The following is a 57,009-nucleotide window of genomic DNA, read 5'->3' on the forward strand; positions in this document are numbered from 1 at the left end:
CGGCGGGGGGTGCCGTCAAGCAGAGCGCCGGCCAGACCATGCTCACCCCGGGCATCCACGACGCCTACGAGCAGGGTGTGAAGCGGCTCTCATCCAACGGCAAGGTACGCGAAGCGGCCCGCGGCCAGGTCGGCGAGAGCGCCCATGCCTGTCAGGCCGGACTGTTCGTCACCACCGCCCAGGACTTCCTCGCCGAGCCCGAGCTGCAGGAAGAAGTGTTCGGCGCCACCTCGCTGGTGATCGAGTGCGCCGACACGAGCGAGATGCAACGCGTTGCGGCCCACCTGGAAGGCCAGCTCACCGCCACCCTGCAGATGGACGACGGCGATCTCGACGCCGCCAGGCAGCTGCTGCCGATCCTCGAACGCAAGGCGGGGCGGATCCTCGCCAACGGCTGGCCCACCGGGGTCGAGGTGTGTCACGCCATGGTCCACGGCGGCCCGTTTCCGGCCACCTCGGATTCCCGCACCACCTCGGTGGGCAGCGCGGCGATTCATCGCTTCCTGCGCCCGGTGTGCTACCAGGCATTGCCGCAGGGCCTGCTGCCCGAACCGCTGCGCGACGGCAACCCCTGGGGCGTGACACGCCTGGTCGACGGCAAACGCGAGGCATGAGACGTGAACGACGACAACACAACCGCTTATCTTCCCCAGGACCTGGACCGAGCCCTACTGGTGGGACGCGTCTGGCGTGAGGATGGCCCGGCCCTGGTGGCGGTTCGCCAGGGCGAGGTGATCGACATCTCCACTCAGTGCGACTGCATGGCCGACCTGCTCGACCGTGGCGATGCCGCCGACTTCGCCCGCAGCGTCGAAGGCGAATCCCTGGGCTCCGTCACGGCCCTGCTGCAGAACTCCCTGGCCGAGCCGCAGGTCGCCCCTTACCTGCTCGCCCCCTGCGACGTGCAGGCGATCAAGGCCTGCGGCGTGACCTTTGCCGTGAGCCTGCTGGAGCGGGTGATCGAGGAGCAGGCCGGCGGCGACGCCGCCAAGGCCAGCCAGCTGCGTGCCGAGCTCAAGGAAATGATCGGCCAGGACCTGTCGCGCATCGCCCCGGGCTCCGACGAGGCCATGGCGCTGAAGACGGCGCTGCAGGCCCGTGGCGCCTGGTCCCAGTACATGGAGGTGGGGCTCGGCCCCGACGCCGAGGTGTTCACCAAGGCGCAGCCGTTCTCGTCGGTGGGCTTCGGTGCCCGCGTGGGCCTGCATCCGGCTTCGAAGTGGAACAATCCCGAGCCGGAGATCGTGCTGGCGGTGGACGCCAGGGGCGAAGCCAAGGGCGCCACCCTGGGCAACGACGTCAACCTGCGCGACATCGAGGGCCGCAGCGCCCTGCTGCTGGGCAAGGCCAAGGACAACAACGCCTCCTGCGCCATCGGTCCGTTCATCCGCCTGTTCGACCGGGACTTCACCCTCGACAGCGTACGCCAGGCCCAGGTGACGCTGCGTATCGAGGGCGAGGATGACGACTTCCTGCTCGAAGGCGAGAGCGACATGCGCGAGATCAGCCGCGACCCGCTGGACCTGGTACGCCAGACCGTCGGCGCCCACCACCAGTATCCGGACGGCTTCATGCTGTTCCTCGGCACCATGTTCTCGCCGATCCAGGACCGCGACGGCGAGGGCCAGGGCTTTACCCACCACATCGGCGACCGGGTGACCATCGCCACCCCGGCGCTGGGTGCGCTGGTCAACCGAGTCGACCGCTCCGACGAGCTGCCGCCCTGGACCTACGGCATCCGCCAGTGGCGAGCCCATCGCCGCTAGGCTTTGCCCGAAAAGTGCCAACGCACTGGCAGGGCGGCACGCCCCGCCAGTGCGACCTAGGCCGCATTGCCGGTATGTTGAACATATGGCACTTTGCGAGGCAGATCATCGACATGAGCCGCCATGACCGCAACGTCGCCCAAGCGCACGGCCAGGCCCGCCCGCCCCAGCGTGGCGGAATACCTCGCCGAAGCCATCTTTTCCGGGCGTTACCAGCCCGGTGACTTCGTGCCCAAGGAGATCGACCTCTGCGAGCAGTTCGCCATCAACCGTTCGGCGGTGAGAAGCGACCTGCGCCAGCTGGTCGACGTGGGCATCATCGCGCGAATCTCCGGTCACGGTTCCAAGGTGCGCGACTACGAGGAGTGGAACATCCTCGATCCCGCGGTGACTGCCTGGATGACCCGCTACGCCTCCCCCAACCCGCGCATCCAGCGCGAGATCCTCGCCTTCCGCCTGGACGTCGAGCCCTACGTGGCGATGATGGCGGCACGGCGCGCCAAGGCGCTCGACCTGGTGGCCATCGAGACGGCGCTGGAGGGCATGAGCCGCCATCTCCATGCCGAGAGTGCAGAGGAGCGGCAGCGCTACAGCGAGCACGACGTCGCCTTCCATGTGGCCATCTTCAAGGCCAGCCACAACATCGTCTGGGCGCAGCTCTCGCATATCCTGCGCCCCTCGATCCATCTGCTGGTGGAAACCTCCAACGACAGTACCGCCGATCCCGCGGCCAGCTTAGAGCGCCACCGCCGGGTGATGGAGGAGATTCGCGCCCGCCGGCCTCGCGAGGCCTTCCTGGCCGCCCGGGAGGTGCTGCGGGGCACCGCCGAGGCGCTGGGCATCGAGCCGGGAGACAGCACGCTGGGCAGCTGGCTGGAGTTGAACCAGGCGACGGACTAGGCGGAAAACATGGGCGAGGCCAGCCCTCGCACTCCCGGGGCCACGCGGAACAGGCTGCCCGCCAACGCCTCCTGATCGCGGCCATCGGCGGCGGTGGTGATGTAGAGCTGGTCCAGCTCGGGCCCGCCGAAGGCGCAGGAGGTCACCCGCGAGGCGGGCAGGAGCAGGGTCTCGTCCAGGGTGCCGTCGGGCAGGAAGCGGCTGACACGGCCGCCGCCCCAATGGGCGACCCACAGGCCGCCCTCGACGTCGCAGGTCATGCCGTCCGGATAACCCTGGGCACCGTGGAAGCGCAGGTGCTCGCGCCTGCCGGTCAGCTCGCCGTCCGCCGCAAGCTCGTAGGCGTAGACGATACCGGCCGCCGTATCGCTGTGATAGAGCGTCCTGCCGTCGGGGCTCACGGCGGGCCCGTTGGCGACCCCGTAGCCATGATCGACCCGGCGCAGGCCTGCACCATCGAGGCGATAGAGGGCGCCCTGCCCCGGCTCACCGCTCTCTTGCTCATTCTCGCTCATCGAACCGAACCAGAGCCGCCCAAGGGTATCCACTGCCGCGTCGTTGAAGCGGTTGCCCGCCGGCTCCTCGGGCGTGACCCAGTCATCGACGATGCGCGGCCCGTGCTCTTCGAGGCGCAGGTGCACCAGCCGCGAGGCGAGCCCGGCGATGAAGCCGTCGCCGTCGGCACGGGGCACCAGCCAGCAGCATGCTTCCTCGAGCGGCCAGCCGCGGGTCGTGCCGCTGGCAAAGTCATGCACGTACAGCGCGCGCCGCAGGATATCGACGAACAGCAGCCGGCCCGCTTCGCCCTGCCCGGGGCACCACAGCGGCCCTCCGCCCAGTTGCGCCCTGCCCCGCCATATGCGCTGGATCATCGCCCCTTCCACCAGGCGTCGCTCACCCGCCAGTCGCATCAATGGGAGTGCCTCGGCACGTCGGCCCCGCGCGAACCCCGCAGGAAGTCGAAATCGCAGCCCTCGTCGGCCTGCAGCACTCGCTCGATGTAGAGCTGGCGATAGCCGCCGTCGCTGGCGATCCGGCGCGACTCGGCGGTGGGATCGCGTTCGGCCAGGCGTGCCTCGAGCTCGGCATCGTCGACCTCCAGGTGCAGCGTGCCGGCATCGCAGTCGAGCTCGATCCAGTCGCCGTCGCGCACCGCGGCGAGCGGCCCGCCGGCGGCGGACTCGGGCGCTACGTGCAGCACCACGGTGCCGTAGGCGGTACCGCTCATGCGCGCATCGGAGATGCGTACCATGTCGGTCACGCCCTGCTCGAGCAGCTTCGCCGGCAGCCCCATGTTGCCCACCTCGGCCATGCCGTGGTAGCCGCGCGGGCCGCAGTTCTTCATCACCAGGACGCTGCTGGCATCCACCTCCAGATCAGGGTCGTTGATGCGCGCCTTGTAGTCGTCGAAGTCCTCGAATACCACTGCCCGGCCGCGATGAATCATCAGCTCGGGGCTCGCCGCCGAGGGCTTGAGCACCGCCCCGCGCGGCGCCAGGTTGCCGCGCAGCACGCACATGCCGCCATCCTCACGCAGAGGCCGCTCCAGCGGGCGAATCACCTCGTCGTTGTAGAGCGGAGCCTCCTTGACGTTGTCCCACAGGGTCCTGCCGTTGACCGTCAGCGCCTCCCTGTGCGGCAGGCGGTCGGCCTCACCCAACCGACGCAGCACCGCCGGCAGACCGCCGGCATAGTAGAACTCCTCCATCAGGAAGCGCCCCGAAGGCTGCAGGTCGACGAGGGTCGGCGTACCGCGGCCGATGCGACTCCAGTCGTCGAGATCGAGCTCGACGCCGATGCGCCCGGCAATCGCCTTGAGGTGGATCACCGCATTGGTCGAGCCGCCGATGGCGGCGTTGGTGCGAATGGCGTTCTCGAAGGCCTGACGGGTGAGCACCTTGGAGAGCCGCAGGTCCTCCTCGACCATCTCGACGATGCGGTTGCCGGAGAGGTGCGCCAGCACGTAGCGCCGCGCATCCACCGCGGGAATTGCCGCGTTGTGCGGCAACGAGGTACCCAGCGCCTCGGCCATGCAGGCCATGGTCGAGGCCGTGCCCATGGTGTTGCAGGTGCCTGCCGAGCGCGACATGCCGGCCTCGGCGGACATGAACTCGTGAATCGAGATCTTGCCCGCCTTGACCTGCTCGGAGAGCTGCCAGACCACGGTGCCCGAGCCGATGTCCCGCCCCTCGTGCTTGCCGTTGAGCATCGGCCCGCCGCTGACCACGATGGTGGGGATGTCGCAGCTCGCCGCGCCCATCAGCAGCGCCGGAGTGGTCTTGTCGCAGCCCACCAGCAGTACCACGGCGTCCAGCGGGTTGCCGCGGATCGACTCCTCCACGTCCATGCTCGCCAGGTTGCGGGTGAACATGGCCGTGGGCCGCAACAGCGACTCGCCGTTGGAGAACACCGGGAACTCCACCGGAAAACCGCCCGCCTCCAGCACCCCCTTCTTGACGTGCTCGGCCAGCTTGCGGAAGTGCGCGTTGCAGGGCGTGAGCTCCGACCAGGTATTGCAGATGCCGATGATCGGCTTGCCCTCGAACTCATGGTCCGGGATACCCTGGTTCTTCATCCAGCTGCGGTACATGAAGCCGTTCTTGTCGGCGCTGCCGAACCACTGGGCACTACGCAAGGGACGCTTGCGGTCGGTCATACGAGGTCTCCTGAAACCGAAGGATCACGCACGCTGGCGTCGGGTCTGCTTCCAGCGGTCGAACATCACCGCCAGCAGCAGGATCGCGCCGCGTACCAGGTACTGATAGAAAGTGGGCACGTTGAGCAACCCCATGGCGTTCTGCACGCAGCCCATGATCAGCACGCCCACCAGCACGCCAGTGATGGTGGCCACACCGCCGGAAAGCGCCACGCCGCCCAGCACGCAGGCCGAGATCACCGCCAGCTCCAGGCCCATCGAGGTGTTGGGATCGCCCAGCCCCATGCGCGAGGCGAGCAGCACCCCGGCGATGCCGGCCACCACCCCCTGCAGGCCGAAGACGATGACCTTGAGCCGGCGCACGTTGACCCCGGCCAGGGCTGCCGCCTCGGCGTTGCCGCCGGTGGCCAGCACGTTGCGCCCGAAGGCGGTCATGTTGAGCAGTACGCCGAAGATCACGAAGCAGGCGATCATGGTCCACACCGGCAGGGTCAGGCCGAGGAAGGCAGCGCTGCCCAGGTCGAAGAACTCGGGCACGGTGATCATCACCGCGTCGCCGCGGGAGGTGATGTAGGCCAGACCGCGCACGAACTCCATCGAAGCGAGCGTGGCAATCAACGAATTGATGCCGAACTTCGCCACCACGAAGCCGTTGAAGGCCCCTACCGCGCCCCCGGCGAGCACGCCACCGAGCACGCCGATCGCCACGCTGCCCGAGGTCGAGGTGACCACGGCGGCGACGACGCCGGCGAAAGCGACGATGGAGGCCACCGAGAGATCGACCTCGCCCAGCGCCAGTACCATCATCATGGTGGTGGCGATGGTGCCGATCAGGGTGATCGAGAGCAGCAGCCCCACCATGTTGCGCCCGGTGAGAAAGCCGGGGATGAACACGGCCAGCGCCACGAACAGGATCACGAAGATGGCGATCAGGCCGGAGGTGTCGAGCAGGGTGCGCAGGGGCTTGGGCAGCCCCCGGCGCGGCGGAGCGGCAGCCACGCTACCGCCCCGCCCGGCAAATTTGTGGGTTGTCATGGCGTCTCTCTCTGTCGTTGATGTTGTCGGGCGAGTCGTCAGGCGGGCAGGGCCAGCCCCAGCAGGCGTTCCTGGGTGGCCTCGTGGCGCGGCACGACCTCGACCAGGGCGCCGTCGCGCATGACGCCGATGCGGTCGCAGATCGAACTCACTTCGGCCAGGTCGCTGGAGATCACCACGACGCTCTTGCCCTGTTCGGTCAGGTCGAAGAGCAGGGTGTAGATGTCGCGGCGCGCGCCCACGTCGATGCCGCGGGTCGGCTCGTCGACCACGAACAGCTCGATCTTCTCGGCCAGCCAGCGTGCCAGGATCACCTTCTGCTGGTTGCCGCCCGAGAGCGTGCCGATGGCCGTGCGCGGGCCCGGGGTCTTGATGCTGAGCCGCTGGATGTACGCCTCGGCGTTGGCGCGCTCGCGACGGGTGTCGCGCAGCACACCCCAGCGCCTGAAGAAGCGCCGACAGCTGATGTTGAGGTTGTCGACGACGCTGGCCACCGGGAAGATGCCCTGGGACTTGCGATCCTCGGGGCACATGGCGATCCCCATGCGGATCGCCTCGCCGGGGCTGGCGAAGCGCCGCGCCTGGCCCTGGAAGCGCACCTCGCCCGCGCTGGCCCTCTCGGCGCCGCACACCAGCCGCATCAGCTCGCTGCGCCCCGCGCCGACCAGACCGAACAGGCCGAACACTTCGCCACGCCTCACCTCGAAGCTCACCGGCGCCTTCAGCCCCCGCCCCTCGATGGCGTCGATCTCCAGGATCACCTCGCCCCGCTCTCGCTCGCGGTAGCCGTAGACGTCCTCGATATCGCGGCCGACCATCTCGCTGACCAGGGTGTCGTGATCCAGGGCGGCGAGGCTGGCATGGGTGCGGATGTGCTTGCCGTCACGAAATACGGTGACTGCGTCGCACATGTCGAAGACCTCCTCCATGCGGTGGGTGACGTAGAGCACCACACGGCCCTCTTCGCGCAGCCGGGAGATGATGCGCTTGAGCTGACGCGTCTCCTGAACGGACAGGCTGCTGGTGGGCTCATCGAAGGCGATGATGCGGGCGTTGCGCAGCAGCGCGCGGCCGATCTCGATCATCTGCTGCTGGCCGATGGAGAGTTCGCGCACCTTGGTCGAGGGGTGAATGTCGCCCTCGCCGAGATCGGCAAGGATCGCCAGCGCCCGCTCACGCAGCTGGCGGCGCTTGATGAAGCCATGGCGGGTGGGCAACTGGCCCAGCAGCAGGTTCTCGGCCACCGTCATGTTCGGCGACAGGGTCAGCTCCTGGTAGATGATGGCGATGCCCTGAGCCAGCGCCTCGCGGGCGTTGGCGAACACGTGGCGCTCGCCGTCGATCCACAGCGCCCCTTCGCTGGGATGGTTGACCCCGCTGAGCACCTTGAGCAGCGTCGACTTGCCGGCGCCGTTCTCGCCCATCAGCGCATGCACCTGGCCGGCATGGGCACCGAAGCTGACCCCGTCCAGCGCTCGCACGCCGGGAAAGACCATGCTGATGCCGTCGAAGCGGAGATAGGGTTCGGTCATGGCGTTCTCCCGCTCGCATGGGCCGTCACGTTCACAGCCCGAGTTCGGCGCGCACGTCCTGCCAGTTGTCGCGCGTCATCAGGGTACCGGTGGTTTCGGTGTTGGCCGGCGGCTCCACGTCTTCGGTGATCCAGCGATAGAGGTTCTCCGCCGTCTGGCGCCCGTGCTGGGTGGAGCTCACCGCCACGGTGCCGTGAAAGCCGGTCGGGTTGCTGCGCGAGAACTCGGCGAAGGCCGCCCCGGAACCGTTGATGCCCACGCCGATCACGTCGGTGGCGCCGAGGCCGTACTGCTCGGTGGCACGCACACCGCCCAGCACGCTCTCCTCGTTGAGGGCGTAGATGATCCAGTGCTCGAACTCGCTGCGCTGGGAGAGCACGGGCGAAGCGGCAGAGAAGGCGCTGTTGGTATCGGTGCTCTGCTGCGGGGCATCGAAGATGTTGGCCTCGGGGAAGCCCCACTCGAGCAGCACGTCGCTGGCGCCGTCGGTACGCTCCCGGGCGGTGGGCAGTTCGTTGTTGGTGATGCGCAGCGCGGCGACCTGCTGCGGATCCCAGCCGCGCGCCTCGATCTCTGCGGCTAGCGCCTCGCCCACCTGGCGGCCGATCTGGTAGCCGGACATGCCCAGGTGAGGCACGCCTTCGAGCGGTTCGCCGCTGCCGTCGACGAACTGATCGTCGACCGTGATTACCTTCATGCCGTACTGATTGGCGCGGTTCATGACGGCCGGCCCCAGGCGCACATCGGGCGGACAGATGACGAAGCCCTGAGCGCCCTGGGAGTAGAGGTTATCGATGGCGCTGAGCACCTCCTGGCCATCTCTGCCGGCCAGGCGCACCACGCGGAAGCCGAGCTCCTCGCCGCGTTCGGCGGCGGCCCGCTGCTCATTGATGAACCAGGCCTGCTCGGGCTGCTTGACGATGAAACCGATGCGCACGTCGTCCTGGGCCTGGGCGCCGCCCAGCGTTGCCAGAGCCAGGGCGCCACCCAGCGCCAGTCGGGAAAGCGTGGTAGTGATTGGCATGTGTCGTCTCCTGCTGCGGAGGATTGTTGTTGTTGCCGCGACGGGGGTGTCGCAGGTACAGCCGCTACAGTAGACAGGCCTGACATAACCAACCAATATCCTTCATGCGAAGAATCGATATACAAATGGGTATCGACAGGCGAAGCGGAGAGTCACCATGCGCCCCCTGGATGACGACTGGTTCCTTCAGGCACGACTAAAGTTGCGCCATCTCCAGCTCTTTCTCGTCCTCGACGAGCAGCGCAACCTGCATCGCGCGGCGGCACAGCTGGGCATCAGCCAGCCCGCCGCCTCGAAGCTGCTGGGGGATGTCGAAGCCCAGTTGGGGATCAGGCTGTTCGATCGGCACCCCCGCGGTCTCGACCCGAACTGGTACGGGGAAGTGATGGTCCGGCACGCGCAGACCATGCTCTCTGAGCTGCACAACGCCGGTGAGGAGCTCAACGCCCTGTGCCAGGGCAATGCCGGCAAGGTGGCCATCGGCACCGTGATGGCACCGGCGGTGACGCTGCTGGCCAGCGCCATCGAGCGGGTGCACCGCAGCCATCCCAGGCTCAAGGTCAGCGTCGAGGTCGACGTCAGCAAGCGGCTGGTGCCGAGGCTGCTGGAGGGCGAGCTCGATTTCGCCATTACGCGGATACCGGCCGGCTTTTCGTCCGAGCCCTTCGTGTTCGAGGAAATCGGCGAGGAGGAGATCTGCTTCGTCTGCCGCGAGGGCCATCCGCTCACGGGCGCCGACCCGCTGATGCTCGAGGCCATGGCCGTCTATCCGTGGGCGCTGCAGCCCCAGGGGGCGCTGATGCGCCAGCGGGTCGACGCACTGTTCCTCTACCACGCCGTCGAACCTCCGGCGCAGGTCGTCGACACCACCGACATCCTGGTGGCGCTGGCCCTGATCGACCGCTCGGATACGATCACGGCCATGACGCGTCAGGTCGCCGATCTGCTGTGCGCCCCGACGCGCTTTCGCATCCTGCCGTTCCATCAACGCCTCAGCGTGCAGCCGTTCGGCCTGGTGAGCCTGCGGCGTCGACGCCTATCCCCGGGAGCGGCGACCCTCATGACCATGCTGCGGGAGCTGATCGGGCACCAACGCCAGCAGGGTCTGCTGTAGTTCACTCGATAAAGGGCTCGGTCGGCTCGCGCCAGGCGGAGAGACAGGCGTCCGCCACATGGCGCAGCGGCGCCAGATCGACGTCGCTGCGTCGCTGTCGGATCAGTTCGGCGAACCTGGCATAGAGATTCGGGTATTCGCGCTCCTCGGCGTCGAGCAGGCAGCGGCCATCGAGCTCCAACCGGCAGCCTCCCCGCAGCAGGCTGAGCCGCCCCGCCTCGGTCTCCACGTGAATGCTCCAGATCGGCGGGCTCGGCTGGCGGAAGTCGAAATCGGCCACGATGGGCGTGCCCTCGGCGTCGCTGAAGGTCAGCGCCGCGGCGATGGGCGCCTGGCAGTTGCTCGGGATCCACAGCCGCGCATCGCGCAGGAAAAAGGCCCGCGGCAGTATCGTGGTGGCGATCGACAGCGCATTGATGCCGGGGTCGAACACCCCCATGCCGGCCGGCTCCCAGATCCACGCCTGGCCCGGGTGCCACACCCGCACGTCTTCACGCCAGTCGATCTCGACCCGCTGAATGCGCCGCTCGCGCAGCCAGTCGCGAGCCTCCGCCACGGCCGGGGCGAAGCGCGAATGCCAGGCCGCAAACAGGGTGCCGCCATGACGCTCGGCCAGCTCGACCAGCTCCTCCACCTCGCTCAGGGTCGCGCCGGGCGGCTTCTCCAGCAGCACGCTCCTGCCCCGCTCGAGGGCAATGCGCGCCTGCGAATAGCGCAGATGCGTCGGCGTGCAGATGGCCACCGCCTCCAGCTCGGGATGCGCTTCGAGCATCTCCGTCAGGCTGGCATAGCCGGGCATCGACGCGAGGCGCGCGCGGGGGTCCGCCGTCGCCAGCAGGCGGAAGTCGCGGCTCTCGGCCAGGGCCGGCAGATGCTGGTCGCGGACGATCTTGCCGGCCCCGACCAGGCCTAGTGTGATGACGGTCATGGTGTCTCCTTCTACTGGCTCTGCGCTTCCCTTGCGTCAGCGCGATTGGAGATAGCGATACGAAAGTATAAATTGAACATTGGAATTTATATGTTGAACATACAATCCTTGCCTACCCTTGGCCAGCCATCGAGGCGACACCCCCAGGAGAGCTGCACCATGCGTCTGATTCAATGCGAGCATCGGGGCCGGGTCCATGCCGCCCGGGTCGAAAGCGACCGGGTGGTTCGCCTGCTCGATGCCGATACCTACACCCTCGCCCGCCGCGCCCTCACCGCGGGGCAGTCGCTGGCGGCAGCCGTCGAGGCGGCGCTCACCGACACCCGCCTCGACTATCCTCAGCTGATCGAGGAAAAGCGCCTGCTGCCGCCATTGACCCACCCCGACCCGGCGCACTGCCTGGTCACCGGCACCGGCCTCACTCACCTGGGCAGCGCCGATACCCGCGATGCCATGCATGCCAAGGCTCAGGTCGATGACGCAGCCCTGACCGATTCGATGCGCATGTTCAAGCTCGGTGTGGAAGGGGGCAAGCCCGCCCCCGGCGAGACCGGCGCCCAGTCGGAGTGGTTCTACAAGGGCGACGGCGGCTGTGTCGTCGCCCCGGAGGCCGCGATTCCCGTGCCGTACTTCGCCGAGGATGCCGGCGAGGAGCCGGAGCTTGCCGGGCTCTACGTGATCGACGACGACGGCCAGCCCTGGCGGGTGGGCTACGCGCTGGGCAACGAGTTCTCCGATCACGTCACCGAGCGCTTCAACTACCTGTGGCTGGCTCACTCCAAGCTGCGCGCCTGCAGCTTCGGCCCCGAGCTGCTGGTCGGCGAGCTGCCAACGCACCTGGAAGGCACCAGCCGCGTCGTGCGCGGCAACGAGACCGTGTGGGAGAAGCCCTTCCTCACCGGCGAGGCCAACATGGCCCACAGCCTGGCCAACCTGGAGCATCACCACTTCAAATACCCAAACTTTCGGCGCCCCGGCGACGTCCACGTGCACTTCTTCGGCACCGCCACGCTGAGTTTCGCCGACGGCATCCAGACCCGGGACGGCGACCGCTTCGAGATCAGCCTTCCCGAATTTGGCAGGCCACTACGCAATCCGCTGCGCTTCGAGTCAGCCAGGCGTGCCACCGTAGTGAAAGCGCTCTGAGCGGCCGGCCGACGCCGCGCGCACCATGGCCGTGATCGATTGGTCTGAGCATAAAAAAACCCAGGCCGGTACCCGGCCTGGGTGTCGTGCGTCTCAGCTGCCGTAGCGGCCGAGGGTGCGATCAAGCGCTGGTGCGACGACGCACCGGTGCATCGCCGTCTTCACGGCGACGGCGCGGGGCACGCTCGGGGGCACCGCTGTCTTCGCTGATCTCCAGCGCACGGCCGGCGACGCGGGCGCGGGCCATCTTGGCCAGGATGCTGGGCGGCAGCGAACTCGGCAGTTCCACCACCGAGAAGGCGTTGCGAATGTCGATACGACCGATCCGCGAACCTTCGATGCCCCCCTCGTTGGCCAGGGCGCCGACCAGTTGGCCCGGCTTGACGCCGTCCTTGTGACCGACGGCGACGCGATAACGGGTCATGCCCTCGCTCGGGCCACGGTCGCGACGCGGCGGCTTGCCGTCGCGCGGGGCACGCTCACCCCGGTCGGCCCTTTCCTTGCGCGGCGCCTGCAGGCGACCGATGGGGGCCTCGTCGGCACGTGCCAGAGCGGCAAAGGCGCAGGCCAGCTCGATCGGATCGTGACCTTCCGCCACCAGCCGCTCGACCAGCGCGCGCTGCTCGTCGGCACCGGCGGTCAGCATGCCGATGACACGCTGATGGAACACCTCGTCGCGATGGGCGCGAATCGCGGCCTCGTCGGGCACTTCCATTTCGGTCATGCGCTGGCCGGTGGCCTGCTCGATCCAGCCCACCTTGCGGCCTTCACGGAAGCCGACGAAGGTGATCGATATGCCGGTACGCCCTGCCCGACCGGTACGACCGATACGGTGGGTATAGGCTTCGCTGTCCTGGGGCAGGTCATAGTTGAAGACGTGGGTGATACGCGGCACGTCGAGGCCGCGGGCAGCCACGTCGGTAGCGATCAGCACGTCGACCTTGCCGCGCTTGAGGCGTTGAATGGTGCGCTCGCGCAGGCTCTGATCCAGGTCGCCGGAGAGGCTGGCCACGTTCACGCCTCGGGCGGAGAGCTGCTCCATCAGCGTGGTGCAGGCAGCACGGGTGCGCACGAAGACGATGGCGGCATCTACCTCTTCGACCTCGAGGATACGCGCCAGCGCTTCCAGCTTGGCACCGCCGTCGACGCGTACCAGGCGCTGCTCGATATTCTCACCAGTGGTGGTGCGCGACTCGATGGCGACCTTGACCGGATCGACCAGGTAGCGGTTGACGATGCGCTCGATCTCGGCCGGCAGGGTGGCGGAGAAGAACACCCGCTGAGCGTCCTTGGGGGTATCGGCGACCACGCGCTTGACGTCGTCGATGAAGCCCATGCGCAGCATCTCGTCGGCTTCGTCCAGCACCAGGGCGGAGAGACCGTCGAGCTTGAGGCTGCCGCGGTCGAGGTGATCGATCACCCGGCCCGGCGTACCCACGACCACCTGGGCACCGCGCTTCAGCGCGCCCAGCTGTTCACGATATTCCTGACCACCGCACAGGGTGGCCACTTCCAGACCCTGCAGGTTCTGGCCGTACTTGGTGAAGGAGACGGCCACCTGCTGGGCCAGCTCCCGGGTCGGTGCCAGCACCAGCACCTGGGGCTCGCGGCGAGTCAGCTCGAGCCGCGACAGCAGCGGCAGCGCAAAGGCTGCCGTCTTGCCGGTACCGGTCTGCGCCTGGCCCAGCATGTCACGACCTTCCAGCAGGGCCGGAATGGTCTGTGTTTGAATCGGTGAAGGAGTTTCGTAACCCAGTGTTTCGACAGCGGCGAGAACGGCAGGCAGCAGAGCAAGATCGCCGAAGCTCGGCGAGGCGACAGAAGTCGAGGTCATCAATCACACCTTGGTAGGCCGGCACTCGCCGGCAAATCACATTGAGGCATCCCCGACCGCTCTTGGCAGGTCGGTGGCTCTGTCATCACGGGCCGATACGGCCTGGACAGGGCGGATCACGTTATCGTGGGACGCCGGTCGCACCTGGCATCCGGTTCGCGCCAGAGGGCGGGAACCGCTGTGGCGACCTTTTTGCGCCGATGTCGCCCGGTTGGCGGCATCCTGTAGCGCTCCATCTTCACATCTCGGACGTTGCAGCAGTTGCTGTCGGTCTCGGTGATTGCCTCTCGAACGCGTGGCGCTCGGAGCGAATCGTCATGATGGCGGGGTCAGCACATGCGAGGAGCGCGCATGCTAACATCAAGACTGGTTTCCTGACCAGTACTTTCAACGCTGCGCTCACACAGAACCTTCATTTGACTTCGAGGAGCCCTGCCGCATGCCCACGCTTTGGGTCGATGCCGATGCCTGCCCCAAGGTAGCGCGCGAGATCATCGTTCGCGCCGCCGAGCGCACCACCACGCCCACCTGGTTCGTGGCCAACCACTCGATCCCGCTGCCGCCCTCGAAGTGGGTCAAGTCGCTGTCGGTGAGTCATGGCTTCGACGCCGCCGACAACGAGATCGTGGCGCGCCTCGCCGCAGGGGATCTGCTGATCAGCTCCGACCTGCCGCTGGCCATGGAGGCCATCGACAAGGGCGCCGCGGTGATGACCACCCGCGGCGAGATGCTCGACAAGAACAACATTCGCGCCAAGGTACAGCTGCGCGATTTCATGGAAACGATGCGCTCCAGCGGCGAACACACCGGCGGGCCCAAGGGCTACAGCGACGGTGACCGGCGCGAGTTCGCCAACGCCCTGGACCGCTGGCTGGCCAAGAACCGTTAAGCCTTCTCGCGAATGCCCTGCCCCGGCAACCGCTCGCGGTCGTGGGGCCGGTCGAAGTCGAGCAGCGGCCCCTTGGGCACGATGCGGGTCGGATTGATGGTGTCGTGACTGTAATAGTAGTGGCGCTTGATGTGCTCCAGGCTCACCGTCTCGGCCACGCCCGGCCACTGGTACAGCTCACGCAGGTAGTTCGAGAGGCTGGGGTAGTCCTCGATGCGGCGGAAGTTGCACTTGAAGTGGCCATAGTAGACCGCATCGAAACGTACCAGGGTGGTGAACAGGCGGATGTCGGCCTCAGTGAGCCACTCCCCGGCCAGATAACGGTGCTCGGTCAGCCGTCTTTCGACCCGGTCGAGCGCCTCGAACAGGGCCGTGACGTGCTTCTCGTAGACCGCCTGCTCAGTGGCGAAGCCCGACTTGTAGACCCCGTTGTTGATGTGGTCGTAGACGTCATCGTTGATCGCATCGATGGTCTCGCGCAGGTCGAGGGGATAGAAGTCGAGACGGTTGCCGGTCAGGTCATCGAAGGCATCGTTGAACATCCGCACCAGCTCGGCCGACTCGTTGTTGACGATGCGCCGCTCGTGCTTGTCCCACAGCACCGGCACCGTGACCCGGCCGGTATAGCGGGAATCGGTCAGCGTGTAGAGTTCGCGATGATAGTCGACGCCGTTGACCGGATCGCCGCTGGCGCCTTCGTCCTCGTGATAGGTCCAGCCCTGGTCGAGCATCAGCGGGCTGACCCAGGAAACTCCGATCAGGTCGTCCAGCCCCTTGAGCTTGCGCATGATCAGGGTGCGATGCGCCCAAGGGCAGGCCAGCGAGACATAGAGGTGAAAGCGCCCCGCCTCGGCCGGCACGGCACGCTGGCCTTCGGGGCCAGGGCTGCCGTCACGCGTGACCCAGTCGCGCAGCTTGGCGGATTCGCGCACGAACTCGCCGCCGTGTTTCTTGGTGTCGTACCACTGGTCGTGCCACTTGCCGTCGATCAGCAGGCCCATATCGTTCTCCGTAAACAGATTTTGCTAGCCAGAGTAAACCGCTCAGCCCTACGCTCAAGCGCAGTTTTTGCGTTTCATGCAACGAAAATTCCGAACGGTCACATTCGGCTCGCACATTCACTGGCCACGGCTTCCTTGAGTGCCTGCGCCATGGCACGGGTGGCGGGGCCGGCCCGGTCCCGGTCGCGGAAGATCATCTGCATGGGCACCTCGCGAACGCCACCGGCCGCAAGCGGCAGCGGCCGCAGCACGCCACTCTCCAGATCAGCGTAGATGCGGGTCTCGGGCAGCCAAGCAAAACCCAGGCCACGCCGTACCATGTCGATGGAGGTTTCGAGGTGACTTACCGTCCAGCGCTGCTCGGCCTTGAGCCAGCCGGCATCCATCGACTGGCGCAGCGCCGAGTCGCGCACCACCAGCTGACGATGCCGCTGCAGGTCGCGCAGATCGAGCTGCCGCTCGAGCCCATGCAGTTCATGATCGTGATGCGCCACCGCGACGAAACGTACGGTGACCAGTGGCTCGCCGAGAAACCCTTGGGCCGCCAGCCCCGATATGGCGATATCGGCACGGCCGTCGTAGAGCATCTCGATGCCGCCGTTGAGCACCGTTTCGTGGAGCTGCACACGGACATAGGGATAAGCGGCGGAAAAGCGGCTCAGCGCCACCGCCAGCGCATCGTTGGGAAAGATCTGATCGATCGACAGTACCACTTCGGCCTCGAGGCCTTCGGAGAGCCGGCCGGCCACGTCCTCCAGTGCTTCGGCGCTCTCGATCAGTTGGCGCGCCCGGCGCAGCAGCAGCTCCCCCGCATCGGTCAGCCGCACCTGTCGTCCCATGGGCTCCAGCACCTTGACGCCGAGCTGCTGCTCCAGCTTGTGCACGGCATGATTGAGCGTGGAGGGGCTCTTGTGGACCACCTCGGCGGCACGAGCGAAGCCGCCGTGATCGACCACCGCCGCGAGCATCTGCCACTGAGCCAGGGTGACGCGAGACATATTCGACTTCCTCGAACGAAAAGTGCGAAACGTTGCGATTAATCTTCGAAAAAAACGGCCTAAAATACCAGTCATATCCATCATTGGAGATTGCCAGTCATGGCCACCAGCCCCAGCTCCCGGCGCATCGAGCGCCTGTTTCACAGCCACCCCAGCCAAGATGGCGACGGGGTCCACATCCAGCGTATCCACTGTTTCGACGGCGAGCTCGACCCTTTCCTGATGCTCGACGAGCTCGGCTCCGACCGCCCCGACGATTACATCGGCGGCTTCCCGCCGCATCCGCACCGCGGCATTCAGACGCTGACCTATATCGTGCATGGCGGTATCACTCACGAAGATCACCTGGGGCACAGCAGCACCATCCAGGCCGGCGATGCGCAGTGGATGCACACCGGGCGCGGCATCGTGCACTCGGAAATGCCGCTCACCGACAGCCAGGGGCTGCATGGGTTTCAGCTGTGGCTCAACCTTCCGGCGCAGGAGAAGATGAGTGCGGCGCGCTATCGCGACGTGCGTAGCGACGAAATGCCGCGCCTGCTGAAGGAGAAGGCGGAGTTGATTGCCCTCGGTGGCAGTTGGTCGACGCCGGAAGGCGAGAGCGTGTCAGGCCCCCTGGACGCCCTGGCGGGAAATGGCGGCGTGGCCCATGTCCGACTCGAAGCCGGCGGCCAGCTGGCACTCGCGGCGCCGAGCGAGACGCTGGCCGTTTATGTCTTCGAGGGCGCCCTGCAGATCGAAGGAGAAAGCGTTGGCGCCGGTCAGTTGGCCAGGCTGAGCCCCGGGGAGTCGCTGGTGCTTGCCAGCCCGACGGGCGCCCAGTGCCTGCTGCTGGCGGGCACGCCACACCGCGAGCCGATCGCGCATTACGGCCCGTTCGTGATGAACAGCGCCCAAGAGATCGAACAGGCCCTGCGCGATTACCGCAACGGCACCTTCACCGACTGAACAGTCGGTTCAGTAAAAGTTACCTAAAGGGGGTTGTCTTCCTTCTTTTCTTCACGTTCAATGCAAATTGTTGAACAGTGTTCGACAACACTTGACGGCCCGGGGTCTCGCCAGTGAGGCGCCGGGGCGCACCTTGCTGTATGCACGTACAGTCTATGCAGGCCATATATCATGGGTTAAGGTTCCCATGCCTTTTTATATTCTTGTCATCTTTTTTTATGGCCGATACCAATGTTGCGAATCCTTCATTCGCTGCCCCGCACGCATAAGTTGTTGCTGCTACCCGTTGCCACCATGGTGACCGTGCTGGGCGCGCAAAAGATCGTTACCGTCGTAGAGAATTCCCAGCGTCAGGGTCAGGTTCCCGAAACCGTGCTGTTCCCCCTGTCGCCCGAGGCTCAACCAGGCCTCCCCGCACTCAACAGTGATCGTTACTCTGTCGCCGATGCCATCGAGATCGCCACTCAGGCCATCGATGCCACCCGAGAATACATCCCGCTTTCCCAGCTCAAGCCGACCGAGATCATCGACCTTTCCGGGGTCGCTATGGCCCAGGCCGAACAGGCGCCACAGCCCACACCCGTCAGGGCCGCTGCCGAGCTCGATACCGCCACCACGCCTGCTGACGGCGGTATCGAACTGACAACGGAACTCGATCCTGGCGCACTGCACATCGCCATGGTGATCGGCACCTTGGCCAGCGGCATGCTCGACGACATTCATACCGATGACGAGGCGCTTGCCGCCACGGATGCCTCCTCCTTCGACGATGCCACCTCCTATGAAGATTATCCTGACGAAGAGCTGGCGCTGTTCGAGGACGGCCCGATCCTCTTCGATCATGAGATCGCTGCCGCCGAGCCCTTCGTGCCGGAGTGGCGTACCTATACCGTAGAGCAGGGCGACACCTTCGCCGTGCTGGCACAGAACGAACTGGGCCTGGGCTACAGCGAGGCCATGCGCCTGCTCGACAGCCTGCCGGACAAGCGCCTGCTGACCCATTGGCGGGTCGGCAACACCTTCGAATATCAGCTCGACGAGCAGGACCGCCTGCTGGCCTTGCGGGTGATGCGCAATGCGCGGGAAGGTTTTCTGCTCGAGCGCGACGAGGACGGTTTCGACGTTGCCACCATCGAGCGTGCCGGCGAGGCCACGCAGCGTCTGTTCGCCGGCAGCGTGAGCGGCAGCTTTGCGCGTTCCGCTCAGTCCACCGGCCTCTCCAGCACCGAGGTGGCCCAGGTCACACGGCTGCTGGAGAAGAAACTCGATTTCCGGCGCGACACTCGCCGCGGCGATGAATTCAAGGTGCTGGTCGAATCCGACATCATCGACGGCAGCAGCTTCGACTCCCGCGTGCTGGCAATCCAGTACACCGGGGCGCGCATGGATCTGACCCTGGTACGTAACAGCGACGACAACAACTTCTACACGCCGGATGGCCAGAGCCTCGACCCCGCTTTCGCACGCTACCCCTTCGAGGGTAGCTATCGCATGAGCTCGGGGTTCAATCCGCGCCGCACTCATCCGGTCACCGGGCGAGTCAGCCCGCACCGCGGCACCGACTGGGCCATGCCCATCGGCACACCGATCATCGCACCGGCCGACGGTCGCGTGGAAAAGGTGGGCAACCACCCGGTGGCGGGCCGCTACGTGGTGGTCCGTCATGACAACGGTTATCGCACGCGCTACCTCCACCTGTCTCGCGCCATCGTGAGCCGCGGCGACCGCGTTTCCATGGGCGAGCGCATCGCGCTGTCGGGCAATACCGGTCGCAGCACTGGCCCTCACCTGCACTACGAGGTGATCGTCAACAACAACGCCGTAGATGCCATGAAGGTCGATCTGCCTGAAAGCAAGAGCCTGGAAGGCGAACGTCTGATGGCCTTCCAGCGCCAGGCCGAGCCGCTGCTCGCCACGCTGCGCTCCGGCCAGACCGGTACGGCAGTGGCACAGGCCAGCACCAGCGCCGAGCGCGACGACGATTGACCCGGTATCGTCGACGATGCACGCCAAACGACGCCCTGCCCAAGCGCAGGGCGTCGTTCATTGAACATCTCTCCCAGGCCGTCTTCAGCTAACCCATGCGCCGCGCCATTCCAGCCCCGCCGCCAGCCAGTGGCAATCGCCTGACCGCCTTCTTCGGCGTGTTCCGCTACAGCCGCCGCGCACTGGCCCTGGTATGGCAAACCTCCCGCCCTCTCACTCTGGGGCTGGCAGTCTGCACCCTGGTTGCCGGCGTGCTGCCGGCAGTGGCGGCCTGGATCGGCCAGCTGATCGTCGATGCCGTGGTCGAGGCCATGGCCTATCACCGCGAGACCGGCGCCACCCTCACCTTCGAGAGCGCCTGGCCGGTACTGCGCTACGTGCTGGCGGAAGCCGGCGTCATCGCCGCCATCGCCCTGGCCCAGCGCGGCCTGTCGGCCCAGCAGTCACTGCTGCGGGCGCTGCTGGGCCAGAAGGTCAATGTCATGATCCTGGAGAAGGCAGGCACCCTGTCGCTTGCCCAGTTCGAGGACTCCGAGTTCTACGACAAGCTCACCCGGGCGCGCCGTGAGGCTTCGATCCGCCCGCTGGGGCTGGTCAACAAGACCTTCTCGCTGCTGCAGAACGCCATCTCGCTGGTCAGCTTCGGCGTGCTGCTGGTGCAGTTCTCGCCCTGGGCCATCCTGATCCTGGTGCTCGGTGCCCTGCCGGTGTTCGTCTCCGAGGCCAAGTTCTCCGGCGACGCCTTCCGCCTGTTCCGCTGGCGCTCACCCCAGACCCGCATGCAGATGTACCTGGAAACCGTGTTGGCCCGGGAGGACAGCATCAAGGAGGTCAAGCTGTTCGGCCTGGAGCCGCTGCTGCTGGAGCGCTATCGCAAGATCTTCGACACCCTCTACGGCGAGGATCGTCGCCTGACCATTCGCCGCGAGAGCTGGGGCTTTCTGCTCGGCCTGCTCGGCACGCTGGCCTTCTACGGCGCCTATGCCTGGGTAGTAGCGGAAACGATCTCCGGCACGCTGACCCTGGGCGAGATGACCATGTACCTGATGGTGTTCAAGCAGGGCCAGGCGGCGCTCTCGGCCAGCCTCACCTCGATCAGCGGCATGTACGAGGACAACCTCTACCTGTCGAATCTCTATGAGTACCTGGAACAGCCGGTGACGCCCGAACCCGGCCGCCTCACCCAGGGCGACCGCCCCGGCGACGGCATTCGCTTCGAGCGGGTGGGATTCACCTACCCCGGCGCCGAGCGGCCGGCGCTGCAAGACATCACGCTGCATCTCGCGCCCGGGCAAAGCCTGGCGCTGGTGGGCGCCAACGGTTCGGGCAAGACCACGCTGATCAAGCTGCTGACACGACTCTACGAACCCAGCGAAGGCCGCATCCTGCTCGACGGCAGCGACCTGCGCGAATGGGACGTGGCGACCCTGCGCCGGCGCATCGGCGTGATCTTCCAGGATTTCGTGCGTTACCAGCTCAAGGTGGGCGAGAACCTCGGCGCCGGCGACGTCGAGGCCTTCGGTGACGAAGCGCGCTGGCAGGAGGCGGCCGAGCGCGGCCTGGCCGATGAGTTCATCCGCCACATGCCCGGCGGCTATCACACCCAGCTCGGCCGCTGGTTCAAGGGTGGCCAGGAGCTCTCCGGCGGCCAGTGGCAGAAGATCGCCCTGGCGCGGGCCTACATGCGCGAGAGCGCCGACATCCTGGTGCTCGACGAACCCACCGCGGCCATGGACGCTGCCGCCGAAGCGGCCGTCTACGCCGATTTCCGCGAGCACCGCCGCGACAAGATGACTATCCTCATCTCGCACCGCTTCTCCACCGTGCGTGCCGCCGATCAGATCCTCGTTGTCGACGACGGCAAGGTCATCGAGCGTGGCGACCACGCCAGCCTGATGGCACAGAACGGCCGCTATGCCAGGCTTTTCCGGCTGCAGGCGGAAGGCTATCGCTAGGGAAACACTGCACAAATGCCTGCGCGAGCGAATCACTGCGTTGCGCGGTGCTCGGAATCCTCACATATACCCCATATGCTCCGGTTCCTGTGCTCCGTGCGCCTTGTGCTTCATCTCGCTCGTCGATTTGTTCAGCGCTTCCCTAGAAAAACCCTCCCTGTATCCGTTGACGCTTGTTGAGCGATTGTCTATAAGAAAAGAGTCGCATCGTCGATGCGGCACAATCCATCGTTCATTACCCATCGAGAAGCGTTCCTCATGCGCTGGCTACTTCCAGGCAACAAGGCAAATCGGCAACATCGCGTAGGCATTAACGCGATGCGTACCCGTTTGCTGCTGCCGTGGGCCGGCCGTCGAAACGACGACACCTGAAGGACGCTGGCCGCGGCACTTGTCGCGGCCAAGCCTGGATAGCATTTTTCCCACCCGTCGCGCACAAGTTCCCGGCCTCCACTCAAGGAGACCGAGATCATGGCACTACTTCGCACTACCCGTCGTCTGCTGCGCGCCGTGAGCGCCCACTACGCCAACCGTCGCCGCGATGCCCTGCTACGCGACTGCGACCCACGCATGCTCAAGGACATCGGCCTGCGCTGGGAGCGCGGCAAGCTGGTACCGACCAACCCGGAACGCATCGCCTCCGCCAAGAGTGACGTCGTCGCGATTTCCGGCGCTGCCACCGCTGCAAGCGAAAGCCCTCGCGTGGTCTGTCCGCGCTGCGGGGCACGCCTGGCTTAGCCATGCCCCGGCCACAGGACGTGGCCGGGGCTTTCTTTTATGCCCGCCGGCTCACAGGGCACGCTCGCTGGCTCACAGGGCCAGCGGGCGATCCAATGCATGCAGCAGCTCGTCGTCACGCTCGTAGATGTCGGGGCGGAACGAGAGCGCGCCGTCGTCGTCCGGGTTGACGGTCCAGTAGTGCAGGATGACCGGCATGCGGTTGGCGAGCGAGACGTTGCGCGTTTCCCCGCTGTCGATGCGCGCCTCGATGTCGTGATCGCTGTCGGTATCGTCGAACAGCAGTTGGGCCAGCTCACGAATGTTCTCGACGCGGATGCAGCCGGAGCTGAAAGCACGCTGCTGGCGCGAGAAGTTGCCCTGGGCCGGCGTGTCGTGCAGATAGACCATATGATCGTTGGGGAAGCGGATGGCGAGCAGTCCCAGGGCATTCTGCGGGCCCGGCGCCTGGCGCAGCACGATGTTGCCGGGGTTGTCCCAGTCGACCCGCCATGGGTCGAGCGGCTCCCCGGATGGGCTGAGCACCTGAATTCGCTCCCGCCATAAATAGCCCAGGTCGCGACGCACTGCCGGAAGCACGTCCTGGCGCAGGATGGTGGGGGGAATCGTCCAGGTGGGATTGACGGTCATGTGGGTGATCTCGGAGCGCAGCGAAGGCGTACGCCGATAGGGCTGCCCCACCACGATACGTGAGCGCCAGACCTCACCGTTGGGCCGGAAATAGCTGAGTTCGTAGCCGGCGATGTCGACCAGCACGTAGGCCTCGGGCAGGCCGTGCAGCAGCCAGCGGGCACGCTCCATGTTGAGGCGGATCTGATCGATGCGCCGCTCGACGGGAACGTTGAGCGCCGCAAGCGTCTGACGTCCGACGATGCCGTCGGGCTCCAGCAGGTGCCGCCGCTGGAAACGGCGCACTGCCGCTTCCAGTTCGCTGTCGAAGCGCCGCGGGTCGGCGGTTTCGCGCCTCTCCCCGGAAGCGACACCGTTGTCTTCATCCCCCTCGCCGGGCGCCCCGTTCTCGAGCACACCGGCCACGGCCAGACGTTCGCGCAGCAGCGCGACGTCGTCATCGTCATCTCCCACACGCAGCGCACTATCGCGCTCCGGCAGCCGCTCCCAGCCGCCCTGCCGTTCGATGTCGCGATAGCGAGCCAGCCCTTCACGCAGCCGTAGATAGGGCGTATAGGGCGGCCGCGCTTCTTCCAGAATGCGTTCGAACTGCTGCTGGTCAATGGCATCCGATATCGCGCCTAGATCCAGGTCGGGCGCTTCCACCGGCACCTCCCAATCCGCGCTCAGCGACTGGGGATCGACCTTGCCCCGCTGCAGATGCTTGAGCGCCGTGAACAACATGCGGCTGGCAAACAGCTCGTAGCGGAGTTGCCGTTCGCTGTCCGCGTCCTCGTCGCGCACGTTGCGGTACTCCGCCTCTATCTCGTCGGGACGGTAATCCTCGGGGGTCAGGCCGTCCTGCTCCAGGGCCCGCAGCGTTGAAACGAGCCCGGCTATCGTTTCCTCATCCTGCCAGGCCGGCCGATGGTCGCGCCGAGCATAAAACGCTTGCAGCAGCTCGCTCTCGTCGGCCAGCGCACGTGACAGACTCGGCCTGTCGCCCGCATCGTCAACGCTCGACTGTCGCGCTCGCTCCTCTGCCAAGGCTCCCGGCATGGAGGCAAGCAGCATTACCAGTACTCCCATCCGTGTAATAAAGCGCATCGATAACCCCTGCTCCGTTGATGGCTGGTCTGGCCTTCCTGGCCCCTCTCTTCATAATAGTGCCTGGCCCGTGGCTGCAAGCCAGTCGAGCCCATCACCTCTCTTTACGTTACCCCGCTAGCGGTGCTGCCGCTGCGCTATTTCAACGCCATAGGCATGCCGATGCGCTTTTTACCGACGCTACGACTTACGCTCTCGACCCTGGCCGCCTCTCTGCTGGTCACCCTGCCCACCGCCCACGCCGGCAACTTCCTGAGCCAGGCGGGGCTTTCGTATTCCACTTACGTTCCGCTCGGCCAGACTCTGACCGAGCTGGCTCCCGGCGCCGACCCGCATGTGCTTCAGCTCGCCGCCCAGGCCCTGGCCTGTGCCCAGCCCGACGCCGAGCGCCTGGCCGTCATCGACTTCTCCCGCCCCTCCGTCGAGCCGCGCCTGTGGGTCTTCGACCTGGCCCAGGAGCGCCTGATGTTCGAGGAGCTGGTCTCTCACGGCCGCGGCTCGGGCGATGCCGAGGCCACGGTGTTCTCCAACACCCCCGAGAGCTATCAGTCGAGCCTCGGCCTGTTTCGCACCATGAACAGCTACTATGGACGCAACGGCTACTCCCTGCGTCTCGAGGGGCTGGAGCCAGGCGTCAACGACCTGGCCTATCAGCGTGCCATCGTGATCCACGGCGCCGATTACGTCAGCGAGGCCTTCATCCGCCAGACCGGCCGGCTGGGGCGCAGCCACGGCTGCCCGGCGGTACGCCAGGAAGTGACCTATCCGCTGATCGACAGTATCAAGGAAGACCACTACCTGTTCGCCTATTACCCCGATCCCGAATGGCTGGAAAACTCCGCCTTCCTCAGCTGCGAGCGTGACGCCACCCAACTGGCCATGTACTGACACGAGCTGAAAACCTGCCGATCTGATCTCGCCCCCTAGCACCAGCAGGGGGCATTTTCGTGCGGCACTGCACCATTCTTGCCACCCTGCGGCGACTCTCCTGCCGCTCTCTTGCCATTCTCTTCCAGGATCGTACGAGCTTCGATCCACCCATCAAACCATAACTCGATGTTTTAACTGAACAACAAAAGAATATGGCAAACGGATTGCTTGATATGAATCAAATTGCCGGGTAGGCGTGGACCAGGCTTCCAGGGGAAGTACGAGTGCGTCAGACCTGACCTTCAACGGAGAAGGGCGAACTCATGTATCGACAATCCGTACGAGGTCATAGCCCATGGAAATTCTCAACAAGGCGAACCGAATTCGTCTCTTGAGCCTGCGCACGCCACAGATGCGTGCCTTCCACTTCTCCTGGTTCGCCTTTCATATCTGCTTCTTCGGCTGGTTCGGCATCGCCCCGCTGATGGCGGTGGTGCGCGAAGACCTGAACCTGACCCAAACCCAGATCGGCAACACCATCATCGCCTCGGTCTTGATCACGGTGATCGTGAGGTTGCTGATCGGCGTGCTGTGCGATCGCATCGGGCCGCGCAAGACCTACACCGGCCTGCTGGTGCTGGGCTCCATTCCGGTGATGAGCATCGGCTTCGCCAACAGCTTCGAGACCTTCCTGCTGGCGCGCCTGGCCATCGGCGCCATCGGCGCCTCGTTCGTCATCACCCAGTACCACACCACCATGATGTTTGCCCCCAACGTGGTGGGCACGGCCAACGCCACCAGCGCCGGCTGGGGTAACCTGGGCGGCGGCACCACGCAGATCGTCATGCCGCTGATCTTCTCCGGGCTGCTGATGCTGGGCGTCAGCGAGACGCTGGGCTGGCGTCTGGCCATGGTGGTGCCGGGTGTGGTGATGTTCGCCACCGGCATCGGCTACTGGCTGTTCACCCAGGACGCTCCCAACGGCAACTTCGATGAGCTGCGCGCACGTGGCGAGCTGCCCCCCGCCAACGGCGAGAACAGTGCCGGCAAGAGCTTCATGTCCGCCGCCAAGGACATCCGCGTGTGGGCGCTGTTCGTGGTCTATGCCATCTGCTTCGGCGTCGAGCTGACCATCAACAACATCGCCGCCATTTACTTCTTCGATCACTTCGACCTGACCCTGGCCACCGCCGGCATGATCGCCGGTCTGTTCGGGCTGATGAACGTCTTCGCCCGCACCCTGGGCGGCGTGTTCTCCGACCTGTTTGCCCGCAACGGTGGCCTCAAGGGGCGCGTGCGCTGGCTGTTCATCGCCCTGATCTGCGAAGGCATTGCCCTGGTGGCCTTCTCGCAGATGCACGTGCTGTCGTACGCCATTGGCATCATGCTGGTGTTCAGCCTGTTCGTGCAGATGGCCGAAGGTGCCACCTACGGCGTGGTGCCCTTCATCAACAAGAAGGCCCTGGGCGCGGTGGCCGGCATCGTCGGTGCCGGTGGCAATGTGGGTGCCGTGGCTGCCGCCTTCCTCTTCCGCAGCGAAGCCATCACCTATCAGCAAGGCCTGTTCTACCTCGGCCTGATCGTGCTGGTGCTGGCCTCCTGCGCTCTGCTGGTGCGCTTCAGCGACGAAACGGAAGCCGAGGAAGCCGAAGCCTATCGCCAGGCCGTGGGCGAGGATACCGGCGCCGGCGCGCTGTCGCTGCGCTGATCGCAAGCACAGCGGCATTCACTGCCGCAATGCTTGCCCAAACTGGCCGCCGCCCTCGGGGCGGCGGCCATTGCGTGAATGAGGTGAGCCATGACACCCGCCGAATGCCTGCTGCTGGCAGCCAAGCGCTGCGAAATCGACGATCTCGAGCACCTTACCGCCGCCTGCGACATCGTCGGCGACGTCAGTCGTTTCATCCATGCGCTGCAAAAGGAGCGTGGCGCCTCCAACGTCTATCTGGCCTCCGGCGGACAGCGCTTTACCGAGCGCCGTCAGGAGCGTATCGACGAGTGCCAGGCCACCGAGCGCGCCCTGCGCACCCGCCTGGAGGCACTGGGCGAGACCGCCGGTCGCCCCGCCGCCACCGCCCGCTTGCTGAAGCGGGTCGCCTTCGTCTGGCACGCCCTGGAAGGCCTGGACGCACTGCGTGACGACATCGCCGCACTCGGCACCAGCCCCGATGCGGCAACGCAATCGTACAATCAGCTCATCAGCGCCCTGCTCTCGGTGGTGTTCGAAGTCGCCGATACCGCCGGCGACCCCGACATCACCCTGGCCTTGGTTGCCATCTTTCACCTGATGCAGGGCAAGGAGCTGGCCGGCCAGGAGCGCGCCTGCGGCGCCGCCGGCTTCACTTCCGGCATCTTCGACGACGCCCATCGCCAGCTGCTGCTGCACCTGATCGACGCCCAGCAGCGCTGCTTCGACACCTGCCTCGAATTCACCAGCGATGCGGTGCGCCAACTGTGGCAGCAGGAGATGCCCGGCCGCACGCTGGCTGGCATTCAGCAGCTGCGCGAAATGGCCTGCGGCGACGTTGCGCTGCCGGAGAACGCCAGCACCCTGGGCGAGACCTGGTACGAATTGACCACTTGGCGGATCGACGCCATGCAGCGGGTCGAAACCTTCATGATCGGCGAATTGACCAGCCTGTGCCTGACGCGGACCCTGGATGCGCGGCGTAGTCTGACACAACGGGAGGAGCTGACCCGACAGCTGAACGATGCCTTGCCGGGCGTGTGTCAGCAGTTGGTGGAGTTGCTCGACGGCAGCGCCAGCCAGGAGCTCGGCGAGGTCACCGCCCGGGTGGTAGGCTCCTCGCTCAATCGCTCACTGGTGGAGCTGATGCGCGCCCAGGCCGGGCGCCTGCAGGCCCTGAGCGACGAATTGGAGGACACACGCCGGGCGCTGCGCGAGCGCAAGCTGATCGAGCGTGCCAAGGGCCTGATCATGTCCCACCAGAAGATGAGCGAGGAGCAGGCCTACGCCTTTCTACGCAAGATGGCCATGGACCAGAGCAAGAGCATGGCCGAGATCGCCCAGACCGTATTGGGGCTGGCCGACATCCTTCAGCCAACGGCCGAAACGGGGATCGAGTCCTGAAGATGGCACAGGCAGCAATGGTGCATCGCACAACCCGAGCGCACCGTCTCGGCGCCTGTGAGCCGGACACACCTCTTGACAGGCATCACAAACGAAACATCAAGCCATTGATTTTAAATGAAATAAATCGATAAAAAGACGCAATGGCACCCAAGCTGCAAAGCCTTACCGTCCGCTGAGTCAACGACGGTTCAGCGCTTCCATGCAGCACCAGGACCAGACAACGGCGTCTGCCCAGGTTCCCGTGACATCGTCATGCGAATCGGGGCAGGCGCCGTCTTTATTTGGCCAGACACTTCTTATTGGGAGCCATATCCATGAACAAGACCAACAAGGGCAATCCCGGACTCGACCGCCGCCGTTTTCTGCAGCAGACCGCCGGCGTCGTGGGCGGTACCGCTCTGCTCAGCAGCCTGCCGCTGAGCTGGGCCGTGGCCAGCGGACGGCCCGAAACCACCTCGGCCAAGCTCGGCTTCATCGCTCTGACCGACGCCGCGCCACTGTTCGTGGCGGTGGAAAAGGGCTTCTTCGCCGCCCACGGCATGACCGATGTGGAGGTACTCAAGCAGTCCTCCTGGGGTACCACCCGCGACAACCTGGTACTCGGTTCGCAGCGCAACGGCATCGACGGTGCCCATATCCTCACGCCGATGCCCTATCTCATTGCCAGCGGCGCCATGACCCCCAACAACGTGCCGGTGCCGATGAGCATCCTGGCGCGGCTCAACCTCAACGGCCAGTGCATCTCGGTGGGCAACGAGCATGCCGAACTCAAGGTGAGACTCGACACCGCCGAGTTCGCCGAGGCCATCGCCGCCAAGCGCAGCGGCGGCGATGCCGTCAATGCCGCCATGACCTTCCCCGGTGGCACCCACGACATGTGGATTCGCTACTGGATGGCCGCCGGCGGCATCGATCCCAACCGCGACATTTCCACTATCGTGGTGCCGCCGGCCCAGATGGTGGCCAACATGCGGGTCGGCAGCATGGAGACCTTCTGCGTCTGCGAGCCGTGGAACCGTCAGCTGATCAACCAGGGCATCGGCTATACCGCCAATACCACCGGTGAGATTTGGAACGACCACCCCGAAAAAGCCTTCGCCTTGAGAAGCGATTACGTCGAGGCCAATCCCAATGCCACCCGGGCGCTGCTAATGGCGATCATGGAAGCGCAGATGTGGTGCGAGGATCCGGCCAACCACGAGGAGATGGCCCAGATCTGCTCCCGTCGGCGCTGGATTCATGCCCCCTATGCCGATCTGATCGACCGCATCCAGGGCAACTTCGACTACGGCACCGGTCTGGTGATCGAAGACCATCCGCAGATGATGCGCTACTGGAAGCACCAGGCCTCCTACCCGTTCAAGAGCCATGACCTGTGGTTCCTCACCGAGAACAAGCGCTGGGGCTACCTGCCGCAGGACTTCGACAGCCAGGCGCTGATCGAACAGGTCAACCGCGAGGACCTGTGGCGCGAAGCGGCCGCCGCTCTCGGCATCGACTCCGCCGACATTCCCGATTCCACCTCACGCGGCGTGGAAACGTTCTTCGATGGCAAGACCTTCGATCCCGAAGATCCCCAGGCCTATCTCGACAGCCTCGAGATCAAGCGCCTCGCCTGATCTCGTACGAGAAGGAGACATCGTCATGAGTAGCACGCAACGCAGCAACGCCCTGGCCAAGACGGCCTCGTTCCGTTGGGCTCCCGATTTCGCCGCCATGCAGCAAGTGCTGGTGCAGCGGGTGCTGCCACCGGTGGTGATCATCGCCCTGCTCGGCATCCTGTGGGAGCTGCTGTGCTCCTCCCCTGGTGCCGTGCTGCCGCCCCCTTCCCAGGTGCTGCGCGATACCTGGGAGCTGATCGTCAATCCGTTCTACAACCATGGCGGCAACGACGTGGGCATGGCCTGGCAGATACTGGCCAGCCTCGAGCGGGTGGCCTATGGCTATTCGCTGGCCGTGGTGGCAGGCATCGCGCTGGGCGTGCTGGTGGGGCAGTCGACCTGGGCCATGCGCGGCCTCGACCCGGTGTTCCAGGTGCTGCGTACCGTGCCGCCGCTGGCCTGGCTGCCGATCTCGCTGGCCGGCTTCCAGGACAGCACTCCCTCGGCGATCTTCGTGATCTTCATCACCGCGATCTGGCCGATCATCATCAACACCTCGGTGGGCATTCGTAACATCCCCGAGGACTACCGCAACGTGGCCCGGGTGCTGCGCCTCAACGGCATGGAGTATTTCACCCGCATCATGCTACCCGCCGCCGCGCCCTACATCTTCTCGGGGCTGCGCATCGGCGTCGGCCTGTCGTGGCTGGCCATCGTCGCCGCCGAGATGCTGATCGGCGGCGTGGGCATCGGCTTCTTCATCTGGGACGCCTGGAACGCCTCGATGATCAGCGACATCATCCTGGCGCTGGTCTACGTCGGCATCGTCGGCTTCGTCCTCGACCGCCTGGTCGCCTTCATCGGCAGCCGGGTGACCCGCGGCACCGCCCAAGGCTGAGGAGCAACAACATGAGCAACCGCTATCTGAGTATCGAGAACGTCGACATGACCTTCACCGCCAAGGGCGTGGAGAGCCAGGTGCTCAAGGGCATCGACCTGACCGTGGACCGCGGCGAGTACATCTCCATCATCGGCCATTCCGGCTGCGGCAAGTCGACCCTGCTCAACATCGTCGCCGGGCTGACCGAGTCCACCTCCGGGGCGGTGATTCTCGACGGCAAGGAGGTCAATTCGCCGGGACCCGACCGCAGCGTGGTGTTCCAGAACCACTCGCTGCTGCCCTGGCTCACCGTCTACGAGAACGTGGCCTTGGCGGTGAACAAGACCTGTGCGCGCACCAAGAGCAAGGCCGAGCGCCACGCGTGGATCGTCAAGAACCTGGAGATGGTGGGCATGGGGCATGCGCTGGACAAGCGCCCGGCGGAGATCTCCGGCGGCATGAAGCAGCGCGTGGGCATCGCCCGAGCACTCGCCATGGAGCCCAAGGTGCTGCTGCTCGATGAGCCCTTCGGCGCACTCGACGCCCTGACTCGCGCTCACCTGCAGGAGGAGGTGATGCGCATCCAGGACGAGCTGGGCAACACCGTGATCATGATCACCCATGACGTAGACGAGGCGGTACTGCTCTCGGATCGCATCGTGATGCTGACCAACGGCCCCTCGGCGCGCATCGGTGAGATACTCGACATCGAGCTACCGCGACCCCGCGACCGTATCGCCCTGGCCGACGACCCGCGCTACAACCACTACCGCCAGGAAGTGCTGCGCTTTCTCTACGAGAAGCAGCGCAAGGTGGAGAGCCTGGCCCAGCGGCGCGGCGCCGGTAACGAGAAGCAGAAAGACGAGAAGGAGAAGACCAAGGAGAAGCGCATGGCCAAGGCGTGAGCCTGGCACTGATCGAGCAGGCAAACGGGCCACCTTTGGGTGGCCCGTTTTGCCTGCAGAAGCGAATCTAGAGCGAATCGTCTTCGGTCGTCACGCTCATGCCCAGCAGCAGGTAAGAGAGTGTCTTGCCGTGGCCGTCCAGGTTGAGGGCGCCATTGACCCCGCCCTGCAGCACGTCGTCGATCACCAGGTTCATGCCGGCCAGGCCCGGCATCAGGTAGCGGCGTACGCGGCTCGCCCCGCGATGGGCGAACAGCGCCAGCACCCGCTCCTCGGTCACCTGTGCCACCAGGGTGTCGTAGTGGCGTGGCTCAAAGGCGAACAGCGCCAAGTTGAGCCGGTCGCCCTTGTCGCCGGCGCGGGCATGGGCCAGGCGATGCAACGGTACGGCGTGTCCCTTGGCTGGACTTGCGGTCGCGTTCGCTTCAGCGTGCGCCATGGGCGACCCTCCTCTCGTTGGCCATACTCGTCTCGAAAAGAGTGGTATCGAACAGGGTGGCAAAGGCGTCCACGTCGCTGCGCTCAACCAGGTAGGAGGCGGTGCATACGCGCCGCTGGAACTGCCGGCGTACCCCGCCGCCGCCGGCCGGGCCGGCGCAGTAGAGCGCCAGCAGCTCCTGGGTCGCGCGCTCCACCCAGCGTCGCTCGGCGTGCTCGGCCGCCAGGCGCAGGCGGTAATCGCCGCCGGTCGCGGCCGGCACCGTGCGCTGCAGGTCGCCGGCATCGCTGTCGAACACGCTGGCATGGCCGACGATATCCAGTCGCGTGCGCAGCTCCGGGGGCGCGCGGAAGGTCAACCGCTCGCGCAGCACCTCGGCGGCCAGCTGCGCCCGGGCCAGAGCATTGGGACCGGCATAGGAGATCTCCGCCTCGCCCTGCCAGCCGCCCTCGTAGCAGACGGTGGTCTTGAGTCGCTGCGGCGCCGGCTTGCCGCGAATGCCGCGCACCGCCACCCGGTCGGGGCCGATCTGCTCTACCCGCACGGCGGAAAGATCCACCACCACATCGGGAGTCAGGTAGTTGGCCGGGTCGTGCACCTCGTAGAGCAGCTGCTCCTTGACCGTACGCTCGGTCACCATGCCGCCAGTATCAGCAGGCTTGGTCACCACCAGGCTGCCGTCTTCCTCCACCTCGATGATCGGATAGCCGACCCGGGCCAGCCCCGGCACCTCCTTGCAGCCGGGGTCGGCGAAATACCCGCCCGTGACCTGAGCGCCGCACTCGCCCAGATGGCCGGCCATCATGCCGGCGGCCAGGCGATCCCAGTCGTTCCAGGCCCAGCCGAAGTGGTGCACCAGCGGCGCCAGGAACAGCGCCGGGTCGGCCACCCGACCGCTGACCACCACCTGGGCGCCTAGCGCCAGCGCCTCGACCAGGGGCTCCGCACCGAGATAGACGTTGGCCGAGATCAGCGCCTCTTCGCCGGGCAGCTCGCGGCTCTCCGCCTCCCAGCGCTCGAGATCGATCTCGCTCAACCGTGCGCGGATGTCGTCGCCGTGTACCCGACCGATCCTCGCCCCGCCCCGCTCGCTGCGGACGGCCAGTTCGGCCACCACGCCGCAGGCACCGTCCGGATTGGCCGCGCCGAAGTTGCCGAGAATGGCGATGCCGTGCTTCAGGCAGTCGTCCAGCACCGGGGTGAGCAGCTCTTCCAACAACGGCTCGTAGCCCGCATTCGGGTCGTCGCGCAGGGCGCGGTGGGCCGCCGCCAGGGTGCGCTCACCGAGGGTCTCGAAGATCAGCGCGGCGGGCTGGCCACGGCGGATCAGCTCTCTCACCACGGGAATGGCGGCATCGGTGCGGTCGCCGGAAAAGCCGGCGCCGCTGCCCAACAGGAAGGTCATGGGTGGGTCTCCTTGGCCGTCATGCCCTGGGTGCCGGGCCTGTTCTCGCCAGCTCCGTTATCGACAGCGGTATCGCTGGACGAAGCGGCCAGACGCTGGCGCCGCCTCGCATAGAGCGCCACCAGCAGCAGCAAGGCGCCAGTAGTGGTCAGCCAGCCGGGAATCAGCGCCAGCCCCACCACCAGCCCGAGCCCCGCGACATCGAGCAGTCGATTGCCGGTGACGGCCACCCGCGACATCAGCGTGGCGAAGGCGAGCACGAACACCACGCCCTGGGAGCTGGCCAGCAGGATGTCGAAGGCGCCGCCGAAGCCGGCCAGGGCGGGATAGATCAGCAGCAGGAACGGAATCACGTAGATCGCCGCCGCCAGGCGCACCGCCTCCCCCGCCGCCGGCAGCCAGTTGGTGCCGGCGATGCCCGCCGCGACGAACACCGCCACGCATACCGGCGGCGTGATCACCGACAGGGTGGCGAAGTAGAACACGAACAGGTGGGCGATCAGCGGTTCGACGCCGATGCTGGTGAGCGCCGGTGCGAGCACCGAGGCCACCAGTACGTAGGCCGCTGTGGTGGGAATGCCCATGCCCAGGATCAGACACACGCCGCCGACGATGAAGGCCACCAGGAACAGCGACTGGCCGCCGACGTTGACGATCAGGCTGGCCAGGGTCACGCCGATGCCGGTCATGCCGATCATCGCCACCAGCATCTGCGCGCCGGCCAGCAGCACGCCGATGATCACCATGCCCTTGCCGGCATCGATCAGCCCCGCGAGCAGCTTGCCGGCGATCTCGCGCAGCGGGGTGCGCGCCAGCAGCGCGAAGGGCACGAAGGTCAGCACCGTCATCAGGATGCCGTAGAAGGCCGCCATCTGGATCGAGCGCCCGGAGAGCACGCCGTAGAAGAGCCCACCCAGAGCCGCCAGGATCGGGATGATCCGCTCTGGGCGCAGCACCTCCGGCCAGCTCGGCAGCTCCTCGTCGGGAACCACCTGCAGGTTGCGCCGCCGCGCCACCAGATGAATGGTCAGGAACACGCCGAGATAGAACAGAATCGCCGGCAGCAGCGCGGCGAGTGCGATGCGCAGGTAACTCTCGCCGAGGATCTCGGCCATGATGAAGGCCGCCGCACCGAGGATCGGCGGGGCGATCTGGCCGCCGGTGGAAGCCACCGCCTCCACCCCCGAGGCGAAGGGCGCCGGGTACTTGAGCCGCTTCATCATCGGGATGGTGAAGTTGCCGGTGGTGGCCACGTTGGCCACGGCACTGCCGCTGACCATGCCGAACAGCCCCGAGGCGACGGTGGCCACCTTGGCGGCACCGCCCGGCGAGCGCCCGCTGATGCGCAGCGCCAGGTCCATGAAGGTCTGGCCGCCGCCGGTGTGCAGCAGCAGGCAGCCGAACAGCACGAAGGCAGCAATGGTGGTGGCGGCCACGCCGACCAGCATGCCCCACACGCCCAGATCGCCGAGATAGAGCGTCTCGGTGATGTAGTAGAGATCGAAGCCGCGGTGTCCCAGCGGCCCGGGAATGGCTGCGCCGAGCCAGGCATAGGCCAGCCCCGCCAGCACCAGCAGCGGGAAGATCACGCCGATGGCACGCCGCGACAGTTCCAGTACCGCCATCAGCAGCATGGCGGTGAACAGCATGTCTCGCGGCGTGGCCCAGGGCAGCTCGACGAGAATGCGCTCGTGGTTCATCACCACGTAGCCGCAGGCCAGCACCGTGCCGACGGCCAGCGTCAGGTCGCAGGCCAGCCCCAGCGGCCGCCAGCGTTTGCCGCCCCCCAGCGGATAGAGCGTCAGCCCCAGCAGGATCACCAGCGCAAGAAAGATACCCCGCTGGATCATGCTCTCGAACGGGCCGGTCGCCGAGGTGTAGAGGATCAGCCCGCCCAGCATGAGGGCCAGCAGCTTGGTCAGGTTCTCGCGCATGGCAATCGTCTCCCCTGGCCGTTACTCGACGGGCCGCAGCGCGTCGGGAATCTCCAGGCCCTGCTCCTCGAAGTAGCGGGCCGCCCCGGCATGCAGCGGCACGGTGCCCACTTCCAGCGTCATCTGCGCCAGGTCGGCGTCGCGTACCGCGGAGAAGGCGTTGGCCTGGGGCTCGGGGTTCTCCATCACCGCCTTGACGATCCGGTAGGCGGTCTCCTCGTCGAGATCCGGATGGGCATGCACGGCCACACCGAAGGCCCAGGTGGTGTAGGCCGGAATGCCCTCGCCGGCGCCTTCCGGCACGTCGACGATGGCCACGTCGGGCATCTCTTCACGCAGCGTGGCGGCCTGCTCGTCGGTGAGCGAGAGCACGCTGATCGGGGTGAATGTGGCGATGTCCATGCTCGAGCCGTCGAGGCGGTTGCCGACCCCGGACTTGGCCGAGCCCATCACCCGGCCATCCTTCATCGCGTCGACGATGTCGGTGGTGGAGCCGCGTACGTAGTTGGGCGAGATGCCGAGGGTACGCATCACTGCCTCGGTGGTCTTCTCGGTGGCCGAACCGGTGATGCCCGGATTGAAACGCACGCCTTCGAGATCCTCCAGGGTGGAAACGCCGGCATCCTGGCGCATCACCACGTTCTGCGGGGCGACGGTATAGACCCACAGCAGACGGCTGTCGACCGGGCGGCCATCGAAATCTTCCTGGCCGGCATAGGCGTGGTAGCCGGTATTGGTGGTGACCAGGCCCATGTCGATCTGATGGCGGCCCAGGCGGCGCAGGTTGTCGACGGTGGCGCCGGTTTCCGCCACCGAGGCGCTCACGCCCTCGACCTGGCTATTGATGATCTGGTTGACGGCGACGAAGTAGCCGTAGTGGCTCGACGAGCTGGAGGTCGAGCCGATCAGCAGGCGCTCGTTGGCTTGCGCCATGCCCGCAGTGAGAAAGGTAGTGCTGACGGCAGCGGCCAGCAGGGTCTTCAGCGTTGGCTTCATGAGTGGCTCCTTGGGCCCGGCTTGCGGGCTTGTTGTTGTCGTGTTGCGCGGGGGTTTCCCCATGACGCAGCTTGGATCGGAGCCTCTATTTTGTATATTGAATTGTTTTTAAATTGTGTTTTACTTTCTAAATGAAACCCAGCATCAAGCAGCTGCGTGCCTTCGTTGCCGTGGCCCAATCGAGCAGCCTGGCCGAAGCCAGCGAGCGCATCCACCTCTCCCAGCCGGCGATCTCCATCGCCCTGCGCAAGCTGGAAGAGGCGGTAGGCGGCGCGCTGTTCTCACGCACCACGCGCCAACTGACCCTGACCCCGGAGGGCGAGGCCTTCCTGCCGGTGGCGGTGCGTCTGCTAAACGACTGGTCCGAGGCCTTCGAGGATCTCGAGGAGCGCTTCTCCAAGCAGCGCGGCAAGGTCACCGTGGCCGCCCTGCCCACCCTGGCGGCCGGCCTGTTGCCGGGCATCATCGCCGCCTTCCATGCCCGCTACCCGCGCATCAATTTGAGCCTGCACGACGTGCTGGCCGAGCAAGTCAGTCAGATGGTGCGCGAAGGGCGCGCCGACCTGGGCCTTTCCGTGGCGCCCCACGATACCGAGGAGCTGGCTTTCGAGCCGGTACTGATGGACCGCTACGTGGCGGTCTGCCCCAGCGGCCACCCGCTACTGGAACAAGAGAGCGTGGCCTGGCGGCAGTTGGCCGGCCATCCGTTCATTGGCATCAACCGTCTCTCCAGCTCGCGCCAGGAGATCGACCGCATCATGGCCGAGGTGGGCGCGCCGCTCGAGATCCTCTGCGACGCCAGCCAGATCGCCACCGTGGGCCGCATGGTCGCCGCCGAGCTCGGCATCAGCGTGCTGCCTGAATTGAGCTTCAAACAGATCGCTACCGACGGCATCGACTACCGGCCGTTGACGACCCCCGAGGTCGAACGACCGCTGGGCATCGTCATGCGTCACCGTCACCCGCTTTCGGCCGCCGCCGCAGCGCTGCGCGCTCTGATTCAGGAGCAGGCCCGGGATTCACGCGGCTAGCTACTTCAGCAGGCACTATGCTGGGAAAGAACCCTGACCCAGCTCTGGAGCAGCAAGTGGCCGAACCCAACAGCGTAATCGCCTTCTATGACGAGCGAGTTCTCAACCACCAGCCCGACTCCGACGCACCTTTCCTACCCGGCCGCATGGATCGGAAAATTCGCGAGCTGCTTTCAGCGCTCAAGGTACCCTGGGTTTATCCGGAGCATGCCGGGAGGCTCAAGGCCATACATCAACTGCTGGAACTCGAACCGGTACCCGGCGTAACGTTCGAAGCAGGGAAGGAAGCCACCCGCGAGCAGTTGGGTCGCGTCCATACCAGCTCCTACCTGGATCATGTCTTTGAGCTGCGCGGAAAGAATGCCTGGCTCGATGTCGACACCACCGCCGTCTCTCCCGGCAGCGTCGATGCGGCGGAGGTCGCCGCCGGCACGACCGTCGCCGCAGTGGAAGCCGTCATGCAGGGACGCTGCCAGAGCGCCTTCGCCCTGGTACGCCCGCCGGGCCACCACGCCGAACCCGTTCGTGCCCGCGGCTTCTGTCTGTTCAACAACGTGGCGGTGGCTGCAGCCCATGCCAGAGCCGAGCTTGGCTGCGAGCGTGTGTTGATCGTCGACTGGGACGCCCATCATGCCAACGGCACTCAGGACATCTTCTGGGCCGACCCCGACGTCATGCTCTTCGATATTCACCGCAGCTCGCCCTTCTACCCCGGCACCGGCAATCTCGAAGATGTCGGCGTAGGTCTCGGTGAAGGCACGACCATCAATGTGCCCATGCCGGCAGGCGCAGGCGACCGAGCCTACCTCAGTGCCTTCGAGGATATCCTCATCCCTGCTGCGGACTGGTTCCAGCCTGACCTGATCCTGGTCTCTGCAGGCTTCGATCCCCACCCATTCGACCTCGCGCTCAACGTTTCCTACGAGGGATTTGCCGCCATGACGAGCATGCTGCAAACACTGGCCCAAAGGCACTGCGACGGCCGATTGGTCTTCGTGCTGGAAGGCGGATACCACTTGCTCTCACTGTCACGCGGGGTGAGGACGGTGCTGGCGGTCCTGGCCGGTGCTGAGGCCCCCGAACCCGGACTCATCGGCATTGCCGAGGTGAGGGCAGCGGCCGACTTCCATCGTCACGCTTTCATCGCTGAAGATCCCGATAAGCCATAATGCGCCTCGGCGACCAGACTCACCCAGCCCGCCAGGCAACACTCTTCGTCAACCCGACAACGTTGGTCATCAAGACGTCCAACGTGAAAAGTGGTCGAGTGGTACGGCGCCGGTATGGCTACACTGCTGGAGTCGGTAACCCTTTCCGTCGTGAAACAGCAGGAGAAAATGGATGAAGGATGGAATGAGCGCACGCGGCAGCTGCCTGTGCGGTGCCGTCAACGTGGCGGTGGCCGCCCATAAGCAAAACGTCGGCGCCTGCCACTGCAGCATGTGCCGCACCTGGGGCGGCGGACCGCTGCTGGCGTTGGAGTCGGTCAGCGACATCGAGATCGAAGGCGAGGAGAACGTCACCGTCTATCCCTCGTCGGACTGGGCGGAGCGAGGTTTCTGCAAGCGCTGCGGCACCCATCTCTTCTACCGGCTCAAGACCGGCGATCACTACGCCGTTCCGGTGGGTCTGGTGGATGGCGGCGAAGCCTGGACCTTCGACACCCAGATCTTCATCGACCAGAAACCCGAGTACTACCGTTTCGCCAACGAGACCCACGACATGACCGGCCAGGAAGTCTTCGATGCCTATCAGGGCAGTTGAAACTCGCTACATTCGGCAACGACCCTGATCCAGGAATTGCTCTACAGTATTCAGGCGATGCCAAGACCCCATCCCCAGACAAGGAGCTGCCCATGCCCATTTCGGTAGGCGACAAGATTCCCGACGTAACGATCAAGACCATCGGCCCCGATGGTCCCGAGGACATCTCCACCAGCGGCATCTTCAGCGGCAAGCGCGTCGTGCTGTTCGGCGTACCCGGCGCCTTCACGCCGGGCTGTTCGAACACCCACATGCCGGGCTTCGTGGTCAAGGCCGACAAGGTGCTGGAGAAGGTGGACACCCTGGCTTGCATGGCGGTCAACGATGCCTTCGTGATGCGCGCCTGGCAGAAGGATCAAAACGCCCAGGCGATTCTGATGCTGGCCGACGGCAATGCCGAGCTGACTCGCGCTCTGGGCATGGAAAAAGACGCCAGCGCTGCCTGCATGGGCATCCGCAGCCTGCGCTTCGCGCTAATCGCCGAGGACGGTGTCGTCAGCTACGTGGGCATCGATACCGAGCGTGGCGTGGTCGACAAGAGCAGTGTCGACACCATTCTCCAACACCTGCCAAGCTGAGCGCCCTAAAGCTTCCCTTCCATCCGCCGATAACCCTACCTAAATAAAGCCGAATACGGCAAAGTTTGTCACCAGGGTGGGGGGAAGCTGCATGGCCGAATCGATAGGCGACATAGAACAACAGCCGGCGCAGGCACCGGCTCAGTCAGATCCCGAGCCGGCAACACTGCTGCTGATCATCGAAGACCCAGAGACACTATCGCAACTCTCCGAAATGGTGGAGCAGGAGGGCTTTCAGGTCCTGCAAGCGGCAAGCACGAAGGACGCAGTGGCCACCCTGGAGCTCGAACCCGTCGATCTGGTGCTATGCGACGCGAGTACGTTCGGCCAGGATGGACACGCAGGGCTGGGGCTCATCCAGTCGCGTTGGCCGGACAGTATCCGCCTGCTCCTGATCGATGTTGCCACCGGCCTCGAAGAGGCACTCCGCACCATCGATGAAGGGCAGGTCTACGGTTGTATTCTCAAGCCTTGGGACGCGGACAGACTCCGTCGGCTGCTTCACCGGTCGCTGGAAGAACTCGGCGCCCAGCGTAAACGGCTGCAGCACGAGGCATCGCTACAGGTTCAGAACGAGAACTTGCTCGCACTCAACGACACGCTGGAACAACGCATCGAGGCAACCCAGCAAGAGCTCAAGCAAACATCCGACATGCTGGAGAAGGCGTACGATGAGCTGCTTCACATCCATGTGACGACAGCGCGCGTGATAGCCGACCTTCTCCATCAGCGACTGCCGCGTCATCTGCAGACGAACGACCAGATCTCCGCCCTGATAACGGCGTTCTGCGAGACACACGCACTCGATCACACGCTGCAGCAAGACCTGGAGCTGGCGGCGGCCCTCTATAACATGGGCAAGCTCACCTGGGACGACCATTTGCTTGTCACACCCTCCGAGCAGCTGTCGGCCCAGGAGCGGACTACCTATCAGAATTACCCGGCCAGCAGCGAGAGCCACTTGATGGCGATGGCGCAACTGAAGCGAGCGGCCAAGATAGTGCGCCATCATCGCGAGCGCTGGAACGGCAGCGGGTTTCCCGATCGCCTCGAAGGCAATGACATTCCCTATGGTTCACGCCTGCTGGGGCTGGCCGTGGACTTCATCGAGCTGCAGCGCGGCATGGTCCTGCCGCGAGAGGTACCGCGCCCGCAAGCATTGGCACTGCTGCGCAAGTTTGCCGGACGCATCTACGATCCCGAACTGTGCCACGATTTCGTCAAGCTGTGTGTCGAAAAGGCGCCAGACCTGCAGACCGGTGGCAAGGCGGTCATTTCGCTGGAAACGAGTCAGGTAAAACCGGGCATGATCCTGGCCCAGGACATCTACTCCGCCAGCGGCATGCTGCTGTTGCACGAAGGCAAACGGCTCGACAAGCACCTCATGGAGAAGCTCAAGAACTTCGAGGAAATAGAAGGAAGAAACTATACGGTGCTGGTCTACCGTTCATAAGTACCTGGGCGCGACGACGCCCAGGTCGCCTAGCGCCCGCCCAGCACCTCGATGTCATCTCCCAGCACGTCGTTGATGTAGAGCGCCTGCAGCGTGACCACGGCAACCACCGCAAGGGGCGTCGAGAGAATCACGCCGGCCACACCGGCCACGGCCGCCCCGGCCAGCTGTACGATGACGGTGTAGGCAGGCGGCAGCCGCACCAGCCCCTTGGCGGCCAGCGGCATGACCAGGTTCGACTCCAGCGTTTCGACCACGAGATAGAGAATCAGGGCATACAGCGCCAACTGGGGCGATTCGAGAAAGGCGATGAGGATCGTCGGGATGGCGCCGATGATCGGCCCCAGGTAGGGAATGAAGGTGAACAGCCCCGCCACCAGGCCCAGGGCGCCGGCCATAGGCACACCGAGCAGAACCAACCCCAACGCCACGGAAACGCCGACGAACACCATCGAGACGAGCCGGCTCAGCAGCCACAGGCGCAGCGCCCTGCCCTGCATGCACAGCACTTGGGCCACTCGATCGCGTTTTGCAGGCGGACACATAAGCAGCACGTTGCCGATGTACTTGGCCGGGCTGAGCACCAAATAGAAGCCGATCAGCAGAATCAGAAAGAAGCTGGCAATGGCGCCGAAGGTGGTGGAAAAGAAGTTGGTGAAATAATCGATGACAGGCTCGCCGATCAACTGCGCCGGCTCCTCCACTTCCGCCATCGCCGTCTCGATGCCGGGCAGCTCGCGGAAATTGTTCAGCAACTGCAGGAACGCCTGGGGCAGTTCAGCCACCAGTTGGGGCAGCTGCTCGCCAATACGCGGCCCGATCAGCGCCCCCAACCCCACCAGGCTGAGGCAGATCATGAGCAATGCCAATAACAGCGCCCAGGGTCGGCTCAAGGGCAGATGGCGCTGACATAGCCGCACCGCACCGTCGATGGCCACCGCCACCAGAATGCTGGCGAAGACCAGCAGCATTACATCGATGAGCTGACCGGCGAAGAACAGCAGCACCGCCACCAGGCTGGCGAGCCCGATGACGATCAGCGTACGCCGGGTGAACCGGGAAATCGTTTCGACGCCACTCTCCTTGTTGGCCATGTCTGCTCCTTGTCTACTGCGGCGGGATCCGCCCGCGCCATTCCGGGCGCCTGTGGCCTAGCCTAGCAGATGCTTAGGACATGACCCGGTTACCAGGAACCTAGTCAGCTATGCTGCCTCTAGGGAGAAAACTCAGGATAAGACCAGGGAGGTTCAGCGATGACTGCCGACGGCAAGCGTAAGCAGCAGGGCTATGACCGCCTCAAGCAGCACCAGGGCAAAGGCTATTCGGGGATGAAAGTCGGTCGCTCTCACAAGTGGTACTACGACCAGGGGGAGTGGCGCGAGCGTAAGATCACCCCCGACGAGTGGGAAATTTCCTATCAGACCACCAAGCGGCGGGCCGCTCGCGCTCCCGAGGAGTCGGGTGCCCCCATCGGTACGGAGTACAATTGGCTGATCGTATCCCACCAGCGCGTCGACAAGCTCGACGCCAACAGTTACATGACCTGCATGGAGGGCAAGAAATTCAAGGTGGCCCACAAACGGGCCAGTAACGCGGCCTGGAACGTCAGCGAGCGAACCCAGCGCAAGAAGGTGATCGAGTATCTCGAACAGATGATAGAGGAACTCAAGGCAGCCGACGCAGCCGAGCCGCTTCCCTTCAGCGTGGGCGAGCACGAACACGTGTATGGACTCAACCTGCGCACCAAGTCCGAACTGCTCGACATGGCGAAGGAGTATGGACTCGCCGGCACTTCCAAGATGAAGCGCGAGGAGTTGCTGGAAGCCGTGAAGGAGCGGATCGCGCAGGAGGGCAGCAGCAGTGGCGCTAATCGCAGCGCCGACAAGCGGCAGCCGGACGGCGATGCAATGGAGCTCGAAGCGAAAAGCAAGGACGAGCTATATCGGCTGGCCAGCGAGCGAGGCGTCGGCGGCCGCTCGAGCATGAACAAGACCCAGCTCGTGCATGCCCTCACCACTCGCCGCAAGCGCCCCAGCTCGGGCTCGCGGGCATAGCCCGCAAAAGATAAGCCCGTGAGATTGTCTTGCGGGCTTGGCAAGAAGCTCAGCGCATACCTTGCTCGATAGAGGCTCCCGCCGGGCTGGTTGCCACCATCCGCACCACGCTGCCCACCACGATCAGGCAGGGTGAAGGCAGCGGCGACTCGGCAAGCTTGCCCGGCATGTCGACCAGGGTACCCACCAGCGAGGCTTGCTCGGGCAGGCTGGCGTTGGCCACCAGCATGATCGGCCAGTCGTCGGGCAGCCCGGCATGGCGCAGCCCATTGCAGATGGCATCGACCTTGGTCAGCCCCATGTAGAAGATCAGCGTCTCGTCCTGGCGCGCCAGGGTGGCCCAATCGGGCTCGCCGTCCTTGCGGCACAACTGGGCGGTGATGAAGCGCAGCTGCTGGGCGTGGGCGCGGTCGGTGAGCGGAATGCCCATGCCGGCCGCCGCCGCCGAGGCGGCAGTGATGCCCGGCACGATCTCGGCCTGAATACCGGCCTCGGCCAGTGCGGCCAGTTCCTCCCCCATGCGCCCGAACACGCCGGGGTCGCCGCCTTTGAGCCGCACCACGGATTTACCCTCCTGTGCCAGCTTCACCAGCAGCGCACCGATCTCGGCCTGGGGCACGCTGTGGTGGCCGCGCTCCTTGCCCACGTAGTAGCGCTCACGGCCGGTGGGAATCAACGCCAGCACGTCGCCACCCACCAGGCGGTCGTAGACCACCGCATCGGCCTGCTGCAACAGACGCGCGGCCTTCAGCGTGAGCAGCTCGACGTCGCCGCTGCCCGCCCCCACCAGGTAGACACAGCCGGCGCGGCAATCGCCGTCCAAGGTCACGGTGGGTGCCGGCGTGGTGCGCGACCCGCCGAACGGCGAGCGCACGATATGGCCGAGGCCATGCAAGCGCGATAGTGCAGCCTGACCCAGCGTTTTCGGCAGCAGCGCCTTGAGCCAGGCCTCAGGCGACAGCAGGGTCTTCAATTGGCTCAGCGAGCGCATGGGCCTTCTCCTCTTCGATCAGCGATTTCAGCTCCGGAATGCAGCTTCCGCACTGGGTGCCACAGGCTAGCCGGGCGCCCAGCGCCTCGACGCTGTCGTCGCCTTCACGGATGGCTCCTAGGATAGCGCGTTGACCCACCTGATGGCAGCTACATACCACCGGTCCCTGATTGGCGGCGCCATCGTCGCAGCCGGCCAGCAGGCGGCGGCGGTGCTCGGCGGCCATGCTCTCGCCACTGGCCGCCTCGCCGAAGCGCTCGGCGAGCCAGGCCAGGTTGGGCAGTTCCCGGGGCGGCCCCGACATGAACCACCAGCGCAGGCGCCCCGCCTCATCGACCCCCGCGGCACGCAGGCGCCCGCTGGCCGGGTCGGTACACCACAGGGTGGGCGGCACCGGCAGGGTCGCCTCGAGCCAGCTCAGCCACTCCGGCGAGGCGCTTTCCATCTCACCGTGGGCCATCTCGCCGCGAGCGCTTTCAATCCTGCCGTTGGCGCTAGCTGGCTCACCGCCGGCCAATTGCCAGCGCTGGGCGGCGCCCAGCGGAATCCGCGCCCAGTACCGGCTGCGGTCGCACCAGCGCGATTCCGCCACGCCCAGGTCGTCCGCCACCAGCAAGGTGGCTTCCCACTCCACCGCCAGCGGCGCCAGCGCCACCGCTCCGTGCTTGGATTCCGGCTGGCCGGAAACGGGATCGACATGGGCCTCGATCAGCGCCCCGGAGAGGGCCGAGCCGCTGAAGTAGCCGTTCCAGTGCATCGGCACGAACACCTCGCCGCGGCGCTGTCCGCGCGACACCCGCACCCGGCCGACATAGCGGCCGCCAACGCCTTGCAGGCAGGCCAGGCCCTGCTCTTCCACCCCCAGCGCAGCGGCATCTTCCGGGGCGACTTCGATGAACGGCTCGGCGCGGTGGTTCATCAGCCGCGGCGAGCGGGCGGTGCGGGTCATGGTGTGCCACTGGTCGCGAATGCGCCCGGTGTTGAGCCGCAGCGGGCGCTCTGCGTCCAGCGCCTGGGTCGGCGGACGCGAACGCACCGCTACCATCCGTGCCAGCCCGTCAGGCGTGGCGAAGCGGCCATCGGTGAAGAGCCGCGCGGTGCCGTGGGGAGCGGCAGCGTTGACCGGCCACTGGATCGGCTCGAGGGCATCGTAGGCCGCGCGGTCGAGCCCGGCCAGGCCGGAAATGTCGAACAGCCGGCGCCGCTCATCCGGGCCCTCGCCGTTCTCGAAGCCCGAGAGCCGGGCATGCTCGTCGAAGATCTCGCTGGGGTGGGTGTAGCCGAAAGCCTCGCCGAAGCCCAGCCGCTTGGCCACCTCGCACAGCGCCCACCAGTCGTGCCGGGCCTCGCCCGGCGGTGGCAGAATGCCGCGCTGGCGCGAGATGCGTCGCTCGGAATTGGTCACCGTGCCGTCCTTCTCCGACCAGCTCGAAGCCGGCAGCACGATGTCGGCATAGGCCAGCAGATCGACATTGGCCATGCAGTCGGAGACGATCACCAGCGGGCATTTCGCCAGCGCCGCACGCACGCGGTCGGTGCGCGGCAGGCTCACCGCCGGGTTGGTGGCCATGATCCACAGCGCCTGCACCTCGCCACGCTCGATCGCTTCGAACAGCGCCACCGCCTTGTGGCCGGGCCCTTCGGGCAGGCACGGCACCAGCCCCGCGGTGGTCCAGAAACGCGTCACACGGTCCCGCGCGCCGGGGGTGTCGTAATCCATGTGGGCGGCCAGTTGGTTGGCCAGCCCGCCCACCTCGCGCCCACCCATGGCGTTGGGCTGGCCGGTGATCGAGAACGGCCCCGCCCCCGGCAGGCCGATCTTGCCGCCGGCCAGGTGGCAGTTGATGATGGCGTTGCCCTTGTCGGTACCGCTGCTCGACTGGTTCACCCCCTGGGAGAACAGGGTGACCACATGCAGGTGGCTGGCGAACCAGTAGAAGAAGGTCTCCAGACGTTCCGCATCCAGGTCGCAGTCGGCGGCGATGGCTTCCACACCGGCCTCCTGCTCCCGCGCCGCGGCAAGCGCCTCCTCGAAGCCCTGGGTATGCGCCTCCAGATACACCCGGTCGAGCTTGTTGCGCGCAGCCATCCATGCCAGCAGCCCGGTGAACAGGCGGGCGTCGCTGCCCGGCTTGAGCCCCAGGTAGAGGTCGGCGAGCTCGCAGGTATCGGTCACCCGCGGGTCGATCACCACCACCCGCAGCAGCGGATTGCGCTGCTTGGCCACCTTGAGACGCTGATAGAGCACCGGATGGTTCCAGGCCAGGTTGGAGCCTACCAGCACCACCAGCTCGGCCTCTTCGAGATCTTCGTAGCAGCACGGCACCGCGTCGGCGCCGAAGGCGCGCTTGTGGGCCGCCACCGCCGAGGCCATGCACAGGCGCGAATTGGTATCCAGGTGCGGCGTACCGAGAAAGCCCTTGAACAGCTTGTTGGCGACGTAATAGTCCTCGGTGAGCAGCTGCCCGGAAAGGTAGGCAGCAAGTGCCTCGGGGCCGTGAGCGTCACGCACCTTCCGCAGGCGGCTGGCCACCGCATCCAGCGCGGTATCCCAATCGCTCTCCACACCGTCGACGATGGGCCGGGTCAGACGACCGCCATGACCCAGCGTCTCGTGCAGGGCCGAGCCCTTCACGCACAAACGACCGAAGTTGGCGGGGTGCTGCGGGTCGCCCTGCACGTCGACGATCTCGTTCTTCTCGACGCTGGCCACCACGCCACAGCCAACGCCGCAGTAGGGGCAGGTGGTTCGGGCCTCGCGCATGTCGATCTCCTCTGGAGCACTCTTGAAACGACGATCTCGAAACGACGACGCCCGCCAACTCTTCCCCGGGATCTTGCTGAGGGAAGGTTTGGCGGGCGTCGTTGCCGCTCGGGCGCTGACGGTGCGCCCATGTCGATATTTACTGATGTGTATCAAGCAGAAAGCGTGCCATGGCGAGAATAACCATCCCCTTTCAGGCAGATGTCACACTTTGCCTTAACGCCCAGGGACTTGTTTCATGCTGCTTCGCACCATGACCCGGCGCCCCGGCCCGGCCATGCACCAGGCTGGTGCCGAGCGGCCCATGCCGGTGCCGCCGTGCGGCCTTCCTTCCGCCAGCAGAGTGACGCCGAGCGCGATCATGGGCGCGAAAAAGCGCAACTGGAATGTTTATTGCTTGGCGTTAGCCATAGCGCCTTGGTCAAACCCGAGCCGAATACGATAGCCAGACACGAGCGACGCCTATGCCCCCACCCCTGAACATCCTGCTGGTCGACGACGAGGTAGTACGCGCCGCCATGGTCGAGGAAGCGCTGATGGCCGAGGGGCACCGGGTCATCTGCCGGCTGATGAGCCCCGCCAGCCTCAACGAGATGGTCGCTCGTCACCAGCCCGACGTGGTGATCATCGACATGGAGAGCCCCGACCGCGACACCCTGGAGAGCATGGCCCTGCTCAACCGCGAGAACCCGCGACCGGTGGTGTTCTTCGCCGACCAGCACGACTCCGACATGCTGCAGGCCGCGCTCCAGGCCGGGGTCAGCGCCTACGTGGTCGACGGCCTGGTGCCCGAGCGGGTCAAAGCCATCGTCGAGGTGGCCATTGCCCGCTTCGACGCCTTCCACAGCATGCGCCAGGAGCTCGACAAGGCACGCAACCAACTGGCCGAACGCAAGCGCATCGAGCGTGCCAAGGGCCTGTTGATGAAGCATCAATCCTGCGACGAGGAGCAGGCCTACCGCATGCTGCGCAAGCTGGCCATGGACCGCGGCCAGCGCATCGCCGAGGTCGCCGACAGCGTCATCGACGTTCTCGAGCGCCTGAACCTGACATCGCCCCAGGGGCGAACCGCCGACAAACGGGGTCCCCGCTCATGAGCCACCCGCACCATCACGCCACCTCGCCGGAACTGGCACGCCTCACCCTCGGCTTCGTGCCGCTGCTCGATGCCGCTCTGCTGATCGTCGCGCGCGAACGCGGCTGCTTCGCCGACCAGGGGCTCGACGTCTCCCTCTCGCGGGAGAACGCCTGGGCCACCCTGCGCGACAAGGTCTCCGCCGGCCTGCTCGACGGCGCCCAGATGCTCGCGCCCATGCCGCTGGCCATGAGCCTGGGGCTGGGCCGGGCCCCCTGCGACACCCTGGCCCCGCTGCTACTCAGCCGTAACGGCAACACCGTGACGCTTTCCACGGCCCTGAGCGAGGCCAGCGGCGCGACGCTAGGCGACGCCCCGGTCGTCAGCGCGCTGGCACTTGGCAACTGGCTGCGCGGCCCTGGCAACGGCAAGCGCCCCCGCCTGGCCATGGTCTATCCCTACTCCTGCCAGCACTATCAGCTACGCGAATGGCTGACCCTCGGCGACATCGATCCCGAGCGCCACGTGGAGCTGGTGGCCCTGCCGCCGCCGCGCATGGTGGAGGCGTTGCGCAGCGGAGAGATCGACGGCTTCTGCGCCGGCGAGCCATGGGGCACCCTGGCCCGGCACTGCGGCGCCGGACGGCTGGTGGCCACCGGCGACCAGCTATGGCCCGACCACCCGGAAAAAGTGCTTGGCGTGACCCGCTCCTGGGCCGAGCACTACCCGGCCACCCTGGCGGCCCTGTTGCGTGCTTTGGTAGCGGCCAGCGAATGGCTGGCCGCCTCACCGGAAAACCGCCGCCAGGCGCTGGCATGGCTCGCCCTGCCGCCCTACCTGGACCATTCGGTACGGCACCTGGAGTCGCTCGAACTCAACGCAGCGCCCATTCGGCAGCGCCTCTACGGTACCGGCATGCTGCGCCCCACCCCGCAGGATGCACTGCACTTCGCCGAGCCCATTGCCCGACAGCTGGAAGCCCAGGGCGGGCGCTTCTCGCCCGGTCAGTTGGCCGCGTGCTACAGCCCTGTGCATTTCGATGCCGCAACGCACCATTGATGTGCACGGCCGGTATGGACCAATGTCCGTACCGGCCCTGCTCAGCTACCCCAGCCCAATGAAATAGAAGAGAAAATCATCCGCCAGGCACATCCTGGCCGGCTTCTTGAAACTGATGGGCAAACGGCGATCAAAGAAGGTCGCCACACACAGCAAGCGACAACGACGTCTCTGCGCACCCGGTTCGATCATCGCATCGTCCAGGGGCCGCGCCGAGGCGTCGTTGCGTTTGTGCCCAGCCACTGGGCCACCACCACGACAAGCGCAGCGAAAGGAGGTGTTCGCATGCCACAGCGACATCCCGAGACAACGGCAACCGACCGTCTGGTCATCGTCGGCAACGGCATGGCCGGCCACCGCCTGGTCGAAGCGCTGCTCGCCCGGCCCGAGCGGCCTGCGATCACCGTGATCGGCGCCGAAACCGCACCGGCCTACAACCGCATCCTGCTCTCACCGCTGCTGGCCGGTGAAATGGAGCGCAGCGCCCTGACCCTGCGCAGCGCCGAGTGGTACGCCGAGCAGGGCATCGAGCTGGTGCTGGGCGAACGGGTGGAAAGCATCGACCGTGCCGCACGGCGGCTGACCACCGACGCCGGCCGCCAACTCGACTACGACCGCCTGGTGCTGGCTACCGGCTCCACCCCGGCCCGCCCGCCGGTGCCGGGGCTGGAGCTGCCCGGTGTGCATGTGTTCCGCGACCTGCACGATGCCGACGCCCTGGCACGCGCCGCGGAAGCCGGCCGCAACGCCGTGGTGATCGGCGGCGGCCTGCTCGGCCTGGAAGCGGCAGAAGGCTTACGCAAACGCGGCATGCAGGTGAGCCTGCTGCAGCGTGAAGACCGCTTGATGAACCGCCAACTCGACCTCACCGCCGCCCGGCTGCTGGAAAGCGAGCTGCGCGGTCGCGGGCTCGACATTCACACCGACGCCCAGCTCGAGCGCCTGGAAGCCAATGCCGAAGGCCAGGTATGCGCCGCCCTGCTCGCCGACGGCACCCGCCTGGCCGCGGACTGCGTAGTGGTGGCCATCGGCATCGTGCCTCAGGCCGAGCTTGGCCGGGTGGCCGAGCTCGAGGTCAACCGCGGCGTAATCGTCGACGAGTGGCTCACCACCAGCGACCCGGCCATTTACGCCCTGGGCGAGTGCTGCGAGCACCGCGGCAACCTCTACGGTCTGGTCGAACCGATCTGGCGCCAGGTCGAGGTGCTGGCTGACAAGCTGTGCCGCTCTGACGCCGAGCGCTCTGATGCCGACAGTGCCCAGGGCTACGTCGAGAAACCGACCGCCACCAAGCTCAAGGTAAGCGGCATCTCGCTCTACGCCTTCGGCCCCACCGAGCCCGAGCCCGAACACGAAGTGCTCAGCTATCGCGACCCCCAGCAGGGCGACTACCGCCGCCTGCTGCTGCGTGACGGCCGCCTGGAAGGTGCCGTGCTCTACGGCGACACCGCCTCCGGCCCCTGGTACTTCGAGCAGGCCCTGGCCGGGCGCGACCTCAGCGACTGTCGCGCCGCCCTGCTGCTCGGCGCCGCCGACGCCCAGGCCCTGCTCGACGACGCATCGAACGAATCACCGCAACGCCCCGCGAAGGAGGCCGCATGAACACGCCCGTCAAACCGCAACTGATCGTCATCGGCAACGGCATGGTCGGCCACCACCTGGTCGAGCAGCTGGTCGAGCGCGGCGCCACCGAGCGCTACGCCATCACCGTGTTCGGCGAGGAGCGTCACCTGGCCTACGACCGCGTGCACCTCTCCGAGTATTTCAGCGGCCGCGACGCCGCCTCGCTCGCGCTCTCCACCGCCGACTACTACGCCGAGCACGGCATCGAGCTGCGCCTGGGCGAAGCGGTATTCGCCATCGACCGCAATGCCAGCGAGGTGGTCACCGACCAGGATCGCTACCCCTACGACCGCCTGGTGCTGGCCACCGGCTCCTACCCCTTCGTACCGCCGATCCCCGGCAACGACCGTGAGGGCTGCCTGGTCTACCGCACCCTGGAAGACCTCGACGCCATCCGCGAAGCCGCCGAAAGCGCCGCCACCGGCGTGGTGGTGGGCGGCGGCCTGCTCGGCCTGGAAGCCGCCAACGCCCTGCGCGGCCTCAACCTCGACACCGCCGTGGTGGAATTCGCACCGCGGCTGATGCCGATGCAGGTGGACACCGAAGGCGGCGAGCTGCTGCGCGAGAAGATCGAATCACTGGGCGTGCAGGTGCTCACCGGCCGCGCGACCCAGGAGATCGTCGACGGCGAACGCAGCCGCCACCGCATGGTGTTCCAGGACGAGAAAGTGCTGGAAACCGACCTGATCGTCTTCTCCGCCGGCATTCGCCCACGCGACGAACTGGCCCGCGACTGCGGCCTGGAGATCGGCGAGCGCGGCGGCGTGGTGATCGACGACAACTGCCTGACCAGCGACCCGGCCATCCTCGCCGTCGGCGAAGTGGCGCTGTGGAACAACAGCATCTTCGGCCTGGTTGCCCCCGGCTACCAGATGGCCAAGGCCGCTGCCGCTACGCTGCTAGAAGGCAACGAGCCCTTCAAGGGCGCCGACATGAGCACCAAGCTCAAGCTGATGGGCGTCGACGTGGGCTCCATCGGCGACGCCCACGGCGACCGTACTCCCGGAGCACGCCAGTTCCGTTTTCTCGACCCGCTCAAGCAGCAGTACCGCAAGCTGGTAGTCTCCAGCGACGGCAAGCGCCTGGTCGGCGCCATGCTGGTGGGCGACAACAGCTACTACGACACCCTGCTGCAGTACTACGCCAACCGCATCGAGCTGCCCGAGGACCCGGCCTCGCTGATCCTGCCGGCCGGCAGCAGCGCCGCCCCTGCGCTGGGGCCGGACGCCCTGCCGGACACCGCCATGATCTGCTCGTGCCACAACGTCACCAAGGCGGACGTGTGTGCCTCAATCGATGGCGGCGCGGTCGACCTGGGCGCGGTGAAAGGCGCCACCAAGGCCAGCACCGGCTGCGGCGGCTGTGCCGCCCTGCTCAAGACCCTGGTGGATCACGAACTCGAAAGCCGCGGCGTGGAGGTCGACAAGTCGATCTGCGAACACTTTCACTACACCCGCCAGGAGCTCTACGACATCGTGCGGGTGGAGGGCATCAAGACCTTCAGCGAGCTGATGGAGAAGCACGGTTCCAAAGTGGGTCATGGTCTCGGCTGCGATATCTGCAAGCCGGCGGTGGCCTCGATCCTGGCCTCCTGCTTCAACGAGCCGATCACCGACGCGGCCCACATTCCGCTGCAGGACACCAACGACACCTTCATGGCCAACATGCAGAAGAACGGCACCTACTCGGTGGTGCCGCGCATCGCCGGCGGGGAGATCACCCCCGACAAGCTGGTGGTGCTGGGCCAGGTGGCGCAGAAGTACGAGCTCTACACCAAGATCACCGGCGGCCAGCGCATCGACCTGTTCGGCGCCCGCCTGGAGGACCTGCCGGCGATCTGGGGCGAGCTGATCGAAGCCGGCTTCGAGACCGGTCACGCCTACGGCAAATCGACCCGTACCGTGAAATCCTGCGTGGGCAGCACCTGGTGCCGCTACGGCGTGCAGGACAGCGTGGGCATGGCAATCCGGCTGGAGGACCGCTACAAGGGCCTGCGCGCGCCGCACAAGCTCAAGTTCGCCGTTTCCGGTTGCACCCGCGAGTGCGCCGAGGCCCAGAGCAAGGACGTCGGCGTGATCGCCACCGAGAACGGCTGGAACCTGTACGTGTGCGGCAACGGCGGCATGCGCCCCCGCCACGCCGAGCTGTTCGCCACCGACCTCAGCGACGAGGAGCTGTTCCGCTACATCGACCGCTTCCTGATGTTCTACATCCGCACCGCCGATCGCCTGCAGCGCACCTCGGTGTGGCGCGAGAACCTGGAAGGCGGCCTGGACTACCTCAAGCAGGTGATTCTCGAGGACAGCCTCGGCATCGGTGAAGAGCTGGAGCGGCAGATGCAGGCCGTGGTCGACACCTACGAGTGCGAATGGGCCAACGCCATCAGCGACCCGGAGAAGCTCAAGCGCTTCCGCAGCTTCGTCAACGACGCGCGCCCGGACCCGGACATCATCTATACCACCGAGCGCGGCCAGCTTAGGCCAGCCTAAGGAGAGTGGCGGCGCCCAGCGCGCCGCCCTTCCCTGACCGCTACTGGCATAAAAGATCAAAAGGATTCGAAATGAGCACAGCAACTGCGGCGAAGACCATGACCCAGACCTGGCAAACCCTCTGCACCCGCGCCGACCTGGTGCCCTACTCCGGCGTCGCCGCCTGGGTGGAAACCCCGGAAGGCCCGGCCCAGGTGGCCATCTTCTATTTGCCCGGCCACGCGCAGGAACTCTACGCCATCGACCACCACGACCCCTTCTCCAACGCCAACGTCATCGCCCGCGGCATCGTCGGCGACCTCAAGGGCCAGCCCGTCGTCGCCTCGCCGATCTACAAGCAGCACTTCCGCCTGGAAGACGGCCAGTGCCTGGAAGACGAAAGCGTCACCCTGCGCACCTGGAAGGTGAGCTTCAAGGGCGATGAGGTGTGGATCGAGGCCTAAGTTTTCAGTCTCTGAAAAGCAAAAAGCCGCCGACGCTGGGGAAGCGTCGGCGGCTTTGGGTAAGCCCGTTCTCATCTCAACCGCGAAAGGCGGCCTCTATCTTGGCGATGTCGATTTTCCTCATCGTCATCATGGCATCGAACGCCCGCTTGGCAGCGGCACGGTCCGGACTGGTGAACGCCTTCGTCAGTGCAACCGGGGTAATCTGCCAGGAGATGCCCCACTTGTCCTTGCACCACCCGCACTGGCTCTCCTCGCCGCCATTGCCGACGATGGCGTTCCAGTAACGATCCGTCTCCTCCTGGTCTTCGGTCGCCACCTGAAACGAGAACGCTTCGCTATGCTTGAAGGCAGGCCCGCCGTTCAGCCCGAGGCACGCAACGCCCAACACGGTGAACTCGACCGTCAACACGCTGCCTTCCTTTCCTGAGGGAAAATCCCCAGGGGCCCGGTGCACCGCGTCGAGCGAGGAATCGGGGAAGGTCTTGGCATAAAATCGCGCGGCTTCCTCAGCTCCGCCATCGTACCAAAGGCAGATCGTGTTCTTTGCCATGTGCTTCATGATCAGCTCCCTTCTGTGGGTGATTGCTGTGAGTGGCAATCTAACGTCGAACGGAGCTGGTCGAAATCGACAGGGGGGTGATTAACGCCTTGGGTAAGCCGCCGGGACGGAGCGCAACGTAGTACCGGTCGGCTTCACCCACTGGTTAAGTTTTGTCTGCGGCTGACACAAACAGATCGTAATACTTTTCAGCCTCTTCCTTTGGTCCCAAGGCAACATCTATAAGCATTTGGAGACTCCAGACTGGCCCAGGAATCACCTGATCGAGATCTAAATCGCCTGGATAGGATTCCGGATCTATTGCCATTTCAAAATGCTCGAACCACCACATTTCGATCTTTCGTAACAGCGCGACCATTTCGTCGAATGCTTCCGCAACGTCGAAATCTACCCCACTGGAAGCTAAAGAAAGCATTTCGTGTGTCAGCGTGTTGCGGCACTTTTTAACGTGTTCAAACTTCCTCATGTCCTCATCATCGATGGCGCCCATGTCCTGCAGCCACCTCAATGACGCGTAGACTGGACTTCTATTCAGGCAAAGGACCTTTTCTTTGTATTCTGGGCTGATAATCGGTCCATCCTGATCAAACCCGTTCGTAAAGAAACCTTCGATCTTTTCTACAATGCTGCTTTTCAGCATTTCGAAAGCCATCGAGAATATTGATGCTGTGATGATGTTGGTTTTGAGGGTTTCTGGGTGAAGAGTTCGTTCCCAGGATGCTCGTTTTTTTTCATCCATGACCGATCCCGATGTAAACTTAACGCGGAGCGCACCGGTGGCCTTGTCGTAGCGAAGCGGAGACAAGGACATCCGCGTGACGCGAATTGTTAACTTTCTGGGTCAGCCCCTCCATCGGAAATATAGCGAACCAAGAGTCTGCCTAGAGGGGATATTTCTAGAGTTTGGCCATTCTGCTTCAAAGTCGCCAACCCTAGACGCAAAAGTGTATTCTTGTAGCCATCTTGGAGGGCAGAACGATCAGCTTCCTCTTGAGACCTACCATAGCTTCTAGACGCCGGATGAAGAATATCCGGGTACTGATCCATTAATTTTTTGTGGTACGAGGAGTTTAACGCTTGGGGCTCCGAAATATAGATTAGCCAGATCAGCTCTGGGTCGGCCAGCTCACGGTAGAGGTTCAGAAGTTTTCTGCTCTCCTCATACTTGAGGGATTCCGACGAAAGAGAGCTTCCGACAATTGCAGCCAGCCACTTTTGACGGTCCTTTGAGACAGATCGGGCAGCCTGGAGCATCCCTTCTTCTAAGATATCTAGCCCTTCGGGAGTTGAAGAATTCCGCTCGATGCAATCCAGCCTAGACTGAACTTGAGCAAATTCCTCTTCTAGGGTTTTCAAAAAGCTGACGACTCGATCCAACCGTTGATTTGGAATGAGTTGCCCTATTGCTTCCGAAATTATAGTCCGACCACAGGGCATGCCCCCGAAACCCCTTGAGCAACAGACACCAATCGATCGCGAGTATTCGTATCCAAGTCAGACATTTGGATTCCTAAAAATTAACGCCCGCGTATTAGGCGCGAGCTTGCGAGCGTCCTAATTGACGCGATTGTTAACTCTTTCTCAAACAGTTCCAAAATAAAACTCTCTGGCACATTCTATTGTTATTTCATTTAGCTCTTTTACTTCGTCTTCCGCTGCTAGACAAACAGCCTCTTTAAGCTCTTTGCCACCAATAAGAAATATCTTGGGCGTTACGGCCATAATCAATGTTTCACCATAGCAGTCTGCAGAAATGAAGTTTGTCGCACCAGCCCTTACAACCTGCCATTTATATCCTTTATAGACATGTTCATTACTGCTCAGCAATTCCTTTATATTAATTGTTGCCTTAAATCGACCAGCAATTTTCCCTCCTGCTCTTACTGGCACTTTCCCCCAGGACTCAACTAACTCCTCAGTTTCTCGATCCAAGCTGCCACATGGGAGGTTCTTATAAAGGCCGTAATCTTCAACCTCATTCTTTGAGAAGTGATAGCGCAAGTACCAAAGCAAGTGATACTCAGAGATCGCTTTATGGTCACAAATACTCTCGGAGTTTTCGACTCGCCTCACTTGAGCTAAAAACCTCCTCTCAATGGGATGACTAATATGTTTTTCGCACTCTTCTGACCAAGCTCGACGCCCCATAAAGCATTGATCCATTGAATCAGTAAAGCGAGATTGCTTATCTGACTTTGATGTGATCTGTATTTGATCGCTCACGGCAAACTTCTTGAGAATTGCCTGCATGTGGTAGTGCTGGCGTTTTGTGATATTATACGGATTATTCTCTGATGTTTGCTCATACGACACAGGTAATTCCTTGAGCGAGCTTAAGAGAGTTAACAGTGATTAGACTGCGCGTCCTGATATTCAATGAACATCCTGCGCGTTCAACAATATTATCTGACGCGCTTCATTTCTTCCAACTCATTGATTTTTCTATGACCTAAGTATAGCTCGGCCACCTATCCAGAATTCGCGCGCTTGCGCGTTTTACCGGAACCAATAATTCTGTATGTATATACATGCCACGAAGGGGCCGCCGTATGGATGCGCACAACAAGCCACCGAAGCTGATGGACCGGGTGAAGGCTACCATGCGGGTAAACGCTATAGCCCGCGTACCGAGAAAACCTACTGCTACTGGATTTGCTACTTCATTCGCTTCCATGGCATGCACAGCCCTCTGGGCTGAGTAAAATCGAGTCTTTCAGGCACGCTACCGCCCGGGAATGCCGTTCATCGGCCTCCCTTTCTGGCGGCTGCTGGCCGCGGTGTGCCTTTATCGGACGAGGTTGGAATCCAATTCGAAGCACTTATTCACACTAGC

General features: G+C 65.0%; 49 protein-coding genes. 28 read left to right on the plus strand and 21 right to left on the minus strand.

Going from position 1 to position 57,009, the window contains the following annotated elements:
- From C4S71_RS09245 to C4S71_RS09255, 3 genes are all read left to right on the plus strand, one after another.
- A partial coding sequence (locus tag C4S71_RS09245) for an aldehyde dehydrogenase family protein (RefSeq protein WP_479688560.1) occupies positions 1-614 on the plus strand: 614 nt, incomplete at its 5' end.
- Between the two features lie 3 nt (positions 615-617).
- Entirely contained in the window at positions 618-1,766 is a 1,149-nt protein-coding gene (locus C4S71_RS09250; RefSeq protein ID WP_103968952.1) for a fumarylacetoacetate hydrolase family protein, read from the plus strand.
- 123 nt (positions 1,767-1,889) lie between these two features.
- Entirely contained in the window at positions 1,890-2,666 is a 777-nt protein-coding gene (locus C4S71_RS09255) for a FadR/GntR family transcriptional regulator (RefSeq protein WP_103968953.1), read from the plus strand.
- Here C4S71_RS09255 and C4S71_RS09260 read toward each other — a convergent pair.
- The 5 genes from C4S71_RS09260 to C4S71_RS09280 are packed head-to-tail and all read right to left on the minus strand — an operon-like array spanning position 2,663 to position 8,913.
- The gene (locus C4S71_RS09260) at positions 2,663-3,538 is read right to left on the minus strand and encodes an SMP-30/gluconolactonase/LRE family protein (protein ID WP_235014282.1); all 876 of its coding nucleotides are present in this window, start codon (positions 3,536-3,538) and stop codon (positions 2,663-2,665) included. The two genes, C4S71_RS09255 and C4S71_RS09260, sit on opposite strands and share 4 nt — an antisense overlap.
- A gap of 38 nt (positions 3,539-3,576) precedes the next feature.
- Positions 3,577-5,322, minus strand: coding sequence for an IlvD/Edd family dehydratase (locus C4S71_RS09265; protein WP_086510991.1), 1,746 nt, complete (start codon positions 5,320-5,322; stop codon positions 3,577-3,579).
- Between the two features lie 24 nt (positions 5,323-5,346).
- Positions 5,347-6,357, minus strand: a complete 1,011-nt coding sequence (araH, locus tag C4S71_RS09270) for an L-arabinose ABC transporter permease AraH (protein WP_103968955.1) — start codon at positions 6,355-6,357, stop codon at positions 5,347-5,349.
- 38 nt (positions 6,358-6,395) lie between these two features.
- Entirely contained in the window at positions 6,396-7,889 is a 1,494-nt protein-coding gene (gene araG / locus C4S71_RS09275) for an L-arabinose ABC transporter ATP-binding protein AraG (RefSeq protein WP_103968956.1), read from the minus strand.
- Between the two features lie 31 nt (positions 7,890-7,920).
- Positions 7,921-8,913, minus strand: coding sequence for an arabinose ABC transporter substrate-binding protein (locus C4S71_RS09280; RefSeq protein ID WP_086510988.1), 993 nt, complete (start codon positions 8,911-8,913; stop codon positions 7,921-7,923).
- Positions 8,914-9,070: 157 nt separating this feature from the next.
- On the opposite strand from C4S71_RS09280, the gene C4S71_RS09285 reads away from it, so the two are divergent.
- Entirely contained in the window at positions 9,071-10,027 is a 957-nt protein-coding gene (locus tag C4S71_RS09285; protein ID WP_103968957.1) for a LysR family transcriptional regulator, read from the plus strand.
- A 1-nt stretch (position 10,028) separates the two neighbouring features.
- Here the strand turns inward: C4S71_RS09285 and C4S71_RS09290 are convergent, their stop codons facing one another.
- Positions 10,029-10,955, minus strand: coding sequence for a Gfo/Idh/MocA family protein (locus C4S71_RS09290; protein ID WP_086510986.1), 927 nt, complete (start codon positions 10,953-10,955; stop codon positions 10,029-10,031).
- Positions 10,956-11,114: 159 nt separating this feature from the next.
- Between C4S71_RS09290 and araD1 the strand changes: the two genes are divergently transcribed.
- On the plus strand, positions 11,115-12,101 hold the full coding sequence (gene araD1 / locus C4S71_RS09295; RefSeq protein ID WP_103968958.1) for an AraD1 family protein: 987 nt from the start codon (positions 11,115-11,117) through the stop codon (positions 12,099-12,101).
- 121 nt (positions 12,102-12,222) lie between these two features.
- Here araD1 and C4S71_RS09300 read toward each other — a convergent pair whose 3' ends face one another.
- Complete coding sequence (locus tag C4S71_RS09300; RefSeq protein ID WP_103968959.1) at positions 12,223-13,935, minus strand: DEAD/DEAH box helicase; 1,713 nt, start codon at positions 13,933-13,935, stop codon at positions 12,223-12,225.
- A 439-nt stretch (positions 13,936-14,374) separates the two neighbouring features.
- Between C4S71_RS09300 and C4S71_RS09305 the strand changes: the two genes are divergently transcribed.
- A complete protein-coding gene (locus C4S71_RS09305) occupies positions 14,375-14,824 on the plus strand; it encodes a YaiI/YqxD family protein (RefSeq protein ID WP_103968960.1) in 450 nt (149 codons plus the stop codon).
- On the opposite strand, the gene C4S71_RS09310 is transcribed toward C4S71_RS09305, so the two are convergent.
- Positions 14,821-15,825: a glutathione S-transferase family protein gene (locus C4S71_RS09310; RefSeq protein ID WP_103968961.1), complete on the minus strand. Its 1,005-nt coding sequence runs from the start codon at positions 15,823-15,825 to the stop codon at positions 14,821-14,823. The genes C4S71_RS09305 and C4S71_RS09310 overlap by 4 nt on opposite strands.
- 98 nt (positions 15,826-15,923) lie before the next feature.
- Positions 15,924-16,823, minus strand: a complete 900-nt coding sequence (locus C4S71_RS09315) for a LysR family transcriptional regulator (protein ID WP_086510981.1) — start codon at positions 16,821-16,823, stop codon at positions 15,924-15,926.
- A 99-nt stretch (positions 16,824-16,922) separates the two neighbouring features.
- Here C4S71_RS09315 and C4S71_RS09320 point away from each other — a divergent pair, with 99 nt between their 5' ends.
- The 4 genes from C4S71_RS09320 to C4S71_RS09335 all read left to right on the plus strand — a co-directional run bounded on the left by C4S71_RS09320 (position 16,923) and on the right by C4S71_RS09335 (position 22,450).
- Positions 16,923-17,771: a pirin family protein gene (locus C4S71_RS09320; protein WP_103968962.1), complete on the plus strand. Its 849-nt coding sequence runs from the start codon at positions 16,923-16,925 to the stop codon at positions 17,769-17,771.
- A 231-nt stretch (positions 17,772-18,002) separates the two neighbouring features.
- On the plus strand, positions 18,003-19,757 hold the full coding sequence (locus C4S71_RS09325; RefSeq protein WP_103968963.1) for a peptidoglycan DD-metalloendopeptidase family protein: 1,755 nt from the start codon (positions 18,003-18,005) through the stop codon (positions 19,755-19,757).
- Between the two features lie 95 nt (positions 19,758-19,852).
- Positions 19,853-21,712, plus strand: a complete 1,860-nt coding sequence (locus C4S71_RS09330; protein WP_103968964.1) for an ABC transporter ATP-binding protein — start codon at positions 19,853-19,855, stop codon at positions 21,710-21,712.
- Positions 21,713-22,183: 471 nt separating this feature from the next.
- Positions 22,184-22,450 carry a hypothetical protein gene (locus C4S71_RS09335; RefSeq protein WP_103968965.1) on the plus strand — a complete coding sequence of 89 codons (267 nt, stop codon included), beginning with the start codon at positions 22,184-22,186 and terminating at the stop codon, positions 22,448-22,450.
- A gap of 72 nt (positions 22,451-22,522) precedes the next feature.
- Here C4S71_RS09335 and C4S71_RS09340 read toward each other — a convergent pair whose 3' ends face one another.
- Positions 22,523-24,133 (minus strand): L,D-transpeptidase family protein, encoded by a 1,611-nt coding sequence (locus tag C4S71_RS09340; RefSeq protein WP_103968966.1) that lies wholly within the window; start codon positions 24,131-24,133, stop codon positions 22,523-22,525.
- Positions 24,134-24,328: 195 nt separating this feature from the next.
- Here C4S71_RS09340 and C4S71_RS09345 point away from each other — a divergent pair, with 195 nt between their 5' ends.
- From C4S71_RS09345 to C4S71_RS09370, 6 genes are all read left to right on the plus strand, one after another.
- Positions 24,329-25,054, plus strand: a complete 726-nt coding sequence (locus C4S71_RS09345; RefSeq protein WP_103969041.1) for a murein L,D-transpeptidase catalytic domain family protein — start codon at positions 24,329-24,331, stop codon at positions 25,052-25,054.
- Between the two features lie 337 nt (positions 25,055-25,391).
- On the plus strand, positions 25,392-26,744 hold the full coding sequence (locus tag C4S71_RS09350; protein ID WP_103968967.1) for a NarK family nitrate/nitrite MFS transporter: 1,353 nt from the start codon (positions 25,392-25,394) through the stop codon (positions 26,742-26,744).
- A gap of 90 nt (positions 26,745-26,834) precedes the next feature.
- Complete coding sequence (locus C4S71_RS09355; protein WP_103968968.1) at positions 26,835-28,127, plus strand: nitrate regulatory protein; 1,293 nt, start codon at positions 26,835-26,837, stop codon at positions 28,125-28,127.
- Between the two features lie 317 nt (positions 28,128-28,444).
- On the plus strand, positions 28,445-29,749 hold the full coding sequence (locus C4S71_RS09360; RefSeq protein WP_103968969.1) for a CmpA/NrtA family ABC transporter substrate-binding protein: 1,305 nt from the start codon (positions 28,445-28,447) through the stop codon (positions 29,747-29,749).
- A gap of 25 nt (positions 29,750-29,774) precedes the next feature.
- On the plus strand, positions 29,775-30,629 hold the full coding sequence (gene ntrB / locus C4S71_RS09365) for a nitrate ABC transporter permease (RefSeq protein WP_103968970.1): 855 nt from the start codon (positions 29,775-29,777) through the stop codon (positions 30,627-30,629).
- Positions 30,630-30,640: 11 nt separating this feature from the next.
- Positions 30,641-31,516: an ABC transporter ATP-binding protein gene (locus tag C4S71_RS09370; RefSeq protein WP_086510973.1), complete on the plus strand. Its 876-nt coding sequence runs from the start codon at positions 30,641-30,643 to the stop codon at positions 31,514-31,516.
- 67 nt (positions 31,517-31,583) lie between these two features.
- On the opposite strand, the gene C4S71_RS09375 is transcribed toward C4S71_RS09370, so the two are convergent.
- The 4 genes from C4S71_RS09375 to C4S71_RS09390 are packed head-to-tail and all read right to left on the minus strand — an operon-like array spanning position 31,584 to position 36,290.
- Positions 31,584-31,955, minus strand: coding sequence for an AtuA-related protein (locus C4S71_RS09375; protein ID WP_103968971.1), 372 nt, complete (start codon positions 31,953-31,955; stop codon positions 31,584-31,586).
- Positions 31,942-33,360, minus strand: coding sequence for an acyclic terpene utilization AtuA family protein (locus tag C4S71_RS09380; RefSeq protein WP_103968972.1), 1,419 nt, complete (start codon positions 33,358-33,360; stop codon positions 31,942-31,944). The genes C4S71_RS09375 and C4S71_RS09380 overlap by 14 nt, the downstream gene beginning before the upstream one ends.
- Positions 33,357-35,294, minus strand: coding sequence for a TRAP transporter permease (locus C4S71_RS09385; RefSeq protein WP_235014284.1), 1,938 nt, complete (start codon positions 35,292-35,294; stop codon positions 33,357-33,359). The genes C4S71_RS09380 and C4S71_RS09385 overlap by 4 nt, the downstream gene beginning before the upstream one ends.
- A gap of 21 nt (positions 35,295-35,315) precedes the next feature.
- Positions 35,316-36,290 (minus strand): TAXI family TRAP transporter solute-binding subunit, encoded by a 975-nt coding sequence (locus C4S71_RS09390; RefSeq protein ID WP_234245120.1) that lies wholly within the window; start codon positions 36,288-36,290, stop codon positions 35,316-35,318.
- A gap of 131 nt (positions 36,291-36,421) precedes the next feature.
- Between C4S71_RS09390 and C4S71_RS09395 the strand changes: the two genes are divergently transcribed.
- From C4S71_RS09395 to C4S71_RS09415, 5 genes are all read left to right on the plus strand, one after another.
- Complete coding sequence (locus C4S71_RS09395) at positions 36,422-37,321, plus strand: LysR family transcriptional regulator (RefSeq protein WP_086510970.1); 900 nt, start codon at positions 36,422-36,424, stop codon at positions 37,319-37,321.
- Between the two features lie 56 nt (positions 37,322-37,377).
- Positions 37,378-38,490, plus strand: a complete 1,113-nt coding sequence (locus C4S71_RS09400) for a histone deacetylase family protein (RefSeq protein ID WP_234238432.1) — start codon at positions 37,378-37,380, stop codon at positions 38,488-38,490.
- Positions 38,491-38,662: 172 nt separating this feature from the next.
- Positions 38,663-39,085, plus strand: coding sequence for a GFA family protein (locus C4S71_RS09405; RefSeq protein ID WP_086510968.1), 423 nt, complete (start codon positions 38,663-38,665; stop codon positions 39,083-39,085).
- A gap of 92 nt (positions 39,086-39,177) precedes the next feature.
- Positions 39,178-39,663, plus strand: a complete 486-nt coding sequence (locus tag C4S71_RS09410) for a peroxiredoxin (protein ID WP_103968973.1) — start codon at positions 39,178-39,180, stop codon at positions 39,661-39,663.
- 91 nt (positions 39,664-39,754) lie between these two features.
- Positions 39,755-41,116: an HD domain-containing phosphohydrolase gene (locus C4S71_RS09415; RefSeq protein WP_086510966.1), complete on the plus strand. Its 1,362-nt coding sequence runs from the start codon at positions 39,755-39,757 to the stop codon at positions 41,114-41,116.
- A gap of 29 nt (positions 41,117-41,145) precedes the next feature.
- On the opposite strand, the gene C4S71_RS09420 is transcribed toward C4S71_RS09415, so the two are convergent.
- Positions 41,146-42,210 carry an AI-2E family transporter gene (locus C4S71_RS09420; protein WP_086510965.1) on the minus strand — a complete coding sequence of 355 codons (1,065 nt, stop codon included), beginning with the start codon at positions 42,208-42,210 and terminating at the stop codon, positions 41,146-41,148.
- Between the two features lie 159 nt (positions 42,211-42,369).
- Here C4S71_RS09420 and C4S71_RS09425 point away from each other — a divergent pair, with 159 nt between their 5' ends.
- The gene (locus tag C4S71_RS09425) at positions 42,370-43,170 is read left to right on the plus strand and encodes a Rho termination factor N-terminal domain-containing protein (RefSeq protein ID WP_103968974.1); all 801 of its coding nucleotides are present in this window, start codon (positions 42,370-42,372) and stop codon (positions 43,168-43,170) included.
- Positions 43,171-43,219: 49 nt separating this feature from the next.
- On the opposite strand, the gene cobA is transcribed toward C4S71_RS09425, so the two are convergent.
- Together cobA and C4S71_RS09435 are read right to left on the minus strand one after the other, a co-directional pair.
- The gene (cobA, locus tag C4S71_RS09430; RefSeq protein ID WP_103968975.1) at positions 43,220-44,161 is read right to left on the minus strand and encodes a uroporphyrinogen-III C-methyltransferase; all 942 of its coding nucleotides are present in this window, start codon (positions 44,159-44,161) and stop codon (positions 43,220-43,222) included.
- Positions 44,121-46,925 (minus strand): nitrate reductase, encoded by a 2,805-nt coding sequence (locus tag C4S71_RS09435; RefSeq protein ID WP_103968976.1) that lies wholly within the window; start codon positions 46,923-46,925, stop codon positions 44,121-44,123. The genes cobA and C4S71_RS09435 overlap by 41 nt, the downstream gene beginning before the upstream one ends.
- Positions 46,926-47,389: 464 nt before the next feature.
- Between C4S71_RS09435 and C4S71_RS09440 the strand changes: the two genes are divergently transcribed.
- From C4S71_RS09440 to nirD, 5 genes are all read left to right on the plus strand, one after another.
- Complete coding sequence (locus C4S71_RS09440) at positions 47,390-48,022, plus strand: ANTAR domain-containing response regulator (RefSeq protein ID WP_103968977.1); 633 nt, start codon at positions 47,390-47,392, stop codon at positions 48,020-48,022.
- Complete coding sequence (locus C4S71_RS09445; protein WP_103968978.1) at positions 48,019-49,059, plus strand: CmpA/NrtA family ABC transporter substrate-binding protein; 1,041 nt, start codon at positions 48,019-48,021, stop codon at positions 49,057-49,059. The genes C4S71_RS09440 and C4S71_RS09445 overlap by 4 nt, the downstream gene beginning before the upstream one ends.
- Before the next feature lie 285 nt (positions 49,060-49,344).
- Positions 49,345-50,661, plus strand: coding sequence for an NAD(P)/FAD-dependent oxidoreductase (locus tag C4S71_RS09450; protein WP_103968979.1), 1,317 nt, complete (start codon positions 49,345-49,347; stop codon positions 50,659-50,661).
- Positions 50,658-53,171 carry a nitrite reductase large subunit NirB gene (nirB, locus tag C4S71_RS09455; RefSeq protein WP_103968980.1) on the plus strand — a complete coding sequence of 838 codons (2,514 nt, stop codon included), beginning with the start codon at positions 50,658-50,660 and terminating at the stop codon, positions 53,169-53,171. Before C4S71_RS09450 ends, nirB begins: the two co-directional genes overlap by 4 nt.
- 71 nt (positions 53,172-53,242) lie before the next feature.
- Positions 53,243-53,614, plus strand: a complete 372-nt coding sequence (gene nirD, locus C4S71_RS09460) for a nitrite reductase small subunit NirD (RefSeq protein ID WP_103968981.1) — start codon at positions 53,243-53,245, stop codon at positions 53,612-53,614.
- A gap of 76 nt (positions 53,615-53,690) precedes the next feature.
- Here nirD and C4S71_RS09465 read toward each other — a convergent pair whose 3' ends face one another.
- The 4 genes from C4S71_RS09465 to C4S71_RS22300 all read right to left on the minus strand — a co-directional run bounded on the left by C4S71_RS09465 (position 53,691) and on the right by C4S71_RS22300 (position 56,489).
- The gene (locus tag C4S71_RS09465) at positions 53,691-54,176 is read right to left on the minus strand and encodes a VOC family protein (RefSeq protein WP_103968982.1); all 486 of its coding nucleotides are present in this window, start codon (positions 54,174-54,176) and stop codon (positions 53,691-53,693) included.
- Positions 54,177-54,321: 145 nt separating this feature from the next.
- Positions 54,322-54,915 (minus strand): hypothetical protein, encoded by a 594-nt coding sequence (locus C4S71_RS09470; protein ID WP_146064596.1) that lies wholly within the window; start codon positions 54,913-54,915, stop codon positions 54,322-54,324.
- Between the two features lie 89 nt (positions 54,916-55,004).
- Positions 55,005-55,532, minus strand: a complete 528-nt coding sequence (locus tag C4S71_RS22295) for a hypothetical protein (RefSeq protein WP_146064597.1) — start codon at positions 55,530-55,532, stop codon at positions 55,005-55,007.
- Between the two features lie 225 nt (positions 55,533-55,757).
- A complete protein-coding gene (locus tag C4S71_RS22300; RefSeq protein WP_146064598.1) occupies positions 55,758-56,489 on the minus strand; it encodes a hypothetical protein in 732 nt (243 codons plus the stop codon).
- A gap of 205 nt (positions 56,490-56,694) precedes the next feature.
- On the opposite strand from C4S71_RS22300, the gene C4S71_RS23005 reads away from it, so the two are divergent.
- Positions 56,695-56,874: a phage integrase N-terminal SAM-like domain-containing protein gene (locus tag C4S71_RS23005; protein WP_340661472.1), complete on the plus strand. Its 180-nt coding sequence runs from the start codon at positions 56,695-56,697 to the stop codon at positions 56,872-56,874.
- Positions 56,875-57,009: the final 135 nt, after the last annotated feature.

Source organism: Billgrantia desiderata (assembly GCF_900108215.1).
Classification (GTDB): Bacteria; Pseudomonadota; Gammaproteobacteria; order Pseudomonadales; family Halomonadaceae; genus Halomonas; species Halomonas desiderata.

Excerpts from the sequence above, each read along its gene's own strand:
- C4S71_RS09255 (WP_103968953.1), top strand. The coding sequence starts at position 1,890 with ATGACCGCAACGTCGCCCAAGCGCACGGCCAGGCCCGCCCGCCCCAGC.
- C4S71_RS09260 (WP_235014282.1), bottom strand. The coding sequence starts at position 3,538 with ATGATCCAGCGCATATGGCGGGGCAGGGCGCAACTGGGCGGAGGGCCG.
- C4S71_RS09265 (WP_086510991.1), bottom strand. The coding sequence starts at position 5,322 with ATGACCGACCGCAAGCGTCCCTTGCGTAGTGCCCAGTGGTTCGGCAGC.
- araH (WP_103968955.1), bottom strand. The coding sequence starts at position 6,357 with ATGACAACCCACAAATTTGCCGGGCGGGGCGGTAGCGTGGCTGCCGCT.
- araG (WP_103968956.1), bottom strand. The coding sequence starts at position 7,889 with ATGACCGAACCCTATCTCCGCTTCGACGGCATCAGCATGGTCTTTCCC.
- C4S71_RS09280 (WP_086510988.1), bottom strand. The coding sequence starts at position 8,913 with ATGCCAATCACTACCACGCTTTCCCGACTGGCGCTGGGTGGCGCCCTG.
- C4S71_RS09285 (WP_103968957.1), top strand. The coding sequence starts at position 9,071 with ATGCGCCCCCTGGATGACGACTGGTTCCTTCAGGCACGACTAAAGTTG.
- C4S71_RS09290 (WP_086510986.1), bottom strand. The coding sequence starts at position 10,955 with ATGACCGTCATCACACTAGGCCTGGTCGGGGCCGGCAAGATCGTCCGC.
- araD1 (WP_103968958.1), top strand. The coding sequence starts at position 11,115 with ATGCGTCTGATTCAATGCGAGCATCGGGGCCGGGTCCATGCCGCCCGG.
- C4S71_RS09300 (WP_103968959.1), bottom strand. The coding sequence starts at position 13,935 with ATGACCTCGACTTCTGTCGCCTCGCCGAGCTTCGGCGATCTTGCTCTG.
- C4S71_RS09305 (WP_103968960.1), top strand. The coding sequence starts at position 14,375 with ATGCCCACGCTTTGGGTCGATGCCGATGCCTGCCCCAAGGTAGCGCGC.
- C4S71_RS09310 (WP_103968961.1), bottom strand. The coding sequence starts at position 15,825 with ATGGGCCTGCTGATCGACGGCAAGTGGCACGACCAGTGGTACGACACC.
- C4S71_RS09315 (WP_086510981.1), bottom strand. The coding sequence starts at position 16,823 with ATGTCTCGCGTCACCCTGGCTCAGTGGCAGATGCTCGCGGCGGTGGTC.
- C4S71_RS09320 (WP_103968962.1), top strand. The coding sequence starts at position 16,923 with ATGGCCACCAGCCCCAGCTCCCGGCGCATCGAGCGCCTGTTTCACAGC.
- C4S71_RS09325 (WP_103968963.1), top strand. The coding sequence starts at position 18,003 with ATGTTGCGAATCCTTCATTCGCTGCCCCGCACGCATAAGTTGTTGCTG.
- C4S71_RS09330 (WP_103968964.1), top strand. The coding sequence starts at position 19,853 with ATGCGCCGCGCCATTCCAGCCCCGCCGCCAGCCAGTGGCAATCGCCTG.
- C4S71_RS09335 (WP_103968965.1), top strand. The coding sequence starts at position 22,184 with ATGGCACTACTTCGCACTACCCGTCGTCTGCTGCGCGCCGTGAGCGCC.
- C4S71_RS09340 (WP_103968966.1), bottom strand. The coding sequence starts at position 24,133 with ATGCTGCTTGCCTCCATGCCGGGAGCCTTGGCAGAGGAGCGAGCGCGA.
- C4S71_RS09345 (WP_103969041.1), top strand. The coding sequence starts at position 24,329 with ATGCGCTTTTTACCGACGCTACGACTTACGCTCTCGACCCTGGCCGCC.
- C4S71_RS09350 (WP_103968967.1), top strand. The coding sequence starts at position 25,392 with ATGGAAATTCTCAACAAGGCGAACCGAATTCGTCTCTTGAGCCTGCGC.
- C4S71_RS09355 (WP_103968968.1), top strand. The coding sequence starts at position 26,835 with ATGACACCCGCCGAATGCCTGCTGCTGGCAGCCAAGCGCTGCGAAATC.
- C4S71_RS09360 (WP_103968969.1), top strand. The coding sequence starts at position 28,445 with ATGAACAAGACCAACAAGGGCAATCCCGGACTCGACCGCCGCCGTTTT.
- ntrB (WP_103968970.1), top strand. The coding sequence starts at position 29,775 with ATGAGTAGCACGCAACGCAGCAACGCCCTGGCCAAGACGGCCTCGTTC.
- C4S71_RS09370 (WP_086510973.1), top strand. The coding sequence starts at position 30,641 with ATGAGCAACCGCTATCTGAGTATCGAGAACGTCGACATGACCTTCACC.
- C4S71_RS09375 (WP_103968971.1), bottom strand. The coding sequence starts at position 31,955 with ATGGCGCACGCTGAAGCGAACGCGACCGCAAGTCCAGCCAAGGGACAC.
- C4S71_RS09380 (WP_103968972.1), bottom strand. The coding sequence starts at position 33,360 with ATGACCTTCCTGTTGGGCAGCGGCGCCGGCTTTTCCGGCGACCGCACC.
- C4S71_RS09385 (WP_235014284.1), bottom strand. The coding sequence starts at position 35,294 with ATGCGCGAGAACCTGACCAAGCTGCTGGCCCTCATGCTGGGCGGGCTG.
- C4S71_RS09390 (WP_234245120.1), bottom strand. The coding sequence starts at position 36,290 with ATGAAGCCAACGCTGAAGACCCTGCTGGCCGCTGCCGTCAGCACTACC.
- C4S71_RS09395 (WP_086510970.1), top strand. The coding sequence starts at position 36,422 with ATGAAACCCAGCATCAAGCAGCTGCGTGCCTTCGTTGCCGTGGCCCAA.
- C4S71_RS09405 (WP_086510968.1), top strand. The coding sequence starts at position 38,663 with ATGAAGGATGGAATGAGCGCACGCGGCAGCTGCCTGTGCGGTGCCGTC.
- C4S71_RS09410 (WP_103968973.1), top strand. The coding sequence starts at position 39,178 with ATGCCCATTTCGGTAGGCGACAAGATTCCCGACGTAACGATCAAGACC.
- C4S71_RS09415 (WP_086510966.1), top strand. The coding sequence starts at position 39,755 with ATGGCCGAATCGATAGGCGACATAGAACAACAGCCGGCGCAGGCACCG.
- C4S71_RS09420 (WP_086510965.1), bottom strand. The coding sequence starts at position 42,210 with ATGGCCAACAAGGAGAGTGGCGTCGAAACGATTTCCCGGTTCACCCGG.
- C4S71_RS09425 (WP_103968974.1), top strand. The coding sequence starts at position 42,370 with ATGACTGCCGACGGCAAGCGTAAGCAGCAGGGCTATGACCGCCTCAAG.
- cobA (WP_103968975.1), bottom strand. The coding sequence starts at position 44,161 with ATGCGCTCGCTGAGCCAATTGAAGACCCTGCTGTCGCCTGAGGCCTGG.
- C4S71_RS09435 (WP_103968976.1), bottom strand. The coding sequence starts at position 46,925 with ATGCGCGAGGCCCGAACCACCTGCCCCTACTGCGGCGTTGGCTGTGGC.
- C4S71_RS09440 (WP_103968977.1), top strand. The coding sequence starts at position 47,390 with ATGCCCCCACCCCTGAACATCCTGCTGGTCGACGACGAGGTAGTACGC.
- C4S71_RS09445 (WP_103968978.1), top strand. The coding sequence starts at position 48,019 with ATGAGCCACCCGCACCATCACGCCACCTCGCCGGAACTGGCACGCCTC.
- C4S71_RS09450 (WP_103968979.1), top strand. The coding sequence starts at position 49,345 with ATGCCACAGCGACATCCCGAGACAACGGCAACCGACCGTCTGGTCATC.
- nirB (WP_103968980.1), top strand. The coding sequence starts at position 50,658 with ATGAACACGCCCGTCAAACCGCAACTGATCGTCATCGGCAACGGCATG.
- nirD (WP_103968981.1), top strand. The coding sequence starts at position 53,243 with ATGAGCACAGCAACTGCGGCGAAGACCATGACCCAGACCTGGCAAACC.
- C4S71_RS09465 (WP_103968982.1), bottom strand. The coding sequence starts at position 54,176 with ATGAAGCACATGGCAAAGAACACGATCTGCCTTTGGTACGATGGCGGA.
- C4S71_RS09470 (WP_146064596.1), bottom strand. The coding sequence starts at position 54,915 with ATGGATGAAAAAAAACGAGCATCCTGGGAACGAACTCTTCACCCAGAA.
- C4S71_RS23005 (WP_340661472.1), top strand. The coding sequence starts at position 56,695 with ATGTATATACATGCCACGAAGGGGCCGCCGTATGGATGCGCACAACAA.